Raw genomic sequence first — 54,915 nt, 5'->3', positions numbered from 1 at the left:
GGTCCCCGAGACGTCGTCCGAGCCCGACCTCTCCCAGGACGACGTCTTCCATCTCCTCCAGACGCCCCGGCGTCGATACGTGCTCCAGTACCTGAAAGACAAGGAAGGGCCGGTGGAGATGCGCGACGTCGCCGAGCAGGTGGCGGCGTGGGAGAACGACACGACGGTGACCGCGCTCTCCTCCGACGAGCGCCAGCGCGTCTACATCCCCCTCTACCAGTCTCACCTCCCGAAGCTCGACGAGGAAGGGGTCGTCAACTACGACCAGAATCGGGGCACGGTCGAACGGACGGAGCTGGCGAATCGGTTCGACAAGTACCTCGACGTCTCCAAGGACGTCGACGCCGACACCGACGACGAACCGGAGGACGAGAACGACCGCCCCTGGGCGCTGTACTATCTCGGTATCTCGGCGTTCGGGACGCTCCTCCTCGGCGGCGTCGCGGCCGGCCTCCCCGTCGTCGGGTCGCTCCCTGCAATCGCCGTCGGCGGTCTCGTCGTCGCCGCATTCACGCTCGTGACGCTCGCACAGACGTTCGCCGAGCGCGACGAGTGAGGCACGGTCGTCGAAGCCGAGCGTCGTCTCAGTCGGCGTGTGCCGCGACTCGCTGCTCGTCGTCCATCGCGTCCGTGAGTTCGTCCGCGAGCGCGAACATCGCTTCCTTGTGTGCCGTCTTCGACCGGTGAATCGACGTCGGTTTGACGCCGATGGACTCGTACGACGACAGGTCGAGTGGTTCTCCACGGCGTATCTCGTACTCCTCGTGAATCTCGGCGAGCAGGCCGTGAAGGTGAATGAGCTCTTGTTTCTTCATTACTAACGCTGTCGCGCCTGTACGTTTATATTATCTGCGGCCATCAGCGAAATCCGATCGAGTACGCCGGCCGGCGAACCGCGACGGTGATCACTGGGCGATCAGTTCCGGACAGCTGTCAACAACGACGACGTATCAGGATGACAAGTATCGGTCTAATCGGCTTTTCACTCGGTGAAGCGGTCATTATCATGCGCTTAACTAATACCGTATAGACATAACATCGATTCGAACATGTACGACCTGACTGGCTTCCAGCGCGACCTGCTGTACGTGATCAATGGTCTGGACGAACCACACGGACTCGCCATCAAGGAGGAGTTGGAAGGTTACTACGAGAAGGACATCCACCACGGTCGCCTCTACCCCAATCTGGATACGCTGGTGGACAAGGGCCTCGTCGAGAAGGGCCAGGTGGACCGCCGGACGAACTACTACACGCTGACCCGGCGCGGCCAGCGCGAGATCGAGGCACGCCGCGAGTGGGAGGCGGAGTACCTGGACGACAGGGAAGCCGCCGAGCTGGCCAACTGATCTTCTCCTCCCCGTCACGGGCGCCCCGGCTAGCGCGAACTTAAAAAGTGGACATTCGAATGCCTAGTTTTTGTACGCCTACTTCTCAACGTGTTTTCGATGGCCACCAGACTCGAAAGCGCGGGGACATATGCCGAGAAACCGTAACACGACGAACGAACTCGATGCTATCGAGCGTTGTGCGTACTGCCGTGACTACGTTCCGGTGACGCGCATCGAAATAGAACTGGCGGAAAACGACACGTACCTCCGGGCCGACGTCGACGTCTGCGAGAACTGCCTGGACGACCTCAGGTAGTCGGTCGACGGATGTTCGGGGGACCAGCGACGTGCTCGACCGACGGGTGCGTCCACCGTGACGATTTGCGACGAGCTACTCCTCGCGGCGATGGCCGTGGCCCACGAAGAGTGCGACGACGTTGAGCGCCAGGAGGCCGACGAACACGGTGAGTTCCGCTCCGTCGAGGCCACCGGAGAGCAGTGGCAGGTAGAGGAACGGGAGCGATATCGCTGCCCAGAAGCCGACGAACTGCACGGGCGGGGCGACGACGCGTCGCACCGCCATCGTCAGCGACCGGGCGTCGACACCGTCGGAGGTCGATCGGTCGTTCTCGATTGCGGAGGGCACACTTGCCATACCTCACGTCACTATCCATACCTGTATATAACGAGAGGAGAGTTAGCGATCTTTCGCTTCGTTTAACCGTCCTCCGGACCTTTTACCGGAACTGCGAGACGTTTTACGACGTCTTCAGAGGTACCCTAAACTTTTATCGTCACCTCTCGTTCCGTCTCGTCGCTTGTCGAACCGATCCCCGTCTGTCGCCGGCAATCGCCTCTCCGAACCGCCCCGCATTCCGACACGTACGCGTCGGGACCGGGACGGCGTCGCGGGCGCAGTCGTTCCGGACGTCGCCCTCGCGACACGCCACAGCGCCCCGTCGACGTCGGCGCGTCCGCATCGCCGGACGGCGTCCGGCGTCGAGAGGGGACCGTCGCGGACTCCTGGCCGACGTCGGAAAGCTACCGCGTCGGCAGTTGCGGACGGGCCGCCACGGCCGACGCCGGTGGCGATCGGCCGGTCGTCTGGAATCTCTCGAACCGTTGCAGACAGTTGTAAACGGTGATACTGGGCGGAACGCCGTGGAACAGCGCTCTGAGTTTAAGTGATAGATGCACCTACAGATGAAGTGAACAGATGAGTCAAGCCACCCAAATCCCCGCGTGGGCGGCGTCCCCCGAAAAGTTCGAAGATACGCTGAGCGCACTCGTCGCGACTGCCGACGAAAGCGACCTCGAATTCGACCGCTCGTGGACGTTCCGCTACGACGACTCGGACCGCGACGACGTGATGGTCGAGATATCGCGGCTCGCCTCGCGGCCGAACCTCACCGACCAGGACCCGGTTCGGCCGCCGTCCCTGCCGGAGATGCCCTCGACGAAGGAGTTCGAGACCGCGCTCGACGAGCTGCTCCTGAAAGGCCAGGAAGCCGGGATAGACTTCGACCGCGCGTGGACGCTGCGGAACCCCGACCCGGACCGCGACGACGTGATGGTCGAGATATCGCGACTGGCGAAGCCAGCGTAACGGCCGCCCCTCCCTCCTCCACCGCCCTGTTCTCGACCGACGAGCGCCGCGACTCTGGCGAGAACCGTCAGTCGGTCGAGCGGGCCATCTGCTCGTCGGCGATTCGGTGCGCCCGTGCCGCGTCGAGGAACGCGTTCATCCACCAGTAGAGGTCGTCGCTCGCCACGTCGTGGCGCAGTCGCGACATCCGGCGTTCGCGCTCGCCGTCGTCCATCGTCAGCGCACGCTCGATGGCGTCGGCGAACCCCGCGGCGTCGTAGGGGTTTATCGACAGGGCGTGCTCGCCCAGCACGTCGTGTGCGCCGGCGAGCTCCGACAGCAGCAGGACGCCGTCGTCGTCGACCTGTGCGGCGACGTACTCCTCCGCTACGAGGTTCATTCCGTCGCGGACCGGGCTGACCAGCGCGATATCGCTGTTCCGGTAGAGTCCGTACAGCTGTTCGGCGGGCAGCATCTCCTCCACGCTGACGATCGGCTGCCAGTCGTCGGTCCCGAACCGGTCGTTCACGCGCCCTATCGCGTCGTCGACCCGGTTCTGGAGCTGCTGGTACTCGTCTATCTGCTCGCGGCTCCCGATGCCCTTCTGGACGAAGGTGAGTTCGCCTCGCCACGCCGGGCGCGTCTCCCAGAGCCGTTCGAGCGCCGCGATGCGCTGGGGGATACCCTTCGTGTAGTCGAGGCGGTCGACGCCGAGCGCGACCCGGACGTCGCCGAGACCGTGCTTCTCGCAGAACTCGTTCCAGAACGCATCGGCGGCGTCGGCAGTACTGCAGCGCTCGATTCGCTCGAAGTCGACGCCCATCGGGAACGACTTGACGACGGTCGCGTCGCCGCGGTAGCGAATCCGGTTCGCACTCCAGTCGACCGTCGCGTCGTCGAGACACTGGTCGACACTGCGGAGGAAGTTCCGGCAGTAGCGCTCGACGTGGAATCCGAGCATGTCGTTGGCGAGCAGGCCGTCGAGCAGCGCCGCGCCGTGCGGGCACGCGCGGAACGTGTCCCACGCCGGCCACGGGATGTGCCAGAACTGGGCGAGTCTGGCGTCGGGACGGTCGTCCCGGACCGCGCGCGGCGCCAGCCCGAAGTGGTAGTCCTGGAACCAGACCAGCACGTCGTCGTCGGCCTGTTCGGCGACGGCGTCGGCGAACGTCCGGTTGACGGCCTGGTAGCGCTGCCAGAACCGCTCTTCGACGTTCATCCGGCCGGGGTCGCCGTGACAGAGCGGCCAGAGCACCTGGTTGCTGTAGCCGTAGTAGTAGTCGTCGACGTCCTCCCGGGAGAGCCAGACGCGGCGGAGCGTGTATCCGTCGTCGCCGGGAGGGACGGTGACGCAGTCGTCGTCGTCGACCACGTCGGGGTCCGCGTCACCGTCACCCCACGCTATCCACGTCCCGTCGGTCCGCTGCATGACCGGGTCGAGGCCGGCCGTCAGGCCGCCCGCGGGGCGGTCGACTTCGATGATTCGCTCGCCGGTCCCTTGCGCCTCGCCGTACTCGTGGCTGTACGGCTGGCGGTTCGAGACGACGAGGAGTTCGGTATCGTCGGCGCTCGCCTCGTGTGCGGCGGCCGTCCGGCTCCTAGCCATCGGCAACCTCTACGTCCGGGTCGTCCGAGGCCGGGACGATCCAGTTGTCGCTGTCGGCGGCGATACCGCGTTCGCGCGTTTGCATCGTTCCGGAAAGGTCACTCATTCCTGTGAAGACACCGCACTGTCGAGGGTTCTCATTGTGGTTGCGCTGTCATGGCTTTTTTCACGGGGTGAGCGGTTAGAGCGATGGAGATTCAGACTGACCGAAGAATGGCCTCGACCGGACGCCTGAAGTCGGTCTGCCGGGTGTCGCGAAACTGCCAGTGTCGTGTCCGGAAAGCGACGGGTCACAGCCGATAGCATCCGGGGGTTTAAATGTCGCTCGCGTGTAGGGAACCTGCATGGAACGGTCCACTCGCCAGCGAGAGCGCCATACCGAGGAGAGCGAAACGGAGGAGGAAGACGTTCAGGGGTGTCCGGAGTGTGGTTCGGAGAACCTCGTCAACAGCGCCGACCAGTCCGAGCTCGTCTGTGACGACTGCGGTCTCGTGGTCGAGGAGGACCACGTCGACCGGGGGCCGGAATGGCGGGCGTTCAACCACAGCGAGCGCCAGAGCAAATCCCGGGTCGGCGCGCCGACGACCCAGACGATGCACGACAAGGGGCTGACGACCACCATCGACTGGAAGAATCAGGACGCCTACGGGCGGTCGCTCTCCTCGGAGAAGCGGAGCCAGATGCATCGACTGCGCAAGTGGCAGGAGCGCATCCGGACCAAGGACGCTGGCGAGCGCAACCTCCAGTTCGCGCTCAGCGAGATCGACCGGATGGCCTCCGCGCTGGGCGTTCCCCGGTCCGTACGCGAAGTCGCCTCCGTCATCTACCGACGGGCGCTCAACGAAGACCTCATCCGCGGCCGCTCCATCGAGGGCGTCGCCACGAGCACGCTGTACGCCGCCTGCCGCCAGGAGGGGATTCCCCGGAGTCTCGAGGAAGTCGCCGAGGTCTCGCGCGTCGACCAGAAGGAGATCGGTCGCACCTACCGTTACATCTCCCAGGAACTCAATCTGGAGATGAAGCCGGTCGACCCCAAGCAGTACGTTCCGCGGTTCTGCTCCGACCTCGGAGTCAGCGAGGAAGTGAAGACGAAGGCGAACGACATCATCGACACGACGGCGGAACAGGGTCTGCTGTCGGGCAAGTCGCCGACGGGGTACGCCGCGGCTGCCATCTACGCCGCGTCGCTGCTCTGCAACGAGAAGAAGACCCAGCGCGAGGTCGCCGACGTCGCCCAGGTCACCGAGGTCACCATCCGCAACCGCTACCAGGAACAGATCGAAGCTCTCGGCATCCACTGACGCCGTCGTTAAAAACGCTTCAGGCGTCCAGCCGAACGCTTACTCTTTCCGGTCGCTTCTCTCTATCTGCGAGGTTGGTTGGATACGTCGTCGGACGTGTGTCGAGCTGTAAACCATGTGTACGTCTGGCATTCCCTTCCCCGGTCGTGGCAGTCGGGGAGGGGACACTGGCACTCCAAGGCGGGTCCATCGGACCCGGACGTTCCGCTCCGTCTTCCGTCATCGACGCCTGTTGTGTCGCCCGACGTCCCCACCGCAGGCAGTCGCTCTCCACCCCTCTTCGAGACCGACAGTCACCGAAGACTGTGATGACTGTCGGTATCGGGCCGAACGGACTCCACTGTCCGCTCGCCGAACGTCGGCCCCCAATATCAAATTTGATACTTAGAAGTATATTTAACACATCGTATTGCAATCTGAAATCATGTTCGACGTCATCGAACTCGTCGAGGACGGCCTCCAGACGATGCTCGACTCGGAGGAGCAGGAGTGCCCGTCCGACGACTGCAGCAATCGTCGGTTCTGCGTCAGCATCCGCAAGGACGACGAAGACGGAGTCGTTAGCGACGTCTCGTGTCGCGATTGCGACCTGCGCGTCGAACTGGAACTCGACGACCTGGAGATGACGCTCGACGAACTTCGAGACTTCCAGTAACGGGTCGACGCCGCTCGACCGTCCGACTGACGACGGACTTCATGTACCCGATGCCACAGTCGACAGCATCGCCATTGTCCTGGATAAATCACAATCGTTCTTCGGTCATACTCAGATTTCAGTAACCATTAGGTAGCTCAAATATAATACCCGTAATATCACCCATAAATATTCCTCCAAGTAGGAAGATTTATACCTATTGTTAGCGCATATAACACGATACGACCATGTCAGAGGCACAAACGGTGAACGAAGCGGAAGCAATGCGGGATCTGACTGCATTCCAACAGAACGTTCTCATCGTGCTCGCCGAGGAGTCCCGGTACGGACTCGCCATCAAGCGGGAACTCGAAGACTACTACGGGGAAGAAGTCAACCACGGTCGACTGTACCCGAACCTCGATGCGCTCATCGAGCGCGATCTCGTCGAGAAGAGCGAACTCGACAAGCGCACGAACGAGTACGCCATCACCGACCACGGGTTGGCCGTCCTGCTCGATCTCTTCGAGTGGCAGTTCTCGAAGTTCCTGAGCGGACAGGAGCGCACCGACGACCTCCAGACGCTGTTCGACGAACACCGATAGGCCGAGCCGCCGATACTCACTCCTCGAGTTGCTTCAGTCGGTCCCGGAGGTCGTCGCCGTCCAGTCCGTCGAGCCGTTCTAGCCCGGCCTCGACGAGCATCGGGTAGAAGTGACGGTTCTTCTCCAGTTCCTCGCCGAACGCCCGTTCGTAGACGAGACTCAACTCCTTGTACGCGAAGTCGAGTTCGGCTCGCTGATCCTCGGGAAGATACATGTACGTCCCCACGCGGTCGTCTTTCACGCTCGTCCGCTCGTCTTCGGGACTCGTCTCGTCCGGCTCGTCCGTCTCGTCTCGTTCGGACGGTTCGGACGAGTTGCCGGTGTCCGTCCCCCGAGAGCGGTCGGCCTGCTGGTCGCGCTGCTGCTCGCGACGGCGGCGGAGTCGGTCGGCGCGGCTCCCCTCGTCGCTCATACCGCCACCTCCTCGAGGTCGAACTGGCGTTCCAGTTCCGCGGCCACGTCGTCGAAGACGGGAGCCATGTCGCAGTCCGCGTCGAATTCGAATATCGAACGGCCGGCGGAGAAGGCGCGCTGGAGCGCGACGCGCTTGCGAACCTCCCAGACCGGCACGTCGGTGAACGCGTCCTCGAACCACGACAGCATCCGGTCGGCTTCGTTGGTCGTCTCGACGCGGTTGGCGACGACCCCGAGGTCCCGAACCCCCGTGTCGAACTCGGCTTCCAGCACCTCTATCTGGTCGAACAGGATTTCGAGCGCCCGTTTGCTGGTCGACTCGGCGAGCGCAGGGATGAGCACGTTCTCGGCGGCGATCAGCGCGTTGTCCGTGAGATTGCCGAGATACGGGGGGCAGTCGATGAGAATCACGTCGTACTCCGCGTCGAGGGCGTCGAGCACCTGCCCGAGCCGTTCGCGGCCACGCATCGCCATCGTCAGTTCCGGTTCGACGCTGGTCATGTCGATGTTGCTCGGGAGGACGTCCATCTCCTCGTGTGCGACGACCATGGCGTCGACGTCCTCGCGCGCCTCGTGGTCGGTCAGCGCGTCGAACAGCGTCGGCGGCTCGGCCTCGTACTCGTCTTCGAGGCCCAGCCCTTCGGTGGCGTTGCCCTGCGGGTCGAGGTCGACGAACAGCACGTCGTGCCCGCGACGGTTCAGCGCCCCGCCGACGTTGATGGCCACCGTCGTCTTGCCGACCCCGCCCTTCTGGTTCGAGATCGCTATCCTGGCCGCTTCGGTCATACGAATCGGCAAAACCGTCAAAACCATATAAAACTGCGTCAGACGTTCGCACGAAATCGGCTGTACAGACGTTTCAGGCCGTTATACAGCTATTTCCGAACCCCGATAGTAGAGTTTTGACGTACAAACCAGTTTTGAGAGGGAGAGTTCGGACGGCAAAACGAGTTCGGAGAGACAAACTTGATTGTCGATACGTCGGGCGACGGTGGGCAGCGACGAACCAGTTCGGACGGTGGAGCGCGACGAACGAGGCGACCCCGAGCTAGTTTTGCGATACGAACTGGTTTTGTCGTCCAAGATGGTTTTGCCGTCCGAGCGACGGTCGCTGGCCGAGCGTACAGAACGCAAGACTGTGGACCGAAGGAGGAGCGGTGAGACGGACAGGACCGGAAAGGAAGAACCGGCGGGTCGGACAGGAGGGAAAACGAGGCGAACCGGAAGAGCCGAAAACCGAGACGAACCGGTTTTGACGTGCGAACTGACCATTCCCGGCGACGGTGGGAGGCGACGAGCGAACGAGCCCGTCGAGACCAACACAGCTGCGAGACGGACGACCCGTCAAAACCAGTTCGGATGGTAAAACCGTCAGTGCTCGCGGGGGCTACCTTCACCAGTCGGACGAGGCGACGCACCTCGGCCAGATCATCCCGAAGGCGTCACGCGTCGCGTTCGTCGTCGCCCGTCGAATCCGACGACGGCTCTCCATCGTCGTCATCGACTCGTGGAGTCGTCGCCGGTTCCTCCTCCTCGTCCGGCATCGTCGCCGGTTCGTCCTCGATGTCGGACGTCTCGTCCCTCCCCGTCGAGGCTTCGGCGTTCGACCCTGCTTCGTTCCCGCTCGCGGCGGCCTCCGACACGGCCTCGTCGGCCGCCGTCTCGGCGTCCCTCTCGTCGTCCGTTTCGACGTCCGCTCCCTCTCTCCCGTCCGACCCGGCTGCGCCCGCTCCTTCGTTTTGCTCCGCGACGTCCTCTTTCGTCTCGGCCGATTCCCAGCCCTCTTCGTCGGGAACGTACACGTTGGCGTTTCGGCTCTGACCGGCCTTGGAGGCGACGTTGCCGTCGCGTCGCTGTGCCTGCAGTCGCTCCCTCGCGGTCTCGCGGTCAATCCCGGCGATGACGGTGGCCGCGTCGAGCACCTGTTCGCGACGCACGCCGGGAGCTCGATCCGGCATGTCGACCCCCTTCTGCATCACCGCGACGAACTCAGAGAGGTCGGTCGTCCCCTGCAGTTCTTCGTGCCATCGGAGCGGGCAGGTGCTGATGCGGTCGGCACCGACCGCGTAGAGGGCGTCTTTCGTCCAAGTCTCGTCGTCCGTCAGGCGTTCGTCGACGCTACCCACGAGCGCGTCCGCGTCGAACGACGCCCGCTCCTGGTCTGCCAGTCGCTCGGCGTATGCCTCGACGAGTTCCCGCGGGACGCCCGGCCCGCCCTCGTGATGGTACTCCTCGATGAACCGGAGGAAGTCGGCCGCAGACATCATCTCGCCCCGGTCGTTCGCCTTCGCGATGACTTCGTCGTGAAGTTCGACCATCGTATGCACGAGGGAGGGAACTCAGGTAAGTCGGGTGGCCGTTAGACGGGACGTCCCCGCCGCGCGACTGCGACCAGTAGCGTACCGGCAGCGAGCACGAGCACGCCGAGCGCGAGGAAGAACGGCGAGGAGGTGAGACCGGGCGCGATGCTGCCGAAGAGGATTACGGCACCCGCTACGAGCAGCGCGATACCGAGCCAGAACTGTCGTCTCGGAGCGAGCATGTGCTCCGTTCGACGCCCGTGACGATAAAACGACCGCCGAGAAGAACCCTCTTCCCGGCGAGTCCACTCACTTCCTGCTGGTCGCTTCGCTCCCGGCAGTCGTTCGTTCCCTCACCGACGTCACGCTCGCGTCGCTCGCGTGACTCCCGGCGAGTGCGTTCCGTCGGCAGGGACGATGACGGAACCGCCTGTGTCGGTCCGCTCGCGCCCGGCCCGTCGGCGTCGTCGCGGACCGCGGTCGGGCCACCGTCGTTCCGAACGTCGACGACCGAGAGCGGCTTCGGCCGGTCGCGCGGGCATGCAAGAGAATGTTCCTCAAAGTAATACTATAACTGTCGAGTTAGTAGCTGTCGTTGGGATGAAAAAACAGGAACTCATCCATCTTCACGGCCTGCTGTCGGAAGTACGCGACCGACACGAGAACCGAATCGACGCGACGCTCGATCTCTCGTCGTACGAATCGCTGGACACCCACCCGACTTCTATCCACCACTCCAAGACCGATCACAAGGAGGCCGTCATCGCGCTGGCCGACGGCTTAGCGTCGGAGATGGACGCCGAGGACGCCACCGCAGTTCCCGCGAGCGCGGACTGACTCGATTTGCCGGGTCGACGGAGACGCCGACCATTCTGCTTCGTCACGACGGAACGACGCCCAACCCCGGGCCTAACCCGCCGTATCGACGTCGAGGTATTTCGTATAGCGTCTTTCAGTTTATTCCCGAGATATCCCGACGCTTGCTTGCGATTTTCGCGGATAGAGGATGCAGACCTCCACTTCTGCTTACGGCGATAATCGGAAGTGGGGAACCCCCGGTGGCAAGGCCGTCAGCGAGTTCGCATCTTCTCGCGGCGGGGAAATCCAAAGTCCGTGACAGCCACGATAGGATCGCGATGGCAGTGAGAATCCGATAAATATCGCGACGCTATATCGAAAGACGACGAAAGGGAAGCGGTCTCGCCGACTGCGCGACCAGCGCGCCGACGGTAAAGCCGCGTGCAGTCCCACCCGAGACGTCGTACGTCAACTCGTGGCCCGGTTTATATGTATAGCGCCCGGTCGCTGAGGGGGTTACACATCTAGCTACAACCATAATGCACGAGCCGCCGAGTATAATCAATGTAATGAGCGGAGAATCCAACAATGCCACAAACAAATCGTCTGCCGACGGCCCTCTAGAAGAGCCATCGCCGACAGCGTCCGACGGAGCCGGCAGTGCCAGTACCAGCATCGCGACCGACCTCTACGACATCGTCGCCGAAGTCCATCTCTCCGGTCCCGAACTCCTGCTCGTTCCCACGTTGGAAGCCACGTCCGACGTGACCGTCACGACCGAGAACCTGACGGCGACCACGCCGTGTCATCTGTTCATCTCCGTCGCTGGCGAGTCGTTCGACGCGTTCGAGCGCGCCCTCCAGCACGACCACACCGTCGCGGAACCGACGCTGGTCGAGAGCCACGAGAACCGCCGCGTCTACCGCGTTCGGCCAGTCACCGACGTCGAACTGCTCGCGCCACGCTGTCCGGAACTCGACGCACGTATCATCGACGTCCAAAGCTCCGACGGGGGGTGGGTCGTCCAGATGCAGCTCTCGAACCGGGAGGCGCTGGTGTCGTTCCGCGATTACTGTCTCGACAGCGACGTGACCTTCCGCGTCAACCAGCTCGGGAACGCGAACGACTGGGAGGGGACGGACGTGGTCGGCCTCACCGAGAAGCAGAAACAGCTCCTCCGAATAGCGTACAAGTACGGCTACTACGAGATTCCCCGCCGAATCTCCCAGAACGAACTCGCCCGTGAACTCGACATCTCGACGTCGGCGATCTCGCAGCGACTGCGTCGGGACACCGAACAGCTCATCGGTGCGACACTCGGGGTCGAGAAAGACTGCGACTCCGAACTATCTTGAGATGTTAGATGTACGTCTCGTCGGCCCGTATCGTGCCGTCGACGAGCACCTCCAGCGTCGCGCTGGCAGTCGTCGTCCGGTTCGTCGAGCCGTTCGTGCTCTCGAATCGGGGCGAAGCGGTACTCTACGAGCCCCTGGTCGGGGCCGAGCGTGGACCTTCGCTTCGTCGGAGAGGCTCCTGCGGGGCGTGCCGCGGGGAGGAGATGACCGCGTGAGTCGTGACCGTCTCGACGAGACGCTTCCCCAACGACGAGGCAGTAACCGGCCACCGTCGGCTGGAACCGAGCGAGAAGGCGCAGTCGAACGCCGAGGACCCGACCGGTACGCTCTCATTCGCTTCTCGCGGCTTCAGTCGTCTCGATTCGTTGGCCGAAATTCGTTATAGTACCGAGGTGCCATCTGTGGGACAGACTACGGAAGACGTCTGCTCGGCCTGTGGTTGCGAAATCGATACGAGCAGTTGGCACCCCGTCGTCGCCGACGAGGGTGAAGCCGATCTCTGTATCCGGGTATTCTGCTGTGACGCGTGCCGTGAGACGTGGCTCGACGAGTGAGGCTACGTCTCGGAGACGAGGACGTTCTTGACGACCTGGGGATCTTCGAGCAGGCGGTGCTCGGTGTAGCTTCCCTCTGCACTCCCACCGCTCTGGCGCGTCTGCTCGATAACGTCGAGAAACGCCTGCTCGCGGAGCAGGTCCCGGACGCGTCGCGTGGAAAGGGGGTCGCTGTCCATCTGGCGACAGACCTGTTCGTACACCTCGTAGACGCGAGTCGTCCGGAAGGCGTCCTCGTCGTTGTCCAGCGAGAGGATGGCGAGCGCCTGGAGCGCGTACTTCGAGTGGGGCGTCGCGCCGCGGATGAGTTCGCGGAAGCGGTCGTTCTCCGCGCGCTCGCGGGCCTTCTTCACGTACTCCTCGCGGACGGTCGCGGCGTTCTCAGTCTGCGCGAGTTCACCCGCGTACCGGAGGATGTCGATGGCCTTCCGGGCGTCGCCGTGCTCCTGGGCGGCCTGGGCGGCGGCGAGCGGGATGGTTCCTGGTTCGAGCACGCCCTCGCGGAAGGCGTCGCTACGCGCCTCCATTATCGAACGCAACTGGTTGGCGTCGTACGGCGGAAAGACGAACTCGCGCTCGCAGAGGCTCGATTTCACCCGTTCGTCCATCCGGTCCTTGTACTTGATCTTGTTGCTGATGCCGATGACGCCGAGCTTGCAGCGTTCGAGCTTTCCGGCCTCGCCCGCGCGCGAAAGTTGCATGAGAATGTCGTCGTTCTCCAGTTTGTCGATCTCGTCCAGGATGACGATGACTACGTCGTACTCCCCGTCGAGAATGCGCCAGAGTCGTTTGTAGTACGTCGAGGTCGAGATTCCCTTGTCCGGAATCGAGATGTCGGTGTCGGCGGTGTTCGTCCCGCTGGCGATGGTCTGGACCGCCTGGGTCTCGGTGCTGTCCTGGGCGCAGTCGACGTAGGCGACGCCGACCGAGACGCCCTCCTCGTCTGCTTCGTCGACGAGCCGACGGGAGACGTGCTTCGCGCAGAGCGATTTACCGGTGCCGGTCTTGCCGTACAGGAGGACGTTGCTCGGGGATTGGTTGAACAGCGCCGGGTTGAGTGCGTTCGCGAGCGCCGAAATCTCGTCGTCGCGTCCCACGATTCGTCCGTGGTCGGGGAGATGATTGATTTCGAGGAGCTCCTTCTTGGCGAAGATGAGGTCCTCGCGGGAGAACAGTTCGTCCGAGTCGGCGTCGCTCATAGACACCACGTTTCCAGTGAAATCCCTTTACTGTTGCGGGGAGAGGCGATGGAAACGGGAGATACGGATGACGGCGACGAGGCGCTGGAACCAGTCGAAAAGCGGGCCAGGATAGAAGAGGAGACGAAGAGAGCCCAAAGTGGCGAGCCGGTCGAAAGTGGCGAGTCGGTCGAAAGTGCCGAGCGACAGAAGTCTCGAAAGAGTCGACGGAGTCGAGAGTTAGGTACTGGGTGAGTTGAGAGAGTCGTGAGACACACACCGTGTTTCCAGTGAAAGAGGGAGTAGGAGGTGGGTGGGTGGGGGTGGAAATGGGGAGTATTGGCTGTCCAGCCCAGCTCCTATCCGTTTATTTTAAGTAGTATAAACGTCTATAGTCCATTGAATAGACCGGAATTAAAAGAAATCCCGCGGCTAAGCCGCGGGATGTTCCACCCGAAATGAAGGTTGCCGGTTCTTCGGGTGCTGCCTCTCTGTCGGTTTTCACTGGAAACGTGGTGTCTCCGTCTCCACAGGACCAGGGCGGAGAGGAAAACGCGGGAGAGGAGAATCGCGTCCACATCGGTACACCTCGTTTCCAGTGAGGACACACCTCGTTTCCGGTGAATATCTGCGCGTTCTGTTCCGTGGGCGGAATTCAGGAGCTATCGGACACCGTCTTTCCAGTGAAACCCTCGACGGTGGCACGATCCACTCCGAGACGACCAGTTCTAGAGAAAAGACACGACGGTGGGTTCGCTGGAGAACACAACGGTGATTTCTCCGGGAGAACACGACGTGAGACGGCGCTCGACCTCTCAGGGGTAGATGGTCAGGAACGGAGCTTTCGACCCGTGGACGGCGACACACCGTGTTTCCAGTGAAAAGCCTGTCCGATTCGATGGCCCGAGCCTAATCTGACGGCTCGGACCTGGTTCGACGCCTCGACCGCCTTTTCCCCTTCGATTCCTCCTGCCTGGACGTCTCCACTGTCTCGGCTTCTCCACTGCCTCGACTTTCCTTGTCCTCGACTTCCCCACTATATCGACTTCTCTGCTGTCTCGACGTTCTCTTCCTCGATTTTTCTCGCCCTCGACTTCCCTTCTCATTTCCCCTCTCGTTTTCTCCCTCTCTTGTTTTCCTGACCCCCGTTTCCCCTCCACCCACCCCCTCCATTTCCCCATTTCACTGGAAACATGGTGTGTGTGTCTAAACGCTAATCGTTATCATACACCATGGAAGGCGACAGCAGGACGGACCAGACGGCGGACGTTGGTACTCGACGAACGCCACGACGGTCGTCGGGACTTCGAACGCCATCTCGCTGATTTTCGACGATTTGCGCCAAGCACGGGGGTTTCACCACGGCAGGAACAGTTCAGACCGTCGTTCAGAACCGTTCACACGGCTCAGAGCGGGTTAGAGACGAGATAATAAAAAGTGGGTAGGTCTATATTGAGATAGAGGATGCCCTCCAAGAAGCTCTGTCGCATCGCCTTCGTCTCACTTATCGTCCTCTCGCTTCTTGGACTGGCGAACGGAGCGGCCAGTTCCTCGGTGGGACAGACCGACCAGCGGCTCCGCCAGGCGAACATCTCCGAGGGCGGCGGAAAGCAGGTGGCCGAGCCTCGCGACGGCATCACGGTCGTCGCGACGGACTCGAACACGTGGATGGGGAAAGCGGGCGACGGCCCGCGGTCGCGTGCGGAACTCGTCGCGTTCAATCCGAACGGAACGGTCCTCTACTACAACGACAGCCACACGCGCTACTGGGACGCCGACCACGTGAACGGCACTCGCGCCACGGTCGAGTACTTCTACGCCGACCATATCAGCAAATCCGAGTGCGGACAGGAGGTGTGTACTCGCAACGGTATCGAGCGGGTGAACCTCTCGACTGGCGAAGTGACGCCGATCTTCAGTCGCATCACGCCGGGCAAACACTCGACGCGGTGGCACGACGGTGACCGCCTCAACGACACCCAGTACGTGGTCGCCGACATCGCCCAGGACCGGGCGTTCGTCGTCAACACGACGACCGGGGTCGTCGAGTGGTCGTGGGAGGCCCAGCAGGCGTTCGACCCCCGGACGAGCGGCGGTCCGTACCCCGAGGACTGGACGCACATCAACGACGTCGAGGTGGTCCAGGACGGCCGCATCATGGTCAGCGTCCGCAACCACGACCAGGTCGTCTTCCTCGACCGACAGACTGGCCTCGTGAAGAACTGGACGCTCGGTTCGGACGACAACCACGACGTCCTCTACGAGCAGCACAATCCGGACTACATCCCCGCCGAGAACGGCGGTCCGGCCGTCCTCGTCGGCGACTCCGAGAACAATCGAGTCGTCGAGTACCAGCGCGAGAACGGCTCCTGGAACCGGTCGTGGACGTGGCAGGACTCCCAGACGCAGTGGCCTCGCGACGCCGACCGCCTGCCGAACGGCAACACGCTCGTCACCGACTCGAACGGCGATCGCGTCTTCGAACTGAACGACCAGGGCGAGGTCGTCTGGTCGGTCGACATCGCGTTCCCCTACGAGGCCGAACGCCTCGGGACGGGCGACGAGAGTACGGGCGGCCAGAGTGCGAAGTCGCTCGGACTCGGGTCGAAGCAGACGGGCGACTCCGACGGCGGTCGCCAGGTCGGCGACAACCAGAAAAAAGGTATTGCTGGAAGTATCTGGGTAGGTATAAAGGATATCGTCCCGGGACGATACATGAACGCGCTCATGTACGTCCTCCCGGCCTGGATGGGGCCGACGGAACTGGCCGCGCTCGCGGTGGCCGTCCTGGGCTCGCTCGCCTGGGCCATCACCGAGTGGCGCTGGTCGGAACGGTCTCTGTCGGTCCCGTGGACGATTCACGTCGAACGGAAACGATGATAGGTCCCTGCCACACGCGTCCGACGGAACGCCGTCGCACGCGACTCGACCCTCGTCTGGAACGTCGACGTACTCGGGATGGACACGTCGGCCGCGGTCGATGCCACGCGACCCGGCCGACACGGACGACCGATGCCAGCACGCAGACGCAACCGATGACGGACACTGACCAACCGATGACAGGAACTACGAGTGGACGTACCGACGCCCGGTACGCATCGACGAGCGGAGTATCGACGCCGAGGTGACACCAGATGTCACATAGAGTCAACGAGCACGAACGCCGGAACGTCGTCTCGAGGCTGCTCGATCTCGCCGACGACGAGCGCGTCTGGCTCGCGACCGCGATCGCGACCGGACTGCTGGTGTACGCGATCTATCTGACGACGCATCCGTATCCGGCCTACGGTGCCGGCCTGTACCTCCAGATCGCCCAGGAAATCAGCGCACACGGGTACGCGTTGCCGACGAGGATACCGGAATACACTGCCGACGGCGTACCGTTCGGCTACCCGCCGCTGATGTACTACGTCTCGGCGGTGTTGATGGACCTGACGGGCGTCGACCCCATCACGCTCAGTCGCCTCCTGCCCGGGTTCGTCGTCGTGCTGTACCTGCTACCGTTCTACTACCTGGCGCGCGAGGTACTCCAGACGACGCCCCGGGCCGGCTTCGCCACGATGCTACTGGCGGTGACGCCCCCGGCGCTCCAGTGGCACCTCTCGGCCGGCGGCGTCGTCCGCGCGCCGGCGTTCCTGTTCACGATTACCGGCGCGTACACCGGCCTGAAGCTGTTCCAGACCGGCAACCGGACGTGGCTCATCCCGTCGACGGTGCTGTTCGGTCTGACGATCCTCACGCATCCGGTCTACACCGTCTTCTTCGGGACGACGTATCTCGTCATGTACGCCTGCTTCTCCCGGTCGGTGTCGGGGCTGATGAACGGCGCGGCCGTCGCCGTGGGCGGACTCCTGCTGGCCTCTCCGTGGTGGACCCAGATCATCGCCACGCACGGCATCGGCGTGTTCACCGCCGCGTCCGGAACCCACACCGGCATCGGCGGCGGGTTCAAGCGGCTGTTCGGGCAGCTCGTCTACCCCCTCGACCTCGACCTCCCGCTGATGTTCTTCCTCGGCTCGTTCGCCGGCGGAGCCTACCTGCTCGCGAAGCGGCGCGTCTTCCTCCCGCTGTGGCTAGTGTCCGCGGCGTTCATGCTCGGGAAGACCCGCTTCCAGTTCCCCGCCGGGGCGATGATGGCGTCCGTGTTCGTCTTCGAGGTCGTCGTTCCCCGCGTTCGCGGGTGGTCGTCCCGATACAGGGGGTCGGCTCCGATGGTCGTCGTGCTCGTGCTCGCGATCCTCTCGACCGCGGTCGGCGGCGCGTTCGCCGCCGGAATGTTACACTCCCACCAGGGAAGTAACAGCCAGCCCGCCTTCATCGACGAGGACGACGAGGCCGCGATGCACTGGATCGAGGACAACACGAAGTCGAACGCCGACTTCGTCGTCCTCGGCGACGCCGCGGAGTGGTTCCCGCTGCTGACCGACCGGGCCATCCTCGTCGGGCCGTGGGGCGTCGAGTGGGAGGGCCACCAGCCGTACCGCCACCACCTGCAACTGTACAAGAGCCTCTCGCGCTGTCCCGGCATGGCCTGCCTCTCCGAGGGGATGATCGAGAACGACGTCAACCCCGACTACGTCTACGTGCCGAAGGGCCACTACACGGTCCGGGGCGTCGACACCTACCAGCAGCCGTGGATGCGCGACAGCCTCGTCGACTCGACCCGGTACAAGCTGGTGTACGAGAACGAGGGCGCGATGGTGTTCCGCGTCACGGAACCGCTGAAGGACGTCCAGATGCCCGAGGACGGCCCCCAGATCGAGCAGTAGCTCTCCGACCCGGCGGCCCGACAACACGCTCGGCGTCACTCCCCGCTACCGGTCTCGATAGGCGCGCGGACGAGATTCCCCCACTCGGTCCACGAGCCGTCGTAGTTTCGCACGTCGTCGAACCCGAGCAGGTCGTGGAGTACGAACCACTCGATGGACGAGCGTTCGCCGACCCGGCAGTAGGTGATGACCGACTCCTCGCCGTCGACCCCGTGGTCGGAGTAGAGTTCCCGGAGTTCGTCGGCGGACTTGAACGTCCCGTCGTCGTTCAGAACGTCCGCGACCGGAACGTTGCTCGCGCCCGGGACGTGACCGCCGCGCTGGGCGGTCTCCTGTAGCTCCGCGGGGGCTATCTTCTCGCCCGTGAACTCCTCGGGCGAGCGAACGTCGACGAGCGGAAGCCCGCTCTCCATCGCCATCTCGACGTCGTCGCGGTACGCCCGGATGCTCTCGAACGGCCCGCGGGCATCGTACTCCTGGGTCGGGAACTCCGGCACGTCCTCGGTCAGGGGGTAGTCCTCGTTCACCCAGTAGTCCTTCCCGCCGTCGAGGACGCGGGCGTCCTCGTGGCCGTAGTACTTGAACTCCCAGTAGGCGAACAGCGCGAACCAGTTCGCGATCCAGCCGTCGCCGTAGAAGACGACGGTCGACTCCTCGTCGATTCCGGCGTCGCCGACCACGCGCTCGAATCCCTCCTTCTTCAGGATGTCGCGCTCGGTCTCGTCCGAGAGGTCCTCGTCCCACTGCATCCCGATCGCGCCCGGGACGTGGCCCTGTTCGTAGCGCGACGGGAAGTCCTCGTCCGGCGATTCGGGGCTGTTCACCTCCACGATGCGGTAGTCGGGGTCGTCGCTCTGGAACGCGTCCAGGTGGTCTTCGACCCAGTCGGCGCTGACGAGCACGTCCGTTTCGTACTGACTCATGGGTCGCACCAGAGTCGACGTGCAGTATCAAAACAGTCGTGGCCGTCCGGTCGCCCCGGGCGACGACCCGGAACGAACGCCGCGGCTGCGTCCGTGAGGCTCGCCGTCGGTCCTCCGGACAGCGAGGCGGTGACCCTGCCTCGAAGGACGTCCCCGACTCCACGCCACGCCGGAGACGACGCTAGGTTCCGTCCTGCTCGCTGACGACGTACTGTTCGCCCTCGATGGCCACCCTGACGGTTATCGTGGCCCCGTTCGGACAGCTGGTGACGCTGACGACGTCACCGACGTTGCTGAAACGCTCGGTACCGCCGACGGTACCGCCGACTCGACAGCGCTCGCTGGTGACGCTCACGTTGCTCGCGTTCTCGACCGGCCCGGTGTCGGTCAACTGCACGTCGACGTCGTCCATCCCCTTCTCGTCGAACCTGACGTCGACCTGGTCCGCCTTCCCGCGCAGCGTCCCCCCGTACCCCGTCACGTAGGCGCCGATGGTGACCGCGATGACGACGGCGACCGCGAGCAGCAGGACGACACCGACGGCTGGCGAGACGGCCCGTTCGTCCTCGCTTTCGGTCGGTTCTCGTACCATCGTCGTCTCTCGCGAGTGGTCGACCCGTCGACGTGTCTCATCGAACGCATCTCGCCGTTATGAAACTTTACCCCGTACGCTCCGCCAGCCGTGTCGGGACGTCCGCGACGACACGCCGCTCTCTCGTTTCGACGACGCACCACTCCTCCGCGTTTCGACGATTGACCGGGCGAAATAGCGGGAGCGACCGGATACAGCAACCGCGCTCGGAAACCGAAGAAAAACAGGTCCTTCTGCGTGAGATACACTTATGGGCCGTCCGTGAGGTCCTGCGAACGATGTCAGGAAAGACGAGGACGCCCCAGGTCCCCCGGTCCGTGCCGAAACTGGAGGCCGAACTCATCGCAGACGAGTATGCAGCGCTCGCCGACCGCGCCAGCGTTCGGACGATGGACTCCGGTACGGACGGCCCATTCGTGCTCTCGACGGACGACCGGCAGCGATTGCGTCGACGCCTGCTTGACCTCGGCATCTCCGAGGAGAGCGTCGAGTCGCTGTCGTTCGACGACTCCGGGTGACCGCCCGGTCCCCTAACCGTTCTTTCGTACGGTTTTCGCCGAAAGCGAACCCTTTTCTCCGCTCCCGGAGTGAGACTGAACCATGTTCGGAACCAGCGGTGTCCGTGGACCGGTCGGTGAACTCGTCACGGCGGACCTCGCCCTCTCAGTCGGTCGTGCGCTCGCCTCGACGGGTGCCGAGCGCGTCGTCGTCGGCCGCGACCCCCGGGGAAGCGGGCAGTTCCTCGCGGACGCCCTCTCGGCCGGCGTCCGGGAGTGTGGGGCGGACGTGGTACGACTCGGTCTCGCGGCGACGCCGACGGTCGCCCGGAGCGTCGCGTGGCGGGACGCCGACGCCGGCGTCGCCGTGACGGCCTCGCACAACCCGCCGGAGGACAACGGCATCAAGCTCTGGAACCGGTCGGGCCAGGCGTTCGACGCCGACCAGCGCGAGGAGATAACGCGCGCCGTCGAGGCGGAGGACTTCGACCTCGCGGGGTGGGACGCTTCGGGGACGGAGACGCACTGGGACGGTGCGGCCGAACGCCACGTGGAGACGCTCGTCGACACTGTCGCCGGCGACCTCGACCTCTCGGTCGTCGTGGACGTGGGCAACGGGGCCGGTGAGGTCACCGCGGACGCGCTGTACGAACTCGGCTGTGACGTGGAGACGCTGAACGCACAGCCGGACGGTCGGTTTCCCGCCCGTCCCAGCGAACCGACCGCGGAGAACTGCGAGTCGCTGTGTGCACACGTCGCGGCCACCGACGCGGACATCGGCATCGCCCACGACGGCGACGCCGACCGCATGATGGCCGTCGACGAGAACGGCGAGTTCTGCTCGGGCGACGTCCTTCTGACCCTCTTCGCCCGCCAGCGCGCCGGCCCGGGCGACGCCGTCGCCACGCCGGTCGACACCAGCCTCATCGTCGAGGACGTGCTCGCCGAGCGTGACGCGACCGTCGAGCGCACGCAGGTCGGCGACGTGTACGTCGCGGAGCGCGCGACCGAATCGAACGTCGTCTTCGGCGGCGAGCAGTCCGGCGCGTGGATATGGCCCGACCAGACGCTCTGTCCGGACGGCTCGCTCGCGGCGTGTCGGCTCGCGGAACTCGTCGCGAACGAGGGGCCGCTGTCGGAACTGGCGGCCGACGTCGGTGAGTACCCCATCCGCCGGACGAACGTCGAGACCGACGACAAGACCGGACTGATGTCCCGACTGGGCGACGCGGTGACCGAGCGCTACGACGACGCCAACACGGTCGACGGCGTCCGCGTCACGCTCGACGAGGGCTGGTTCCTCATCCGCGCCAGCGGCACCCAGCCGCTCGTCCGCATCGCGGCGGAGGCCCGCGATCCCGAGACGGCCGACGAGGTGTTCGACACCGCCGTCTCGTTCGTCGAGGACTACCGGACGTAGCGACCGTTCACTCTCACCGGCCCGCGTCGCAGTCGACCGCGGTCGTCCCGTCCGGCCGCTCCGCGCTCGCGGTTAGCTCTAGCAGGTGGTCGAGGAACGCGTTCGGGACGACGTCCGCGTTCCCCGAGAGGGCGACCCAGTCTTCCTCGACGTCGTAGTCCACGAGACCGACCAGTGCGAGCTTCGGGAGGTGGGTCTCCCGGAACGACCGGTGCGTCCGCTCGAAGGTCTCGTCGGGAACCGACGCCAGATCGCCGTTCGTCTGCCGGGCGACGACGTGCCGAACGAGCCTCGAGAGCGACGCGTCGTCGCCGCACTCGTGGAGGTAGTACAGCGCCTGACGCCGGTCGTGATGGGACAGGACCGACAACACGCGATTCAGCGACGCCGGCGCGTCGACTGCGGTCGACCGGGACCACTCTTCGCGCCACGCCTCGGCCGGCGGTTCGGAGTCGGTTCTCTCGTTCCCGTCGCTGGTGCGCGTGACCATCGGTTCGAAGTCATTCATCCCACTCTCCTCCCGCGTAATCCGTCGCTCCGTAGTTACGTGTAAACCGGGGCTTCTCGTGCCGCCCTTTCAAGTCACCCCGGAACTTCGCCGCCGAATCCAGCAGTCGCTCCGCGAATCGGGACGTCGACGGAAGGAGAGCGAGGCCCCACGTCGCTCGACGCTGGTGGGGCTCGACGGGGCAGAACGGGTGGATGACAGACGTCCCGACGGCGATGCCACGGCGACGGGACGGATTTATTTCTAAAAGCTTAGTAAAGTAATAATTTTCGGCCGTTTGGGTCGTTACCGACCGCCGCGGTCTTAGCGACCGGATAATAATGACCTGCTCGTGTGACGTCCCGACGATGAACGAGGCTCTCGACTGGAGCGGTCGGTATCTTGCTCTCGCGACTACCAGCGTCGCCGTCACGGTGCTCGCGTGGACGGTCGAGCGGGGACTCGTCGTTCCGCTCGCTCTCGCAACCGCCGCGGCGTTCGCCGCGCTGGCGTTGCTACACGCTCGCGCGTCTGAAGGGCGGCTCCGAAAAGCGAACCCAGACCCGTGACCGCTACTCGACTGTGACGCTCTTGGCGAGGTTTCGCGGCTTGTCGATGGGGCGGTCGAGCAGTCGCGCCGCGTAGTACGACACGAGCTGGAGCTGGACGTTGGCGAGGAGGCCGGCCCACACCGGGTGGGTCTCCGGAATCTGGAGGTGGGAGTCGGCGATGTCGATCACGTCGTGGTCGGCGCTGGCCACCGCGACGATGGGCGCACCGCGGGCCTGTGCCTCCTCGGCGTTCTTCATCGTCTTCCCGTCACCGTCGCCGCTGAACACCGCGAACACGGGCGTGTCCGGCGTCACCAGCGCGAGCGGACCGTGCTTGAGTTCGCCCGACGCGAACCCTTCGGCGTGCTCGTAGGTGATCTCCTTGAACTTCAGCGCGCCCTCCTTCGCGACGGCGTTGTTCAGCCCGCGACCGATGAAGAAGAAGGACTCGCTGTCGGTGTACTTCTCCGCGATAGCTCGGGCGTTGGTCGTCTCCAGCACCTGCTCTACGTGCTTCGGCAGGTCGTAGGCCGCCTCGAGCATCTCGTCGACGTCGTCCGGCGGCGACGCGCCGTCGACGTCCTCGGCGAGGCGGACCGACAGCAGGGACAGCGTCACCGCCTGCGAGGAGAACGTCTTCGTCGCGGCCACGCCGATTTCGGGTCCGGCGCGGATGAACAGCGCCTCGTCGGCGGTGCGGGCCGCGGTCGATCCGACGACGTTCGTCACCGTGATGACCTGCGCGCCCTCCGCCTTCGCCTGTCTGAGCGCGCCGAGGGTGTCGGCCGTCTCGCCGCTCTGGGTGACCGCGATGACGAGCGTGTTCTCCGAGACGGGGCCGGGGCTCGCGTCGACGTACTCGCTCGCCCGGAACGCCTGTGCGCGGATGCCCGCGTCGGACAGGAGCTGCTGACCGTACAGGGCGGCGTGGTAGCTCGTCCCGCAGGCGACGAAGTGGACGTCGTCCACGTCGTCGAACGTGCCCGGCGGGAAGTCCTCGAGGTTGACCTCGCCGTCCTGCACGCGTCCCTCGATGGTGTTCGAGAGGGCGTTGGGCTGGGTGTTGATCTCCTTGAGCATGTAGTGGTCGTACCCGCCCTTGCCGGCGTCCTCCGGGTCCCAGTCGATGTGTTCGACGTCCCGGTTGATTCGGTTGCCCTCCATGTCGGTCATGGTGACGCCGGTCGGTTCGAGAATCGCCATGTCGCCGTCCTCGAAGTAGACCACGTCCTCCGTGTGGTCGAGGAACGCCGGCACGTCGCTGGCGAGGTAGTACTCGCCGTTGTCGAGGCCGAGGATGAGCGGCGACCCCTGCCGGGCCGCGTAAATCGCGTCCTCGCCGTCGACGAGCGCGGCCACCGCGTAGCTCCCTTCGAGGTCACGAACGGTCTGCCGGAACGCCGTCACGTTGTCGGGAGCGTCCTCGAGGTACTGCTCGAAGAGGTGGGGGATGACCTCGGTGTCGGTGTCGCTCGTGAACTCGTGGCCCTCCTCGCGGAGCTTCTCTCTCAGTTCCGTGTAGTTCTCGATGATGCCGTTGTGAACGACGGCGACCTCGTCGGTCTGGCTCGTGTGCGGGTGAGCGTTCTCGTCCGTCGGCGGGCCGTGGGTGCTCCAGCGCGTGTGGCCGATGCCCACGTTCCCCTTCGGGACGCTGCTGACGAGGCTGTCTTTCAGCTCCGAGACCTGCCCGGAGCGTTTGTACACGGAGATGCCGGAGCCGTTCTGGACCGCGACGCCGGCCGAGTCGTATCCCCGGTACTCGAGGTTCTCGAGTCCGGAAACGAGTTTCGTGATAGCGTCGCCCTCGCCGATTCGGGCGATAATTCCGCACATTCTACGCTGCCTCCTGCTGGACCGTGGACTGCTCGTGATGCGGTACGAGGACGCCTCCAGCGAGGACCGTTCCGGAACGAGCGGTCACATGTCCGTCTGTGGTGTCTGGGTGTTTCATGGGTGTGTACCTCCTGCCGTGCCGACGCCCTCTCGGACACGGCACTGGCCCTTGTTCCCGTTGTAACACCCTACCCCCATTACTATAGACCGATTAAGGCCGCAATTAGCCTCGCTGTAAACAGTAGACAACAACGTTCCGACTTTTCGCTTCACTGCGGTAGACCACCGGTACGGCGTCGGAATCGGTGAAGTCGGCAGACGGCATGTTTTTCTGTCGTCTCTCGGCCGTCACGTCGACCACGACCGTCGGCGGCGGACGAATCCTCGGCGGCCGCGGTACTGGTGCCTGCCTTCGCGCCGCGTCGTCGGCGAGACGTCGCCCGATTCTCCGGGCGACGCCGTCCGCACGCGGGAGAAACAACGAACGACGTCGTGACGGGTCGTTCTCAGGTGTCCGGCACGGGTTCGTCGTCCGGTTCGTTGCCGTAGAGGATGACGATGTTTTTGCGCCCGATGTTTATCTTGCTGATCTGCTCGTCGTCCTCCATCTTCGAGAGCAGGCGGCTCACCTTCGATTTCGACCAGTCCGTCTCCTCGATTATCTCGCCCTGGGGGAGTCGACCGCCGTTCTCCCGAAGGAGTTCGAGCACGCGGTCCGCGTCCGTCACGATTTCGGACGAATCGGCCGTCGGCTGCGAGGAGATGTCAGGCGGATCGTCGCCCTCGTCGCGGAACCCTGCGATCCAGTCGCGGTTCGAACGCCCGACGAGCACCGCCACGACCCCGAGCACGCCCAGCAACACCAGGTACAGTCCGCCCGTTACCAGCGAGTTGGTCGGGTTCGTCCCGAACCGATGTTCGAACCCGTCGCTCAACCCGTCGCCATCGGTGTCGGCTTTCGTCGGGTTCGTTCCGATTTCTACCTCCGTACCGTCGTCGAGACCGTCGTCGTCGGAGTCGGGGTCGAGCGGGTCGGTCTCGTACTCCTCGATCTCCTCGGAGTCGTTGAGACCGTCGTCGTCGGTGTCCTCCTCGGTCGGGTCGGTGTCGTACTTGGAGGTCTCCTCGTAGTCGTCGAGCCCGTCGTCGTCGGTGTCTTTCTTCGCCGGGTCAGTCGACCCGTTCTCCTCCGCGAGGTCCGTCAGTCCGTCGCCGTCAGTGTCGGGGTTCGACGCGTTCGTCCCGATTTCCGCCTCCCTGCCGTCGTCGAGACCGTCGTCGTCGGTGTCTTTCACGCGCGGGTTGGTCCCTTTGTTCACCTCCTCGTGGTCGCGGAGACCGTCGCCGTCGGTGTCGGGGTCGAGCGGGTCCGTCTCGTACTCTTTGACCTCTTCGTAGTCGCTGAGGCCGTCGTTGTCCGTGTCGCGCTTGCTGACGTTCGTACCGTGTTTCACTTCGTCCTTGTTGACGAGTCCGTCACCGTCGGGGTCGCCGGTCTGTCGGAGAATCGTGACCGGTTTTTTCGACCGAGTGACGACTTCGTCGTTCTCCTCGCCGGACTGGTTGACCGTGACGACGACCGTTCGGTCGCCGGTGACGTTGCCGGTGACGTTGGCGAACGTGAAGTTCACGTGTCGACTCGCGTTCGGTGACAGCGTCACGCTCTGGCAGCCGAGCGATGTCGAGTTGTTCTCCGGTCCCTGCAGGTCGGCGCACACGCGGTGCGGACCCGACCGCGACCCCGTGTACAGGGACACGCTCAGATTGTGCGGTTTGGACTGCCAGAGATGAGTGGTGTTGTACTCTCCGTCCACGACGCCGGGACCAGTGTACGATATCTCCTTGACGACGAGCTGGTTTCCGGGTGGCGCTGCGGCGACGGGTGTGACTGTGGCGGACAGCAGTAGAAGACACACGACGAGCGCGGCGACTAATCTGGTAGTCATATCTGTTTGAGACTGGTCCCTGTTTCTACGGGTAACTCGTTCTGTGTTTGGTATTTTGCCGTCGAGTATTTTTCCTTTGGGGTCGGTATCCCCACTCTATAACGGTATTATTTTTAACACGTGCGCGTTTCGTCCTCCGATTCCGTCCGGCGAGAGAAACGCAAAACTGCCGCACCGGGGAGCCTTCCGGCGGTTATCGGACCGAGAACGTGCAGGAACCAGGCGGCGACGTTTATTTCGATTCTTCGATGCGCGAGTCAATCGTTCCGACGGCCGGTGAGCCCCTGACCCAGTGTCAGCGTCCAGAACATGAGGAGGACGACGACGCCGGCACCCGTCGACGACAGCGCCGTGAACGGGGCGATGCCCTGCACGGACCCGGCCAGGACGGTCGTCCCGACGCCGGACGCGCCGAGGTAGTACCGCCCCCACGCGCCCGCGTGTTCGTCTTCGTCGTCGTCGTCGACTTCCGTCGCGGTCGACGGTTCGAGGTACTCGTTCAGCACCTCGACCAGCGGCGTCGGCTCGACGATACCCCGGCTCTGGTCGTAGTCGATGACGCCCTCCTCGTCGAGTTTCGGGAGGTGGGACTGGTAGAGGGGGATGTACGCGCGCTGGCGCTCGTCGGAGGAGAGCGCGGCCACCGTCGTGTCGTTCTCCCACGCCGCCACCTGCTCGGCGACGTCGCGCATCTCCACCGGTTCGTCGACGTCACGGAGATACCGCAACACGTTCCGTCGTCGCTCGTTCTGGAGGAGATGATACGCCTGGTCGGCGGTCAGCTCGTTCGGTTCGTCGGCTTCTTCGGTCGCTACGTCGACGGCCGCTTCGTTCTCTGTCGCGCTCATGATATGCCAGTATCGTAGATAGCTAAAAAAGGGGGTCGCTGCTCCCGGCCGTTGCATCGGGTTTTCCTTCCGTTTGAGTGAGTTTTTTCTATTTTCCCAACCGTTGTACCGAGTTTACCCCACCGTAGTCTGGCGATTATCTCGCATAGTATACGCTCAATTCACATTTCAACTGTGGCCCTGAACGCGACACCGTCCGCGGGCGGTGGCGGTCGTCCCGGCTCTGGCGACGGTGCAACCGGTCGTTCGATTGCCATCTCGTCGGTCGCGCCGACGAACTTCGGTTTCTCGGTCTCGCAGTCCGACCGTGGTAGCGAGCAACGTGGCCGAGTGGCCCCAACGTGTGGATTTCCGGCTGTTGACTCCTTAGCTACTGTATAATAAAGCCTACCGCGTTTCATCGTTCAAGCGAGGCTCGCGTCCGACCGAAACGTTCACCGCACCGGCGTTTTTGCCAGTGTTGCCGGTAGACGGCGTGGTCGGAGCGGAGAGCGCAACGACGGAGACAGCATCTATGAACTCGACGATAGGCGACATCGACGGCCGGCCGGGACACACCGGAAGCGAGGAGAACGACGTAGACGACAGCCGTGACGCGACCATCTGCGTCGTCGGGCTGGGCTACGTCGGTCTCCCGCTGGCGGTCGGCTTCGATCAGGAAGGCTACAGCGTCGTCGGCTTCGACGTCGACGACGGAAAGGTGGAGACGCTCCGCGGGGGCACTGATACGACGGGGGACCTCGGCGACGACACGATAGCCGAGAGCGAGATTACGTACACGACCGACCCCGGCGAGATGGCTCACGCGGACTACGTGATGATAACCGTCCCGACGCCCGTGGACGAGAACCGGCAGCCGAATCTCGACTTCATCGAGGCGGCTGGCCGAACGGTCGGCGAGTCGATGACGGCCGGCACGACCGTCATCCTCGAATCGACGGTGTTCCCGGGCGCGACCCGCGAGGTACTCGTCCCGGCCATCGAGGCGGCGTCCGGCATGACCTGCGGCGAGGAGTTCTACGTCGGCTACTCGCCCGAACGCGCGACGCCGGGCGACCCCGAGCACGGCCTGCGCGACGTGGTGAAGGTCGTCGGTGGCCAGAACGACGAGGTGCGCGACGACGTTGCAGAACTCTACGAGACGGTCATCGACGCCGGCGTCCACCGCGCGGAGTCGCTCGAAGTGGCGGAAGCGAGCAAGGTCGTCGAGAACGTCCAGCGCGACCTGAACATCGCCCTCGTCAACGAACTGGCGATGGCGTTCGACAACATGGATATGGAACTGGACACCCGGTCGGTGCTGGAGGCGTCGGGGACGAAGTGGAACTTCCACCACTACTACCCCGGCCTCGTCGGCGGTCACTGCATCCCCGTCGACCCGTACTTCTTCATCCACCGCTCGAAACAGGACGGCTTCGTTCCGCAACTCACCGAGACCGCGCGGGACGTCAACGAGGCGATGCCGGAACACGTCGCAGACCTGATGATAAAGGCGCTGAACCAGTCGGGGAAGACGCTGCGTGACAGCCGCGTCCTCCTGCTCGGCCTGACATACAAGGCGGACGTGGCCGACATCCGCACCTCGAAGGTCGACGGCATCATCGAGGGGCTACGGGAGTTCGACGTCGACGTCGTCGGCTACGACCCGAACGGCGACGACGATGCGATGCGCGAGCAGTTCGGCGTCACCGTCCACGACGAAGTGAACTTCGAGGACTTCGACGGCGTCGTCCTCGCGACGCCCCACAGCGAGTTCGAGGACGTCGACCTCGACGCGGCGGCCGATGCGATGAACGACGACCCCGCGTTCGTCGACGTGGCGAGCATGTTCGACCCCGACGACGTCGAGACGGCCGGCTTCGCGTACCGGAGGGTATGATGTACGGGGGGCAGACGATCGGCGTCGTCGTTCCGGCGTACAACGAGGAGGGGTTCGTCGGCGACGTGCTCGATTCCCTGCCCGCGTTCGTCGACCGCGCGTACGTCGTCGACGACGCCTCGACCGACGGCACCTGGGCCGAGATTCGCGAGCGCGCCGCCGTCGAACGGCCGGCGCGCGGTGGCCCGGCGGTCGCCCGCGGGAACGCCCGGCCCGCCGCCGGCGGTCAGCAGGACGAGAACCGCGACGCGGCGGACGCCGCCAGGACCGACGGCGACGGGACGCACGTCGTCGCCATCCGCCACGAGCAGAACCGGGGTGCTGGCGGCGCGATCAAGACCGGCTATCTCGCCGCGCGCGACGACCGCGTCGACGTGACGGTCACCATCGACGCGGACGGGCAGATGGACCCCGAGATGATGACCCGGTTCATCGACCCCATCGCGGCCGGCGACGCGGATTACACGAAAGGCGACCGCCTCGCCAACCGGGAGTTTCGCGACGACATGCCGAGGTTCCGGCTGGTCGGCAACTGGCTGTTGACCGGGCTGACCCGCATCGCCAGTGGCTACTGGGACCTCTCGGACCCCCAGAACGGCTACACCGCCATCTCGCTGGCGGCGCTGGAGGCCGTCGACGTGGTGTCGATGTACGAGTACTACGGCTACTGCAACGACCTGCTCGTGAAGCTCAACGTCGCCGGTATGCGCGTCGTCGACGTGCCGATGCCGGCGGCCTACGGCGACGAGGAGAGCAACATCGACTACGTCGACTACGTGCCGAAGGTGTCGCTGATGCTCCTGCGGAACTTCTGCTGGCGGCTGGCGACGCGCTACCGCACCCGGCCGACCGGGGTGGCCTACGCCGTCGGTCTCCTCGGCGTCCTGGCGACCGTCGTCCAGGCCGTCCGCGCCGTCGGGTCGAAAGCGACGGGCGCGAGCGACGACGAGGACGGTCACGGCGTCCTCCTCTCGCTCCTCGTCGCGGTCGTCGGCCTGGCCGCGGGCGTCGTCTTCGACCGGAGGGAGGAGCCGTGAACGCCGACGGGAGGGACGAGCCGTGAGGGTGTTCGTCACCATTCAGCATCCGGCCCACGTCCACTTCTTCCGGCACGCCATCGACGAACTGGAGCGCGCTGGCCACGACGTCGACGTGTTCGCCCGCGAGAAGGAGATGGCGGTCGAACTGCTGGAGCGGTTCGACATCGACCACGAGGTGCTCGCCGGTTCGGCGTCCGGGCTGTCGGAACTCGCCAGGACGCAGGCGACCTACGAGGCGCGACTGCTCCGCCGAGCGCTCGAACGGCGCCCCGACGTGATAACGGCCATCGGCGGCGTCGCGGCCGCCCACGTCGCGACGGCCATCCGGGCCCGGAGCGTCGTCTTCTACGACACCGAGCACGCCGACCTCATCCAGAACCTCGCGTTCCCGTTCGCCGACGCGGTCTACACGCCCGACTGCTACCAGCGCGGCGTCGGCCCGAAGCAGGTGAAGTACGCCGGCTACCACGAACTCGCCTACCTCCACCCGGACCGGTTCACGCCGGACCCCGACGTGGTTCGCGACCTCGGCCTCTCCCCCGACGACCGGTTCGTCGTCCTCCGCCTCGTCGACTGGGGGGCGTCACACGACGTGGGCCACGCCGGCTTCGACGACGCGAGTGAGGCCGTCGCCCGCCTCGAAGACGCCGGTGCGGAGGTGCTGATAACGTCGGAGGCCGAACTCCCGCCGGACCTGGAGGAGTACCGCGCGACCGTCGCCCCCCATCGGATGCACGACCTGCTTTCGTACGCCGACCTGTTCGTCGGCGAGGGAGCGACGATGGCCGCCGAGAGCGCCGTCCTCGGAACGCCCGCAGTGTACGTCAACTCGCTGTCGATGGGCTACACCGACGAACTCGACGAGCGCTACGACCTCCTCTTCAACTTCCAGGGCGACCGCCGCCACGCCCGGGCGCTCTCGAAGTCGGTCGAGATACTGGACGGCGACGACGACTGGGCGGCCCGCCGCGAGCGGTTGCTCGCCGACAAGGTGGACACGACCGACGTGGTCGTGCGCGCCATCGAGGGTCGCGAGCGCCCTGCCCGACCCCGCGACAGCGTAGCGACCGCGAAAACGAACACGGAGATCTAACTATGAAAACGGAACCCCGCTTCGACCGGAGGCGATGAGCGATGGCCGGAAACGTCTCCGGCTGGCTTCGACAGCGCCGCTTCGACGTCGACGCCGCCATCGTCGGTCTCGCTCTGGCGCTGCTGATGTTCCCGTTACGGTTCGTCCTCGACCAGATATACGTCAAGACTATCCCCGTCGTCCTCGGCCTGGGCTGCATCGTGTACCTGCTGGCGGTGCGCAACGACGACCGCTACTCGGCGGCCGCGTTCCCCTCCGTCTCGCGGCCGGTGGCGCAACTGCTGCCGAGCGTCGTGTTCGTCCTCTCGGCGATGCTCGTCGCCATCGGCCTCTACACCGGCGAGCGCTCGCTCCCCTTCCACCTCGTCTCGGGGTTCACGGGGGCGCTCATCGTCTTCCAGATACTGTTCACCGACGAGGAACACTTCCTTCCGTCCCTGCTGCTCGTCGAGGTGCTGACGCTGGCGTTCGTCGTCCGGTTCATGGCGGTGTACACCACCCCGTCGTACATCGGCATCGACATCTGGACGCACATGACCCAGCTGGCGGGCGGGGTCCTGCGTCAGCACTCCCTGGCGGCGATGGAGGGCAACAAGCACATCGCCGCGCCGCTGTACCACCTGCTGGTCGCGTCGTCGGCGATGCTGTACGACGTGTCGCTACGCAACGCCCTCTATCTCTCCGTCGGCGTCGCCGTACCGATGTCCATCCTGTTCGTCTACGCCACGACGAAGCTGCTGGTCCCGGTTCGCTGGGCCGTCTTCGCGGCGATGCTCTACTCCGTCGGCGACTACTTCATCGAGTGGGGCATCCACCTCATCCCGACGAGCCACGGCCTCCTCTTCTTCGTCGCCATCCTCTACGCGCTCCTGCGCGTCATGCAACTGGAGTACGGCGCACGCGACTTCGCGCTGCTCGTCTTCCTCTCGGTCGCCATCATCCTCACCCACCAGGTCTCGACGTTCATCATGCTCGTCGTCCTGGGCTCCGGACTGGTCGCGCAGTTCGCGCTCAGGCTCGACCTCTTCCAGGCGACCGCGAACAGACCGGGCGTCTACCGCCAGATGGAGCCGGTGAACCTCGCCGGCCTGCTGGCGTTCGACGCCGGACTCATCACGTTCATGTGGTCGTTCACGCCGTACAACGGCGACTCGTTCCTCGAGACCGTCCTGTTGTATCTCGCGGAGACGCTGCGGTCGAGCGCCGGATTCCTGAACACGGTCGACCCGAGCGCGGAGGGCGTCCCGCTCCCGCCGCCGACGCTCTTCGAACAGGTCGTCGAGTACGTCAACACGCTCGGGTTCATCATCCTGTTCGGACTCACCGTCGTCGGGTGTCTCTACGTGCTCCGGCGCAGGCGGGTCAGCCATTCGGTGTTCACGCTGCTGGTCGCGACCGTCGTCATGACGGTGTTCACGCTCGGACTCCCGCTGATGGGCATCCGCAACTTCATCCCGCAGCGGTGGTTCGCGTTCCTCTACGTGACGATGACGGTGCTCTCGGCGCTCGGCGTCGGCTACATGGTCCACAACCTGGACCGCCGCGTCGCCGTCGCGGTGCTGGTGCTCGTCGCCTTCATCTACCCGCCGATGATGATGATGTCCGGTCACGGCGCGCTCGACAGCCCCGCCTTCCCCAGCGAGCAGGAGCGGCTCACCTACACCGAACCGGAGATGGCCGCCGTCCACTCCGTCGCGGACATGACCGGCTCCCCGGACTCGGCGAACGTCCTCCCCAGCCAGGTGCTCCGCACGGACCACCCCTATCAGACGGTGTTCACCAGGACACATGCGTATCCGGCGGACGCGGCCAACCTCTCGGTCAGCGGCGGCCCGACCGACCACCCGATTACCGTCTACCGCACCTACCAGTCCGAGGGTGCGCCGAAGTTCCGGGTGGTCAACGAGAGCACGAACGCCAGCGTCCCGGTTCGCCGGACCGTCCAGCGCGACCGCATCTGCCGGCCGGGCCAGAGCGTCCTCTACTCGAACGGACAGGTAGTCATGTGCGCAAATCGGACGATATAGAAGCGAACACCTTTTCTTTCGCCCCGGTGCAGGGCCACGTATGCAGGACAAGCGCGTGCTCGTCACCGGCGGTGCCGGCTTCATCGGGTCGAACCTCGCCAACCACCTCGCCGAGGACAACGAGGTCCTCGCGCTGGACAACGGGTATCTCGGCACCCCCGAGAATCTCGACGAGAGCGTGGAGTACGTCGAGGCCGACGTGCTCGACGAGGACCTCCCCACTGACGTCGACGTCGTCTACCACCTGGCGGCCCTCTCCAGCCGCCAGATGCTGGAGGAGAACCCCCGCCAGGGCGCCCGCGTCAACATCGAGGGCTTCGTCAACGTCGTCGAGCAGGCCAAGGCGGACGGCTGTGACACCTTCGTCTACGCCTCGACGTCCTCGGCCTACGGCAGTCGCACCGAGCCGTCCCCGGAGGACATGGACCTCGAAGCGTCCACGGGCTACGACGCCTCGATGCTCGGGCGCGAGCGCTACGCGGAGTACTACGCGGACTTCTACGACGAGCTGACGCTCGCGGGGATGCGCTTTTTCTCGGTCTATCAGGGCTACGGCGGCACGGAGGAGCACAAGGGACAGTACGCGAACACCATCTCGCAGTTCGCCGACAAGATCGCCGACGGCGAGTCGCCCGTCCTCTGGGGTGACGGCTCGCAGACGCGCGATTTCACCCACGTCTCCGACATCGTCCGCGGCCTCGAACTCGCCGCAGACCACGAACTCACGGGCGTGTACAACCTCGGCACCGGCGACCCCTACTCGTTCAACGAGATGGTCGAGATAATCAACGACGTGCTCGGGACCGACGTCGAACCGGAGTACGAGCCCATCCCGCTGGAGAACTACGTCCACGACACCTGCGCCGACATCTCGAAGATGACGGAGGCGACGGGCTGGGAACCCCAGATAGAGTTCGAAGAGGGCGTCCGGCGCGTCTGCGAGCAGTACCAGTAGTCGACCGACTCTCCCTTCTCTCCTCGAGGCGCTCGGCGGCGCTCGCGCGAGAACGCGGCGACGGTGACGACGCCGGTTCGCGAGCGGTTCGACGCTTCGCGGTCGCCTCCCGTCCGCGAGCACTCCGGCGGTTCACGGGCGGTCCCGCTGCTCTCCCGCTGAGAGCCAGTACGGCGTCGGGACGCCCGGCATGCCGTCGTACACCCACAGCAGGAAGACCGAGGCCGCCAGCACCAGTTCGAACGCGAGCACCGGCGAGAGCTCCAGTTCCGCCAGCATCTCCAGGTACTCGGAGAAGTAGACGACGAAGCGCTCGACGAGACCGTAGTCGTTCTCGTAGGCCGGCATCTCGACGACGGGCCACAGCAGCACTTCCGGCTTCAGCCCTTCGCCGAGGACGGCCGGGTAAATCACGTCGCCGACGAGGTGCGAGCAGTAGCCGACCGCGAACGCCGCGCCGTAGCGCAGGCGGCCCCGCCAGCCCGCCAGCGCGAGCGCGAACGCGACGACGACCGGCGCGACGAAGACGGAGTGGGCTATCGAGTACCCCGACGGGAAGAGGCCGAGCGACCACGACAGCGGCTTGTCGACCAGGTCCGGGAGGACGCTGGCGACCGCGAGCGCGAGGACTTCACGCGTCTCCGGCGCGCTCCGCCTGACGAGGTGGACGGTCAGCGAGTAACAGAGGTAGCCGAAGGCGAGATGCTCCCACGGCCACATCAGCGGCCGCCACCGTCCGGCCGGTCGCGGGCGAAGAGGCCGTCGGTGGTCGTCGTTCCCGTGGTTCCGGCGGTCGTTCCCGTCGTCCCTCCAGTGGTTCCGCCGGTCGTTCCGGTGGTCGTTCCCGTGGTTCCGCTGGTGGTCGTGGTCTGTGCGGTCGTCGCCGTCGTCGAAGTCGTGAACCCGGAGGTGGTCGTCGTGCTCGTGGTGTCCGTCGGCGGTCGCGTCGTCTGGGCGGTCGTCGTGTCCGACGGCGGCGCGGTGGTGTCTCCTGCCGACCCGTCGTCCTGCGACCCGTCTCCGGCGTCAGTTTCCGCTCGACTCGCTCGCTGGGACTCCTGGACCGACACCCAGAGTCGGGTCGTCCGGTAGGGCGTGCCGCTCGGGTCGCCCTTGTAGAGCAACAGCTTGATACGCAGGTTCTCGCCCGTCATCGTCGGCTCCACGTCCAGACCCACCTGTTTGGTCTTCCCCTGGTCCACGGTGACCGACTGCTCGCCGAGGCGCTGTCGCTCGGTCACCGTCCCGTCCTCGACGCGCTGGAGCACCGCGACCACCGTGTAGCTCGTTCGCGATTCCTCGTGGTTGCCGACGTTGACCGTCAACGTGGAGGTCTCGCCGGGCGGGTAGGTCGTCTGGTACGTCGAGTTGGTGTCGCTGTTGACGTCGTTCGTCTCGACGTAGAACTCCGTGAACTCCCGGCCCTGCGGCGGGTTGAACATAGCGTACGCCGCCGTGGAGGCGACCAGGAGGAAGCTCACCACGATGACGACGTTCAGCAGCGCGCGCCGCCCGCCGTCGTCGCCGCGTCCGATCGGACCGAACAGCATCGAGGGGACGCTCGGCAGGTACCGCTCCTGGGGTGGCACGCGCAGTCGACGGACGAACGCAACCGTCGCGAAGAAGACGGTGACGCCGACGACGCCGTAGATGATCGGATGCACCCGGATGCCCCACGGCGTGAAGTTCGTCGCCGCGGCGACCATCGGGACGATGGCCACCGACAGCGCCACCGACAGCGCGAGGCGCTCGGGGCCGCCGAGGTCGTACGTCGCGTCCGTCTCGTCGGTCCCGAAGGTCCGCCGACCGCTGCCGGTGCTGCCCGAGGGGTACAGCGCCGACAGCAGCGCGTATCCCGGCAGGAAGACGACGAGCGGCATGACCAGCGCGACGCGCAGACGGCCGCCGAAATCGGCGTACGCCACGTATCCCCCGACCACGGCCAGAACGAGGACCACCAGCAGGTCGACGAACCACCAGCGGCTGTTCGCACTCATTGCCGACGTGGACGCGTTCGACGGGTTTTATTATACGGCTCCTAAGCCGCCGGGGGCCGGTACCGTCGCGTCTGAAAAAGCTGGCGGCGAGAATCGGCGACCGGAACGGCCGTCGACTACTGTTCGGAGGCCACGCCGTCGTTCGGATACTCGTCGGCGGGCATGTAGAGCACGTCCGTCGGGTTGACGGCCGTCTCCGAGCACTGGGCGACCCAGCCGACCATGTCGTTGATGCGCAGTTTGTGCCGCGAGGGCAGTTCGTGGACGGTCTCGTGCTCGGGGAACAGCCGTTGGTCCAGGTTGTACTGGTCGTACACCTTGTTGCGGTCCGGCCACGCGGGCTCGAACTCGCTGACGAACGGCAGTTTCCGCCGGGCGAGCCGCTCCGCCCCCGACAGGAGGTCGGACGTGTACGGACGGTCCGGCGGTCGGTGCCGGAACAGGTCGCCGTCCAGTTGCTGGATGGCCTCGATGAACGTCTCCGTCGTCCGGTGTTCCGGTGGCGTCTGGAGATGCCACTCCAGCAGCTCGGTGTCGGCGGCGATGAACGATTCGAGGTAGTGGTCCGCGAGATGCGTCCGGGACGGGATGGTCGGCTGGTTGCTGATGCTGAACAGGGACAGCGCGTTCTGGGTCGTCTCCGTTCGGTCCCAGCAGCGGTCGAACTCGTCGGCGATGGCCTGTCGGACGAACTCCTCGCCGGCCTCCGGGTCCCCGGTGTACTGTTCGGCTATCTGCCGGCTCTTGTCGGGCTTGAAGCCGAAGTTGTCCAGCGAGGCCGTGACGGCGTCGGGGTCCGGTTCGAGTCGTCCCAGGGGAACGGACTTGCCGAACAGCTCCACCTCGACGCGCTTCTGGGCGAACCCCTTCAGTAGCGTGTCGAACAGCAGGGCGTGGTACATCGTGTCGACTTCGATGTCGTTGTTGTAGCCCGCGTGGTGGACGTGGATGGACTCTTTGATGCCGTTGGTAGCTCGCACCTTCTCCTCGCCGGGTACGATGTAGCGGTCGTTGGTCACCAGCGTCGTGTGGTCGACGCCGTACTGGTTCGCCAGCCGGCGGGCGACCTTGACCTCCTGGGCGTCCGGCATTCCGACCGTGTAGGTGTGGTCGATCTCCCCGAACTGCGAGAGTATCGTGCGCGAGTCGTAGCCGGCCGACAGCAGCAGGCCCTTGTCGCCCGGCTGGCGCGAGCGCCGCCGGATGGCCCGCTGCATCCGGTCGGCGAGTTCGCCGGCGTAGTCCATCTCCTGCTCGTCGTAGACGAACCGGTCGAGTTCGCCCGCCTCGTCGGCCGTCAGGTAGCCGTCGAACGGCGCCCGCTGCAGTTCGTGGAACAGCGTCTTGTTCCCGAGGACGACGCCCATGTGGAGGAACTCGCCGACCGAGCGCCGTCGCATCGTCGTGTCCTCGACGGTGCGAGCGACCGCGGCGGCGTCCGACCCGAACACGCGGACGCCGGGGTCGTCGGTGTAGAAACACTCCCACGACCGGATCGGGTCGGTGAGAACGATCGCCTCGCCGTCGTGCTCGACGAACGCGAGGTACGAGCCGTTGAGCGCGCGGATAGCGTCGACGCCGTCCTCCGCGTAGCGCTCCAGTAGCCAGCGCGCTGGCTCCGACCAGCCGCGTTTGTTGGGGTACGCCTCTCCCCAGATGACACAGCTCCCTTCCTCGCCGGAGTAGGACGCGCTCCGACCCGGAATTCCGAGTCCGGTATCTCGGATTCCCACTGTCGCGATGTCACTCTCCACAACGTCGTCGAACTCTCGCTCGGACCGGAACCGGGCGAACGTTTCCCGGTCACCGAACACGCCGAATATCTCCTTGTTCATCGTTCTGGCCTCGTTCCGTGGTCAGTGTCGACTGCGCCAGTACGGCTCGCGGCGGGTGACCGTCCGCCGTCGGCTCCCGGCTCGCGACGACTCCTCGTCGACCGGCGCCGTCTGATTGCGCAGTTTGCTCGTGTCACGGGTGGCTTTGCTAACGGTGTCGTCACTAGACGAGTTAACTATACGGCGGATAACATCAGACGGATTTCGTTTAGGACCGTTGCAACGGATTCCACCCCGACGGTTCTCCGGGGCACGACCGCCGTCGAATCGGCCTCACTCCCCAACTGCGCCGGTTACCGTGCTGAGCACGTCGCGGATACCGTACCCGCCCCACGTCTCCATCGCCAGGATGGTCGCGCCGTAGGTCGCCACGCCCGTGGCGACCATGACGACGAACTTCGGGATGCCCGCGACCGGCGCGTTCGCCCCGACGAACGCCACCGCCGCGTACATGATTCCGCTGGCGACCAGCGGGTAGCCGACGATGGTGAGCACCCGCCGGTAGCTCCCGTCGACGACGCGCACGCCGAGGTACGTCGAGACGGGCGCGGAGAACACGAGGGCGTTGCCGACGACGACCGCGCTCGCGCCGACGATGCCGTACGCCGACGTCGCCGGGTAGATGGTCGCCGCCATGATGGCGAGTTTGCCCACCTGGATCTTCGTCGCGAGTTCGGGTTTGCCGACCGCCTGGAAGAGCGGGCCGGTCGTCGCGCCGATGGAGCGCAACAGCCCCCACAGCGCGAGCAACTGCATCACGGTGACGGCGGGCAGCCACTGCGGACCGAGGAACGCGCGGACGAACGTCTCCGCGACGGCGACGATGCCGATAGCGAGCGGGATGGAGACGAACGTCGTCAGCTGGACCGTCTTGAAGAACGCTCGCCGGAGGTTCGAGGCGTCGTTCTGGAGTTTCGAGTACGTCGGGAAGATGACCTTCGAGATGACCTTCGTCACCTCCGTCGCCGGCGCGTTCGATATCTTGTAGGCGTACTGGTAGAGCCCGAGCGCCGCGCTGCCGAGTAGCCAGCCGACGAACACGTCGTCGCCCTCTGTGATGAGGAAGACGACGATGCCCGACGCCGTAATCCACTTGCCGTACCCGACCAGTTCCCGCACCTTCGGCACGTCGAACGCGGGCCAGGGCCGGTGTTCGTGGAGGACGTACGACAGCAGCGTCGCCGCGAGTACGCCCGCGACGTCGCCGAACACGAGCGCCCAGACGTTCTCCCACGCGAACGCCAGTCCGACGGCGACCGACACGGCGACGACCGCCTTCCCGACGAGGTAGACGAACTGCTTGTCGTAGTCGAGGTCCTTCCGGAAGTAGACGATGCCGGGGTTCTGGACGCCGGTTATCAGCGGCACCAGCGACATCGCCTGGATGACCTGCGTCGCCGTCTCGCCGGCACCGAAGAAGTCGCGCGCGATGTACGGCGCGGCGAGGATACCGATACCGGCCAGTATCGCCCCGCGGAGCGCGGTCAGCGTCCACGCCGTGTCGAGGTACCCGTCGATGTCGTCCTCTTCCTTCTGGATGAGCGCTTCCTTGATGCCGAGGTTCGAGAACCGCCGCATCGCCGCCAGCGTCAACAGGGCGTAGGCGACCAGGCCGAACTGCTTCGGCCCGAGGATGTTCCCCAGGATGACGAGTTTCACCATCTGGAGCCCGCGCCCGAGGACGTTCGCCATCGTCGCCCAGATGCCACTCTTGACTGCCCGTTCGGAGACGTCGCCACCGGGGGTCAGCCGCCGCTTCAGTCGTCGCAACCGCGCGAGAAGCTCCTTCAGCGTCATCGATAGAGTCTCAGGGTCGTCCGACGAGCGCTCGTCGACTCACCGGACGTAGTATTCCGTCGTCGACTGCTACCGTGTTCGCGAACTTTGTTATGAACCTGCTAAGCCGGGCCCCATCGGCCGCCGGCGGCCGATTAGCGGTGCCATATATTTATGCGTCGCCTCCCGACGTTCGTTCATGCCTGACCTGGCCCGCCGGGCAGCCCAGAGCCGTCTCTGGACGGTCTGCAAGCAGGCCGGGATAGCGTCACACATCTCCTCGCTCTACTGGTACGTGAAGCTCGCCGCCCACCTCGGGTCGGTGTCGGTGACGGTCGGCGGTCACACCATCACGTTCGCTGCCGACACGCGCACCGAGTACCAGCGCGTCACCTCGCTCGTCGGCGAGCGCTCCGTCGTCGAGTCGCTGCTCGCCGACGTCCGCGCTTCGGACGTGGTGTACGACGTCGGTGCGAACATCGGCACCCACACCTGCTTCGTCAGCAAGCGACTCCGGGACGGCGTCGCCGTCGCGTTCGAGCCCATGCCGACGAACGCCGTCCGCCTGCGCCACAACCTCTCGGTGAACGCGCCCGCCGGCCGCTGGCGGGTCGCCGAGTTCGCGCTCTCGGACGAGGACGGCTCGGGGCAGCTATCGGTCGAGGGCGACGACTACGGCGCGGGGAAACACGCCCTCAGCACGAACGGCGACCTGGATATCGACGTCCGGCGCGGCGAGTCGCTGATCGACGACGGCACCTATCCGCCGCCGGACGTCCTCAAGGTGGACGTCGAGGGTGCGGAACTGCGCGTGCTCCGGGGGCTCGGCGACCGACTCGACGACGTGCGCGTCGTCTACGCGGAACTCCACCACGACCTGAGCGCCGACTACGGCACCTCGACCGACGAGATAGAGCAGTATCTCCGCGACCACGGCTTCTCGGTCGAGCGCCTCAACGAGCGCTCGGACGCCTACCACGTCCGCGCCGTGCGGGAGTAGCGTCCGAGCCCTCTACACGCCGGTAGCGCCGGATCTCAGAAGCTGTTGTCGTACCCGCTGTAACCGTCGGCGCTGTCGTCGCGGATACCGTTCTCGATGTCGCTCTCCTTGACGTAGATGTCCTCGGCGTCGTCGGTCAGATGCAGGCCCGCGCGACCGTTGCGCGAGCGAGCGCTGACGTCCTCGATCCACGTGTCGTCGCCGTGGTCGACGATGGGAACGTCGGGGGAGACGTAGTTCCCCTGGTAGACGAGGCAGTTCGCGCCCCTGTTTATCAGCGCGTGGCGGCCCTCGTCGCTGCTGTGGTCGACGTTCACGTCCCGGAACTCGCAGTTGTCGCGGGCGTTGTAGATCGCGCCCCGGGTTCCGTTCTCGGGGGCCCCGCCGGTGACGGTGACGTGTTCGAGGAACACCGGCCCGTTGTCCTTTCCTTCCTTTATCTTCACCGCGGGACCGCCGCCCGCGTCGTGGTCGATGTCGGTCCACTTGATGCGGGTCTTCCCCGCGGAGGAACGGACGGAAACCGCGGCGGTCGGCTCGTCGGACCGGACCGTGATGGTCGAGTTGACGATGTAGTTGTACTCCGCACCGTCGGTGATCCAGATGACGGGGCTCTCGCGGCGGTACGTCTGGAAGTCGACGTTGTCGACCACGAGGAGGTTGCCGGCTTCGAGGCGGACGCCACGCTGTGCCCGGCCGCGGTCCTCACCGTCGACGACGACCGTCGCGTCTTCGATGCGGCTGTCGTGGCCCCCGAGGCGTACGTTCGTGCCCAGGTTGTTCTGGAATCGACCGCCTTCGACACGGATGGCCCCGGTGCCGTGGGCGGCGTAGAGACCGTTGTCCGGGAACCCGCGGAGAACGCAGTCGCGGAACGTCATCGTGCCCTCGTTCGCGCCGTTGCAGACGATGCCCGAGGGACCGGTCCAGAGTCGGTCACCCGGAGCGTTCTTCGTCAGCGCGGCACCGCCGGGGGCCGTGAAGCGCTCGACGAGGCCGGAGCCGTCGGAGTCGGCGACGACGAACCGGCCGGGCCCCCACGCGCCGCTGTCGTGATAGCCGATCACCTCGACGTCGCGGACGACCATCCCGTCGTCGACGACCGCGTCGACGACCCGGACGCCCGTGTCCTCGCGCGTCTGGTCGACGGTGAACCCCTCGACGTGCAGGTCGGTGCCCGGCGCGTAGTCGATGCCGAGGCGGAACAGCCGGTAGTTCCAGTCGCCCTCGTCGTCGAAGTCGTGGAAGTTCGCCGGGACGAGTTCCGCGTCGTCGCCGACCATCCCGAAGTTGTCGAAGCCGACGTGGCGGACCTGCTGGTCCATGTAGTACCGCCCTGGGGGGAACTTCAGTAGCGTGTCGTCGCCGGCCAGTTCCTCGACGACGGACGTGATCGACTCGTCCCCGTCGGGGTCTGCTCCTTCTTCAGTTACGTCGATGACCGTTCCGTATCGTTCCGCGATGTCGTCGCCGGCGGCAGCGGTGCCGACGACCGAAGTAGCCGCGACGGCCGCACCCGTCAACTTGAGATACGAACGACGATTCGTCTTGTTCCAGTTTCGTCTGCCTGACGCCATCGAATCGGTCGTATCGATGGAACATATTAATTATCTGCTGCCTAGTCGAGTTGTATTTCGGGTTCTGAGCCGTTGGAAACGTTGTGAACGGTGTCTGGTGAACAATATTCACAGTCGTATAATCCACGTCACAGTTCGCTTAAGCGCCATATAAGAAAATACCCGTGCCTGCTTTGGTGAGGTAACGATGAGTAGACAGACTCGACGCATGTTCCTCGCCACCGTCGGTGCGACCGGTCTCGCGGGATGTTCCGCAATCGGCGGCGACAACCCGAGCGACACGCCCTCCGGCACCACGTCTCAGACGACCACGACCAATGGCGGCGGTGACGGAACCTCGAGCACCAAGACGACCTCCTCCAGCTCGAACGGGTCGCAGGCGTTCGCGGACTTCGAGGACCTCAGCCGCTGGTCCGCTCTCAACCAGATGGGGACGCTCAAGAAGAGCAAGAACGCCTACACCGGCTCGCAGGCCGCCTTCGTCACGGGCGGGAAGAAGACGAACGAGGGGAAGATAGAGGCTGCTGCCGCCCAGTTCGGCAACAACAACAACCTCGCCGACTTCAGCGACAAGGACCTCTCGATCGCGTTCAAGTGCAAGTCACACCAGTTCTCGAAGATATCGGTTCGACTCGTCGACATCGGCAAGCGCCAGATGGAGATGAAGCGGGTGCTCGTCGGTCCGAAGGACACCTGGGTTCGGGTGAACCTCGGGACGACGGACGTGTCGAACCCGAAGAACTTCGACCTCTCGAGCGTCTACAAGATCCGCATCATCGGTCGGCCGCGCGACCCGAAATCCTCCAACCGCATCAAGTTCCTCGTCGACGACCTGCGGACCGTCAAACAGCCCAAGAAGGGCAAGGTGATGCTGACGTTCGACGACGGACTGTCGTCGCAGTACCAGAAAGCGTACCAGCTGATGAAGAAGAAGAAGTACGACTTCCCCGGCGTCGCCGCGGTCATCACGGAGGCCATCGGCAACAGCGACTTCATGTCCTACGAGCAGCTGCACCAGATGAGCCAGAAGGGCGGCTGGGACGTGATCGCGCACCCGAACTCCCAGGCCAAGCCGATGACGGGGTACTCAAAGCAGAAACAGAAGCAGATGATGCAGCAGTCGAAGAGCTACCTGCGGGACGCGGGGTTCGAGGGTCACAAGTACATGGCCGTCCCGAAGAACGTCGTCGGGCCGACGACGTTCAAACTCGCTCAGGACATGTTCGACCTGACGTTCAGCTGGGGCGCGTCGCCGAACGCGCTTCCGATGATCACGAAGGACACGGTCGTCTCCCGCATCTACGCTCATCAGAAGAGCCAGACGAGCATGCGGACGGTCAAGAAACGGATCGACGCCGCAGCACGATACAAGCAGCTGACGCCGCTGCTGTTCCACCGCGTCGGCGGCAAAAACGGCATCCCGATGAAGGACTTCGAGACGATCCTGAAGTACATCAAGAAGAAGGACGTCGACGTCGTCACGCCGTCTGACCTCGACAAGCAGGGCCTGTTGCAGAAGACGCCCAAGTAATCGCGCCGGTCGCACCGACGGTCGCCGCCCGTCGGTCCCCTTCCACTTCGCGTCTGAGCGCTACTTCTCCGCGCGCAGGAAGTACTCCTCGCCCCGGTCGTGTATCGTCTCGACCGTGAAACCGCAGTCGTTCAGCACCTCGCGCACGTCGGCCTCGCTCGCGCCGTCCGCGTCGAGCAACGTCGGATGCACCTCGCAGTAGACCAGCCGGCACGCCGGTCGCGCGAGCGTCGCCGCGAGTCCGTGGAGGGCGTCCACCTCCGCACCCTCGACGTCCACCTTGAGGACGTCCGGCGGCGGTACCTCGCCGGCCTCGACCAGCGCGTCGCCCCGGCGCATCGTCACCGATTCGGTGCCGTCGGTCGAAAGCTGGGCGACGCCGTCGGTCGCCATCGCGCCCTCGCCGCTCTCGTCCGTCAGTGCTTCGCGACGCACGTCCGCGGTCGCCCCGTTGTGCGCGAGGTTCGCCTCGACCCGAGCGGCTTTCGCCTCGCGCGGTTCGAAGGCGACGACCTGGCCGTCGGGGAGCGCCGCGGCCGCGAAGCAGGTGTAGGTGCCGACGTACGCGCCCACGTCGAAGACCGTGTCGTCGGGCTCGAGGCGACCGAGCAGGTCCGCGAGCACCGGCCGTTCGTCGACGAGCGTCCGGTAGTGGCGGAACTCGTCGGGCGAGTCGGCGCGGAACGCGACCTCGACGTCCCCGACCCGTCGTTCGTGGGTGCCGCCGGCGGCACGGTAGTTCAGCCACCAGTACGTCCGCGAGAGCGTCGACTGCAGGCCGAGACGGCGGATGGCGGTGCTCGCGGGCGGGGTAGCGAGCGCCTTCCGTCCGGTCCGGAGGACGACCGACGCGAGATTATTCGACGGCATTGTTCGGGTGTATTTTCTCCCGAGAGCCTTGAGTGTGGGGGTCGTCCCGATGTGCGGTTTCCGACGCCCCCGCTGGCGAACGAGCGCGACCTGCGGCGAGGTGGGGCGACGACCCGTCCGCGGTCACGCGGAACTGGCGTTACCCTGCTCGCCGACAGACCGGCCGTACGACCGCCCCAACGGCGCCGCAGGCGTCGTATAACAAAACCGTCGGGAGTCGTCGCCCGAGTCGATGACGCGCCCCGGGGGACGGGTTTCCCGACCGACGGTCTCGCTGCTGGTCGCGCTACTCGTCGTCGCGACCGCGTTCGCGCCCGTAGCGGCGGCGACGGCGCGAACAGACGCCGCTCCGGCCGCGCGACCGGATTCGGCAGCGTCGCTCCAGTCGCAGTCGGCCGAGTCGCCGCCGAGCGTGAACGTCACGGTCGAACGCGGCGACGACCCCGAGACGGTCCGTCTCCACCTCTCGTTCGACGCGCCGGCGGAAGCGCGGTCGTTCTGGGTGCTCGACTACACTGGAAACGTGGTGTCCACCGAGGGGTTCGTCGCGGACGAGACGGAGGACGGCGACTCGGGCTACCGCTGGGACGGCGAGACGGCGTCGCCGTCGATGACGGTCGAGACGAGCGTCGACGCCGCCGCGGGGAGCGGCGACTTCGAAGGAAGCGAGTACGCCGCCACCGACGCGTGGACGCTCGTCCCGACGCCGAAGCTCGCGGTGGCGTGGCTGCCGGCGGACGGCGGCGAGTGGCGCCATCGCCGACCGCTCCAGCGGGAGTCGTACCCGAAGCGCGTCGAGTTCGTCGAAGCGGGCGTCCTCGGCGGGTCGTTCCTCTACGTCGGCCAGTACGAGGAGTACACCCGACGCGCGGACGGCCAGCGGTTCCGCGTGGTCGTCGCGGCGAACGCGACGCCGGCGACGAAACCCCCCGAGGCGCTCGACGCGCTCGCGGCAGCCAGCCGGCGGCTCCCGGGCGAGTCGCCCGACGACGTGCTGGCGTTCGTCCTGCCGGACCCCATCCGGCGTGGCGGTTTCGCCGCCGCGAAGACGGACGAGTTCTGGGTCCACGAGGACGCCGAACTCTCTGACCCGTCGAACCTCTGGGTACACGAGTACGTCCACACGCGCCAGTCGTTCTCCCTGGAGACGCGGATGCAGTGGTTCCGCGAGGCCAGCGCCGGCTACTTCGCCGCCAACGCCTCGATGCGACAGGGACGGGTCGAGCGCGCGACGGTCGCGCGGACGCTGCGAGGCAAGGCGTTCGCGGACGCGACCCTCTCGAAGCCGCCGACGTGGTCGAGCCACGAGGTGCCGTACTACCGCGGACCGCTCGTCCTCTGGGCGCTGGATCGCCGGATTCGCCGGGCGACCGACGGCGACCGCGACCTGCGCGACGTGTTCGACCGGATGAACCGCAAGAAGGGGCCGGTGAGCTACGCCGACTTCGAGCGCATCGTCGCCGACGTGGCCGGCCGGTCGCTGGACGCGTGGCTCGAACGGTACGTCACGACGACGGAGCGGCCCGGCGTCGAGCAACTCGGCGTCGCAGCCGGAGAGGTCGACGGACCGCCCGGCGACGGCCGGGACGCCCCCGGCGACCGCCCGCGACTGCCGGGAGCGGCGGAGTATCTCTCCTCGGCGCTGGCGCTGTGGAGCGCGCTGGCGCTGGTCGGACTGGCGGTCGGACTGACGCTCGGCGGTCGCGTCGCCGACGCCGCGGAGCGGTTCCGGGACCGGCGGTAGGTCGGCGCGTCGAAACCGAAGCCGCGACGGTTCGGCGGTGTTCGCGGACGGTCGCTCGCTTCCCGACCGTCGCCGTCGGTGGCGGCCGACCGGGAACTGGACGGCGACCCCCCGGCGAGAGACCGGTTTCGGCGCTCGTCACGGCACCCTCCCCTCCGCCGACCGGCCTTTAAGTGATTCTCGCGACAAGGGATAGATACGAGCGGAGACGACGCTCGTTCTCCCTGGTGTTCTCGTCGACCAGCCGTCGCTCCGTCGTTCTCCCTGGTGTTCTCGGGGGGTCTTCCACCGTCGAGTGGCGACGTTACCGGTCCCGAGAGGACCGCCCTGCGCTCCGTTTCTGGTTGGGGCCGGCGTACGACTCCGACGATGGTGGTTGGTAACAAAACACTTACCGACTGGTGCGTCGATACTGACGACTAGAGTGGGAATGGACCGAAACGGTGCCGATGGAATCCCCGACGTGTTAGTGGACACTTCTATCGACGAACAGGTGTTTCGGGCGCTCTCCGAGCGTCCGCGACGGTACGCGCTCTACGTGCTACTCGACCGGGAGTCCATCGAGACGAGCGAACTCGCGGACGTCCTCACCGGATGGCTCTACGCCGCCGGACGGGGAATGGCAGGGCCGGAGGAGCGCGAACGGGTCCGACGCGACCTGTACCACGTTCACCTGCCGATGCTGGTCGACGCCGGACTCGTGGAGTGCGACGAGGCGTACACCGTCGTCGAACTCTCCGCGCTTCGCGTTCGCGTGCTCGAACTGGTGCAGTGGTCACGGGCGTACGAACGAGAAACCGGTCGGGACGTCCGCTCTACGACCGACTATCGAAGCGGAGAGGTATGAGTTCCTCCCGTCCGTTCCTCAAGGCGAAGATAGACGAGGTAGCGGCGGACGAAAAGCAGTTCGTCGTGTACGCGGCGACGGCGGACGACGACTTCGCCGAGCGGTTCGCCACCAGGAACGTCGCCGTCACGCACCGACTGCTACCCGACGTCGGTGGGGACGGCTTCGTCGTCGTCCGTGACCGCGAGGGCTTCCGGGCCGTCGTCGGCATCGCGACGCTCCGGGCCTTCCTGACGCCGCCAGTCTCGCTGTCCGGGACCGCCGACGTCGACACGGCCGACTTCCAGGCGTTCCTCGCGCTGCTGGACGACACCCTGTTCCGGTCGATGAACCGGCGGCAGTTGCTCGCGACGTCGCGGGAGATAGAGGACCGAGCGTGGCGATACGGGACGGGCCAGATTCACGTCGGCTTCCAGTCGCTGACGGCGTTTCGCACGCAGGTCACCGTCTACCGGCTGCTGGCGAACCGGCCGCAACTGTCGGTCCACGTCTACGGGCGACCGGAGTGGACGCCGCCCGACGACACGGGCATCACCTGGCACGTCGAATCGAACGACGAAATCGGCGACGTCTGGTTCCTCGCGTACGACGGTGGCGGGGAGGACGATATCAAGTGCGCGCTCCTCGCCGAGCAGCGGGGACCGAGCACGTACGACGGCTTCTGGACGTACGACCCGGCGACCGTCGACCAGGTCGCCGCGTACCTCCAGCAGACGTACGGCTGAGTCCCGACCTCGCGTCGCCGGTACTCGTCGGTTGACGCGGTCGTGCTCGTGGCGTGCGCTGACGAGTCGTCGTCGAAAGAATGGACCTCGTGTACCCCTACCCGAGGTAATTACTCGACTGCGGGGGTCGGATAAATGCTTTCTGCAACCCATCGACCCGCCGATACGTCATCGTCCGGTCTTGACCTCTCGCACCTGTTCCCGGGGGTAGAACTGGTTCACGTCGTCGGTCCGGACGCGGACCCAACCGGGGTAGACGGCGGCACGGACGCCCGTTATCGTGGTGCCGTCCGCGAGGACGACGGTCGCGTTCGACGACTCGGATATCGGCTCGACCATGACCCTGCTTCGAACGCCGCGACGTAAATACCGGGGGCGTGCGGGTCGAAGTCGGGCCAGCAACACGCCGGCCCGGACGAAAACGTCTTCGGCGGTCAGCGCTCCGGCGAGTCGCCGCGCCGTTTTATGTGCCAAGACGGCGTGGCAAACCCATGGCAGGAGACCTGCTCGACGGCGAGGTGGCGGTCGTGACGGGCGCAGCGAGCGGTATCGGACGCGAGATAGCGCTGGCGTACGCGGACGAGGGGGCCGACGTGGTCGTCGCCGACCTCCAGGAGGAACCTCGTGAGGGTGGTGACCCGACGCACGACCGGATCGAGGACGAGACCGACCGGACGGCGCGGTTCGTCGAGTGCGACGTGACGGACACCGACGACCTGGCGGCGGCGGTCTCGGCCGCCGACGACCTCGGCGGCGTCGACGTGATGGTGAACAACGCCGGCATCTTCCGCAGCCAGGAGTTCCTCGACGTCACCGAGGACGACTACGACCAGTTGATGGACGTGAACGTCAAGGGCGTCTTCTTCGGCGCGCAGGCGGCCGCGAAGCGGATGGTCGAGGACGACGGCGGGGTCGTCATCAACATGTCGAGCGTCGCCGGCCTCGCCGGGTCGGCCTCGTTCGTCACCTACTGCGCGTCGAAGGGCGCGGTCAGACTCCTCACGTACTCCCTCGCGGCGGAACTGGGTCCGGAGGGCGTCCGGGTCAACGCCATCCACCCCGGCCTCATCGACACGGCGATGACGACGGAGGACGTCCCCATCCTCGGCACCGAGGCCGGCGAGGGATACATGCAGACCATCCCTTCCCGGCGGTTCGGGCAACCGGAGGACGTCGCGGACGCCGCGCTCTACCTGGCGAGCGACATGGCCGACTACGTGAACGGCGAGTCGCTGGTCGTCGACGGCGGGATGACGAACACGAACTGACCCCGGCCACCGCGCGCTTCGGCGTCTGCGATGTTCAGGAAGGCGAGCGGTTCGTCGAGGGCGAGCTGCTCGCGGTGTCCCGCAGGTCGTCGCGCTCGAACGCCGACCCGCGGCGAGGGCCGGCGGCGCGAACGGTCGGACGCCGTCGGTCGGGATTGTCGGATGCTACCGCTTCTCGTCCCCCCGATTCCGAGAAAACGCGGCGACGGCCCGTCTCGACCGGCTTGAAACGGTCCGAAACGATTCAGGACGGCGTCCCGGATTTATTACTACCTGCCGATACAGTCGAATCGAGAACAGATGAGCCAAACTGACAGTGTCCCTTCGTGGAACGGTTCCCAGGCGTTCGAAACCTCTCTCGAAGCGCTGGTCGCCGCTGCGTGGCGAGACGGTGTCGAGTTCGATCGCTCGTGGACGTTTCGACGTTCCGACGACCGGGCGGATATTATGGTCGAGATTACACGACTGGCGGACGACGGGTCTGCGTCGGCCGACGGGCACGCCCTCGAACTCGACGAGACGGCGTTCGAAACGGAACTGGCCGCCCTCCTCCGGCGCGGCGACCGCGACGGCGTCGCGTTCGACCGCTCGTGGACGGTCCAGTGCGCCGACGGCCCGGCCCTGATGGTTGAAGTGACGCGGCTCGCGACTCCCGACCGCGTCGCCTGCACCGGATAGTTCTCCCGCTGACGTCTTTCTCTTCCGTCTCCGACCGCGTTCAGACCGGCCTGATAGCGTCGAGTTCGCCGAGCGGCTGGCGCTCTTCGGCGACCGGCTTGAGGCGGTCGACCTGCGGGTCGAGCCAGCCATCGGCCCACTGGGTCTCGACGCGGAGGAAGTCGTCGGCGAACGTCGCGAGCAGCAGCGTGAACCGACTGTCGGTGCGGTCGACGTGGTGAACGTGACCGTCTATCGTCACCCCATCGACCGTTATCCGGAGGGCGTCGTCGACGGAGAGGTCGACGAAGGAGTCCACCATCTCGGAGACGGACTGCTGGCGACCCCTCGCGTCGGACGTACTCGCGTCAGTTGCGTTCATGTTGGTCGATGGTCGGTGGGGCTACCACTTAAAGCCGGAATACGGTTTCGTACCGTTCTCTTCTCTATGCGATAGCTAAGATAGCCCTCACGTCACTCGAATCTCCTCTGTCGTATCGTCTCTCGAATAGGTGTGGGGACGGCCGGGGCTCGCTTGCCCATAAAGGACGGTCGTACGAAGGCGAACTACTATCCTCTTGCAGCTGTATGGAATATTATATGAACGAAGACTGCCAGGATTCTCGGTCCCGGGCTGCGAAACGCCTCTCGCGGGAGTCGAACGGCCACCACGACGGAATTCCAGTCCAGGTCGGAGAGTTCACGCTTCAGCAGAACGTCCATCCGGCTGTCAAATACAGCGACGGCGACGAATCCGTCTACTGTCGCCGGGTCGACGGCCAGTGGCAGGCCCTGGCGGTCGAGGACGGCCGCACGCGAACCCTCCTCCGGGGACTGGGGTCGAAGAACCACGCGCTGTGGCTGGCCCGCGAGTACATGGAGTTCGGACGCACCTACGACGACCCGAGCATCTGGTCGGACCTGCCGGCCCGCGAACGGTCGAACCCGTTCCAGGACCTGCTGCGCGCCAGTGGTGACGCGCCCCGATTCTGACCACCGGACTCGATGCTGTCACCGTGTTCGCTGGCATCGATTCCCACGGGGTCACGGCTTACCCCGTTAGTCCCTCCAACCGCTGACCGTTAGCCCGTGAATAATAATACGCCCCCTGCCGGAAGTGCAAAGACATGCAAGCGATCGTTCTCGCTGCGGGCCAGGGGACCAGGATGCGGCCGCTGTCCGAGTCGTGCCCCAAGCCCATGTTGCCAGTCGCCGAAGAGCCGCTGGTCGCACACACCGTCCGTGCCGCCGTCGAGGCCGGCGCGGACGAACTCGTCCTGGTCGTCGGCTACGAGGCCGACACCGTCCGGGAGTATTTCGGCTGGGAGTACGCCGGCATCCCCGTGGAGTACGCGGTCCAGGAGCGCCAGCGCGGCACCGCCGACGCCGTCCGGGCCGCCCGCGAGCACATCGACGGTCCGTTCGCCGTCCTGAACGGGGACAACCTCTACGACTCCGACGCGGTCAGCCGACTGTTCGACGCCGCCCCGAGCATCGGCTCCTACCAGGTCGAGGACCCGCGGAACTACGGCGTCCTCTCGACCGACGGTGACCGGGTGACCGGCATCGTCGAGAAGCCCGACGACCCGCCGACCGACCTCGCCAACACCGGGGCGTACGTCTTCCCGGAGCGCGCCAGCGAGTGGCTCGACGTCTCCGAGAGCGAGCGCGGCGAGTACGAGATTACGGACGTCGTCGAACGCGTCATCGACGAGTTCGACGTGACCTCCGTCGAGATAGACCGCTGGCTCGACGTGGGTCGCCCCTGGGAACTGCTCGAGGCCAACGAGTGGAAGCTCGCGGAACTGGACCGGGACCTCCAGGGCGACGTGAGCGAGGACGCCACCGTCGAGGGGAACGTCGTCGTCGAGGAAGGAGCGACCGTCGAATCGGGCGTCGTCATCGAGGGACCCGCCCTCGTCCGGACGGGCGCGACCGTCGGTCCGAACGCCTACGTCCGTGGCGCGACCCTCGTCGACGAGGGCGCGAAGGTCGGCCACAGCGTCGAGGTGAAAAACAGCGTCCTCTCGCCGGGCGCGACGGTCGGTCACCTCTCGTACGTCGGCGACAGCATCCTCGGACGCGACGTGAACTTCGGCGCCGGAACGAACGTCGCCAACCTCCGCCACGACGGCGAGGACGTCGAACACACGGTCAAGGGCGAGCGCGTCTCGACCGGCCGCCGGAAGTTCGGCGCCATCGTCGGCGACGGCGCGAAGACGGGCATCGACACCAGCCTCTATCCCGGAGTAACGCTGTCGGAGGGCGCGACGACGGCGCCAAACGAGACCGTCTCGCGAGACAAGTAGCGAGCACCTGACCGCGTCGGCGCGTCGAGGACTCGGCACGCGCCCTGACGCGGTCGGCGATGCCATCACCGGGACTATCGGCCCTCGGAGTCGGGTGACGGTGAGAGAAAGTTACCGGCTCACCGACGCAGTTCTTCCCGGGCACGCTCGGCTTCTTCGGGATGGTTGGCGCGGCCTTTCTTGACCTCGGTGGCGGTCATGCATTCGAAGCACCCGTACACTTCGTTGCGGTTGTTGCCGAACACGCGAGCGAACTGTGGGGTGACGAACGCGTCGCAGTTGCGACACTGGGTGTCGGCCATCGCGCTGTCCTCGGTTTCGTGTGAGCCGGTTATGTCCATCGACATTGCGTGCCGGGCTTCTCGGGGTACTACTATTATTATCCAGCCGTTAACCGCTTGAAAACGGACGAAACGATTCGCTAAACTGTTTTCTTCCGGCGAGTCGCCACGCGTGTCCCGCGATTCGTTGTCGTCGACTCACCGATAATTCTCGTCGTCGCCCCGGTCGACGCCGGAGGGTTTCGCCCCGTCGAGGTAGACGATGTTGCCGCGACCGACCCGGAGACGGTTGATATTGCCCCGTTCTTCCATCCGTGAGAGGACTCGACTCACCTTCGACTTCGACCACCCCGTCTCCTCGACCATGTCCGACTGTTTCATCCGACCCCCGTTCCGGCGGAGCAGGTCGTCGACCCGGCCCTCGTCCGTCAGCGGTTCGCTGGGTCCAGCGTTCGCCACGGACGATTCCGGTGGCGTCGACGGCCCACCGCTTCCGACGCCGGCGTCGCCGGTCGATTCGCTCGGCGAGTCGGTCGGCTTCGGACCCGAGCGGTCGGTCGCCATCCCGGAGTCGCGGGCGTCGCTCGCCCGCCAGAGGAGCACGGTCGCCCCGAGGACGCCGACGCCGAACAGGACGAGCAGGGCTATCTGGGCGCCGGAGAGGTCGCCCGACGCCGTCCCCGGCGTCGTGGTCGTGGTCGTGGTAGTTCCCTCGCCCATCGTCTGGGGACTGTTCGCGTCCTTCGGGTCAGACTCCAGTTCCCAGTACTCCTTGCCGTCGGGAATGCCGTCGCCGTCGGTGTCGGGATTGTTCGGCTTCGTGTCGATCTGGATCTCGGTTGCGTCACGAAGACCGTCGTCGTCACTGTCTGCGTCCGTCGGGTCCGTGTCGTGTTTCTCGATTTCCGCCTGGTCGTCGAGGCCGTCGTTGTCCATGTCCGAGTCGTCGAAGGCCCTCGGCGGCCAGTCGGCCGTTCGCATCTTCTCCACCTCGAACTCGTTCGTCAACCCGTCCCCGTCGAGGTCGCCCGACTTCGTCATCACGTACTGCGACCGCGTCCGGTTGTCGAGCGCCGGCGCGTTCTTGTCGAAGGTCGGGCCGAGTTCGAAGTACAGCGTCCGCTCGCCGGTGGTGCTCGCGTTCCCGGCGTCGAGCGAGACGGTCACCGTCGACCCGTTGCCGACCTCTCTGCTCCGGCAGTCGAGCGCGCTGCTGTCGGTTTCGTTCGGGTAGACGCAGACCGAGTACTGCTTCTCGGGCGCGTCGACCTGGTACGTGACGTTCACGGTGTACGGTTCGGACTGCCAGAGATACTCCGTTCCGTCGAGAGAGGTGACGACGGCGTCGCCCGTGCTATCGATGGTGACGATGCGGCCGGTCCTCCTCTCGTCGTCGCCTGCCACCGGCGGCACCAGTATCACGCTGGTGAGTACCAGGAGGACCGCGAACACGACGGACAGTGACCGGCTATCGCGGCCCCCGGGGTAGAACTGCATTCTTTCGAGTACGTATCTCGATTGTTGCTACCCCCGTGATATAGTTTTGTGTTAGACGAAAATATCTACTATCGAATATGAAAGTTGACACGCGCATCACGCGAAGATGTTCGGGCGTACCGTGGCCGGTTACTGGCGTGCGAGCTGGACGGTTGCGATGGCGGCGTAGGTGCAGACGACGAGCGCGCCGAGAACGGAACTGGTGACGCTTCCGACGAGCGGGAGGCCCAGCCACGTCGCGGCGAGCGTTCCCGCGCTGGCCGCCGTGGCCCAGCGGTAGTAGCGGAACCACCGTTCGTCGTCGTCGTCGTCCTCGGCTTCGGAACCGTCGTCGCTACGGGCCTCCAGGTAGGGGTCGAACTGGTCGGCGAGCGACCCTCGTTCGACGATGCCCCGGCTCTGGTTGTAGTCGATGACGCCCTCCTCGTCGAGTTTCGGGAGGTGAGACTGGTAGAGAGCGATGTACACGCGCTGGCG

54 protein-coding genes (1 of these 54 only partly in view) are annotated in these 54,915 nt (G+C 65.5%); 29 read left to right on the top strand and 25 right to left on the bottom strand.

The features are described from left to right. Nucleotides 1-556: the 3' portion of a DUF7344 domain-containing protein gene (locus ACTF4R_RS20935; protein ID WP_440010547.1), read on the top strand. 41 nt of this gene lie to the left of the window's left edge; only the last 556 of its 597 coding nucleotides appear in the window; its start codon lies off the left edge, out of view; the stop codon is at nucleotides 554-556. Between the two features lie 28 nt (nucleotides 557-584). Here ACTF4R_RS20935 and ACTF4R_RS20930 read toward each other — a convergent pair whose 3' ends face one another. Then, the gene (locus ACTF4R_RS20930) at nucleotides 585-815 is read right to left on the bottom strand and encodes a UPF0058 family protein (RefSeq protein WP_440010545.1); all 231 of its coding nucleotides are present in this window, start codon (nucleotides 813-815) and stop codon (nucleotides 585-587) included. A gap of 234 nt (nucleotides 816-1,049) precedes the next feature. Here ACTF4R_RS20930 and ACTF4R_RS20925 point away from each other — a divergent pair, with 234 nt between their 5' ends. Both ACTF4R_RS20925 and ACTF4R_RS20920 read left to right on the top strand, forming a co-directional pair. Next, a complete protein-coding gene (locus ACTF4R_RS20925) occupies nucleotides 1,050-1,349 on the top strand; it encodes a PadR family transcriptional regulator (protein ID WP_433630502.1) in 300 nt (99 codons plus the stop codon). A gap of 130 nt (nucleotides 1,350-1,479) precedes the next feature. After that, nucleotides 1,480-1,647 carry a hypothetical protein gene (locus ACTF4R_RS20920; protein ID WP_440010542.1) on the top strand — a complete coding sequence of 56 codons (168 nt, stop codon included), beginning with the start codon at nucleotides 1,480-1,482 and terminating at the stop codon, nucleotides 1,645-1,647. A 75-nt stretch (nucleotides 1,648-1,722) separates the two neighbouring features. On the opposite strand, the gene ACTF4R_RS20915 is transcribed toward ACTF4R_RS20920, so the two are convergent. Then, nucleotides 1,723-1,986: a DUF8028 family protein gene (locus tag ACTF4R_RS20915; RefSeq protein ID WP_440010541.1), complete on the bottom strand. Its 264-nt coding sequence runs from the start codon at nucleotides 1,984-1,986 to the stop codon at nucleotides 1,723-1,725. A gap of 561 nt (nucleotides 1,987-2,547) precedes the next feature. On the opposite strand from ACTF4R_RS20915, the gene ACTF4R_RS20910 reads away from it, so the two are divergent. Then, nucleotides 2,548-2,937, top strand: coding sequence for a hypothetical protein (locus ACTF4R_RS20910; protein WP_440010539.1), 390 nt, complete (start codon nucleotides 2,548-2,550; stop codon nucleotides 2,935-2,937). Nucleotides 2,938-3,004: 67 nt separating this feature from the next. Here ACTF4R_RS20910 and ACTF4R_RS20905 read toward each other — a convergent pair whose 3' ends face one another. After that, nucleotides 3,005-4,522, bottom strand: coding sequence for an alpha,alpha-trehalose-phosphate synthase (UDP-forming) (locus ACTF4R_RS20905; protein ID WP_440010537.1), 1,518 nt, complete (start codon nucleotides 4,520-4,522; stop codon nucleotides 3,005-3,007). A gap of 344 nt (nucleotides 4,523-4,866) precedes the next feature. Here ACTF4R_RS20905 and ACTF4R_RS20900 point away from each other — a divergent pair, with 344 nt between their 5' ends. From ACTF4R_RS20900 to ACTF4R_RS20890, 3 genes are all read left to right on the top strand, one after another. Next, nucleotides 4,867-5,823, top strand: a complete 957-nt coding sequence (locus tag ACTF4R_RS20900; protein WP_440010535.1) for a transcription initiation factor IIB — start codon at nucleotides 4,867-4,869, stop codon at nucleotides 5,821-5,823. Between the two features lie 424 nt (nucleotides 5,824-6,247). Beyond that, a complete protein-coding gene (locus ACTF4R_RS20895) occupies nucleotides 6,248-6,478 on the top strand; it encodes a hypothetical protein (RefSeq protein WP_440010532.1) in 231 nt (76 codons plus the stop codon). Nucleotides 6,479-6,705: 227 nt separating this feature from the next. After that, on the top strand, nucleotides 6,706-7,062 hold the full coding sequence (locus ACTF4R_RS20890) for a PadR family transcriptional regulator (RefSeq protein WP_440010530.1): 357 nt from the start codon (nucleotides 6,706-6,708) through the stop codon (nucleotides 7,060-7,062). A gap of 16 nt (nucleotides 7,063-7,078) precedes the next feature. Here the strand turns inward: ACTF4R_RS20890 and ACTF4R_RS20885 are convergent, their stop codons facing one another. The 4 genes from ACTF4R_RS20885 to ACTF4R_RS20870 form a co-directional block, all read right to left on the bottom strand. Next, nucleotides 7,079-7,474, bottom strand: coding sequence for a DUF8160 family protein (locus ACTF4R_RS20885; RefSeq protein WP_440010529.1), 396 nt, complete (start codon nucleotides 7,472-7,474; stop codon nucleotides 7,079-7,081). Further along, nucleotides 7,471-8,262 (bottom strand): ParA family protein, encoded by a 792-nt coding sequence (locus ACTF4R_RS20880; protein ID WP_440010527.1) that lies wholly within the window; start codon nucleotides 8,260-8,262, stop codon nucleotides 7,471-7,473. Before ACTF4R_RS20880 ends, ACTF4R_RS20885 begins: the two co-directional genes overlap by 4 nt. A gap of 656 nt (nucleotides 8,263-8,918) precedes the next feature. Then, nucleotides 8,919-9,794, bottom strand: a complete 876-nt coding sequence (locus tag ACTF4R_RS20875; RefSeq protein ID WP_440010524.1) for an ICP22 family protein — start codon at nucleotides 9,792-9,794, stop codon at nucleotides 8,919-8,921. Between the two features lie 41 nt (nucleotides 9,795-9,835). Next, entirely contained in the window at nucleotides 9,836-10,018 is a 183-nt protein-coding gene (locus tag ACTF4R_RS20870) for a hypothetical protein (protein WP_440010523.1), read from the bottom strand. 358 nt (nucleotides 10,019-10,376) lie between these two features. Between ACTF4R_RS20870 and ACTF4R_RS20865 the strand changes: the two genes are divergently transcribed. The 3 genes from ACTF4R_RS20865 (at nucleotide 10,377) to ACTF4R_RS20855 (ending at nucleotide 12,144) form a co-directional block, all read left to right on the top strand. Further along, nucleotides 10,377-10,613: a UPF0058 family protein gene (locus ACTF4R_RS20865; RefSeq protein ID WP_440010522.1), complete on the top strand. Its 237-nt coding sequence runs from the start codon at nucleotides 10,377-10,379 to the stop codon at nucleotides 10,611-10,613. Between the two features lie 530 nt (nucleotides 10,614-11,143). Beyond that, nucleotides 11,144-11,929, top strand: coding sequence for a helix-turn-helix domain-containing protein (locus ACTF4R_RS20860; protein ID WP_440010520.1), 786 nt, complete (start codon nucleotides 11,144-11,146; stop codon nucleotides 11,927-11,929). A gap of 8 nt (nucleotides 11,930-11,937) precedes the next feature. Then, nucleotides 11,938-12,144, top strand: a complete 207-nt coding sequence (locus tag ACTF4R_RS20855) for a hypothetical protein (RefSeq protein ID WP_440010518.1) — start codon at nucleotides 11,938-11,940, stop codon at nucleotides 12,142-12,144. Between the two features lie 341 nt (nucleotides 12,145-12,485). On the opposite strand, the gene ACTF4R_RS20850 is transcribed toward ACTF4R_RS20855, so the two are convergent. Beyond that, nucleotides 12,486-13,682, bottom strand: coding sequence for an orc1/cdc6 family replication initiation protein (locus tag ACTF4R_RS20850; RefSeq protein ID WP_440010516.1), 1,197 nt, complete (start codon nucleotides 13,680-13,682; stop codon nucleotides 12,486-12,488). A gap of 1,443 nt (nucleotides 13,683-15,125) precedes the next feature. On the opposite strand from ACTF4R_RS20850, the gene ACTF4R_RS20845 reads away from it, so the two are divergent. Both ACTF4R_RS20845 and ACTF4R_RS20840 read left to right on the top strand, forming a co-directional pair. Then, nucleotides 15,126-16,541, top strand: a complete 1,416-nt coding sequence (locus tag ACTF4R_RS20845; protein WP_440010515.1) for an aryl-sulfate sulfotransferase — start codon at nucleotides 15,126-15,128, stop codon at nucleotides 16,539-16,541. Between the two features lie 254 nt (nucleotides 16,542-16,795). Further along, nucleotides 16,796-18,430, top strand: a complete 1,635-nt coding sequence (locus ACTF4R_RS20840) for an ArnT family glycosyltransferase (protein WP_440010513.1) — start codon at nucleotides 16,796-16,798, stop codon at nucleotides 18,428-18,430. Between the two features lie 35 nt (nucleotides 18,431-18,465). Here the strand turns inward: ACTF4R_RS20840 and ACTF4R_RS20835 are convergent, their stop codons facing one another. Beyond that, the gene (locus ACTF4R_RS20835; protein WP_440010511.1) at nucleotides 18,466-19,353 is read right to left on the bottom strand and encodes a sulfurtransferase; all 888 of its coding nucleotides are present in this window, start codon (nucleotides 19,351-19,353) and stop codon (nucleotides 18,466-18,468) included. 181 nt (nucleotides 19,354-19,534) lie between these two features. Next, nucleotides 19,535-19,945, bottom strand: a complete 411-nt coding sequence (locus ACTF4R_RS20830) for an archaellin/type IV pilin N-terminal domain-containing protein (RefSeq protein WP_440010509.1) — start codon at nucleotides 19,943-19,945, stop codon at nucleotides 19,535-19,537. Between the two features lie 278 nt (nucleotides 19,946-20,223). Here ACTF4R_RS20830 and ACTF4R_RS20825 point away from each other — a divergent pair, with 278 nt between their 5' ends. Together ACTF4R_RS20825 and glmM are read left to right on the top strand one after the other, a co-directional pair. Then, nucleotides 20,224-20,463 (top strand): hypothetical protein, encoded by a 240-nt coding sequence (locus ACTF4R_RS20825; RefSeq protein ID WP_440010508.1) that lies wholly within the window; start codon nucleotides 20,224-20,226, stop codon nucleotides 20,461-20,463. An 82-nt stretch (nucleotides 20,464-20,545) separates the two neighbouring features. Further along, nucleotides 20,546-21,862, top strand: a complete 1,317-nt coding sequence (glmM, locus tag ACTF4R_RS20820) for a phosphoglucosamine mutase (protein WP_440010506.1) — start codon at nucleotides 20,546-20,548, stop codon at nucleotides 21,860-21,862. Between the two features lie 13 nt (nucleotides 21,863-21,875). On the opposite strand, the gene ACTF4R_RS20815 is transcribed toward glmM, so the two are convergent. Continuing rightward, a complete protein-coding gene (locus ACTF4R_RS20815) occupies nucleotides 21,876-22,370 on the bottom strand; it encodes a DUF7344 domain-containing protein (RefSeq protein ID WP_440010504.1) in 495 nt (164 codons plus the stop codon). Nucleotides 22,371-22,717: 347 nt separating this feature from the next. On the opposite strand from ACTF4R_RS20815, the gene ACTF4R_RS20810 reads away from it, so the two are divergent. Next, nucleotides 22,718-22,918, top strand: coding sequence for a hypothetical protein (locus ACTF4R_RS20810; RefSeq protein WP_440010503.1), 201 nt, complete (start codon nucleotides 22,718-22,720; stop codon nucleotides 22,916-22,918). A 3-nt stretch (nucleotides 22,919-22,921) separates the two neighbouring features. Here the strand turns inward: ACTF4R_RS20810 and glmS are convergent, their stop codons facing one another. The 3 genes from glmS to ACTF4R_RS20795 all read right to left on the bottom strand — a co-directional run bounded on the left by glmS (nucleotide 22,922) and on the right by ACTF4R_RS20795 (nucleotide 27,530). Next, the gene (gene glmS / locus ACTF4R_RS20805; RefSeq protein WP_440010502.1) at nucleotides 22,922-24,736 is read right to left on the bottom strand and encodes a glutamine--fructose-6-phosphate transaminase (isomerizing); all 1,815 of its coding nucleotides are present in this window, start codon (nucleotides 24,734-24,736) and stop codon (nucleotides 22,922-22,924) included. Nucleotides 24,737-25,242: 506 nt separating this feature from the next. Then, nucleotides 25,243-26,682, bottom strand: a complete 1,440-nt coding sequence (locus ACTF4R_RS20800) for a helix-turn-helix transcriptional regulator (protein WP_440010501.1) — start codon at nucleotides 26,680-26,682, stop codon at nucleotides 25,243-25,245. 257 nt (nucleotides 26,683-26,939) lie between these two features. Then, nucleotides 26,940-27,530: a DUF7344 domain-containing protein gene (locus ACTF4R_RS20795; protein WP_440010500.1), complete on the bottom strand. Its 591-nt coding sequence runs from the start codon at nucleotides 27,528-27,530 to the stop codon at nucleotides 26,940-26,942. A 514-nt stretch (nucleotides 27,531-28,044) separates the two neighbouring features. Here ACTF4R_RS20795 and ACTF4R_RS20790 point away from each other — a divergent pair. The 5 genes from ACTF4R_RS20790 to ACTF4R_RS20770 are packed head-to-tail and all read left to right on the top strand — an operon-like array spanning nucleotide 28,045 to nucleotide 34,524. Beyond that, complete coding sequence (locus ACTF4R_RS20790; protein WP_440010497.1) at nucleotides 28,045-29,409, top strand: nucleotide sugar dehydrogenase; 1,365 nt, start codon at nucleotides 28,045-28,047, stop codon at nucleotides 29,407-29,409. Beyond that, nucleotides 29,409-30,446, top strand: a complete 1,038-nt coding sequence (locus tag ACTF4R_RS20785; RefSeq protein ID WP_440010494.1) for a glycosyltransferase family 2 protein — start codon at nucleotides 29,409-29,411, stop codon at nucleotides 30,444-30,446. The genes ACTF4R_RS20790 and ACTF4R_RS20785 overlap by 1 nt, the downstream gene beginning before the upstream one ends. 22 nt (nucleotides 30,447-30,468) lie before the next feature. Next, a complete protein-coding gene (locus ACTF4R_RS20780; RefSeq protein WP_440010493.1) occupies nucleotides 30,469-31,542 on the top strand; it encodes a DUF354 domain-containing protein in 1,074 nt (357 codons plus the stop codon). Between the two features lie 41 nt (nucleotides 31,543-31,583). Further along, on the top strand, nucleotides 31,584-33,569 hold the full coding sequence (locus ACTF4R_RS20775; RefSeq protein ID WP_440010491.1) for a hypothetical protein: 1,986 nt from the start codon (nucleotides 31,584-31,586) through the stop codon (nucleotides 33,567-33,569). 40 nt (nucleotides 33,570-33,609) lie between these two features. Then, nucleotides 33,610-34,524, top strand: coding sequence for an NAD-dependent epimerase/dehydratase family protein (locus tag ACTF4R_RS20770; protein ID WP_440010490.1), 915 nt, complete (start codon nucleotides 33,610-33,612; stop codon nucleotides 34,522-34,524). Nucleotides 34,525-34,656: 132 nt separating this feature from the next. On the opposite strand, the gene ACTF4R_RS20765 is transcribed toward ACTF4R_RS20770, so the two are convergent. The 4 genes from ACTF4R_RS20765 to ACTF4R_RS20750 all read right to left on the bottom strand — a co-directional run bounded on the left by ACTF4R_RS20765 (nucleotide 34,657) and on the right by ACTF4R_RS20750 (nucleotide 40,153). Further along, nucleotides 34,657-35,244 (bottom strand): metal-dependent hydrolase, encoded by a 588-nt coding sequence (locus ACTF4R_RS20765; protein ID WP_440010488.1) that lies wholly within the window; start codon nucleotides 35,242-35,244, stop codon nucleotides 34,657-34,659. Continuing rightward, nucleotides 35,244-36,521: a DUF1616 domain-containing protein gene (locus tag ACTF4R_RS20760; RefSeq protein WP_440010486.1), complete on the bottom strand. Its 1,278-nt coding sequence runs from the start codon at nucleotides 36,519-36,521 to the stop codon at nucleotides 35,244-35,246. The genes ACTF4R_RS20765 and ACTF4R_RS20760 overlap by 1 nt, the downstream gene beginning before the upstream one ends. A gap of 116 nt (nucleotides 36,522-36,637) precedes the next feature. Then, nucleotides 36,638-38,356 (bottom strand): asparagine synthase-related protein, encoded by a 1,719-nt coding sequence (locus ACTF4R_RS20755; protein ID WP_440010485.1) that lies wholly within the window; start codon nucleotides 38,354-38,356, stop codon nucleotides 36,638-36,640. A 273-nt stretch (nucleotides 38,357-38,629) separates the two neighbouring features. After that, nucleotides 38,630-40,153 (bottom strand): lipopolysaccharide biosynthesis protein, encoded by a 1,524-nt coding sequence (locus ACTF4R_RS20750; RefSeq protein ID WP_440010483.1) that lies wholly within the window; start codon nucleotides 40,151-40,153, stop codon nucleotides 38,630-38,632. A gap of 178 nt (nucleotides 40,154-40,331) precedes the next feature. On the opposite strand from ACTF4R_RS20750, the gene ACTF4R_RS20745 reads away from it, so the two are divergent. Next, a complete protein-coding gene (locus ACTF4R_RS20745; protein WP_440010481.1) occupies nucleotides 40,332-41,132 on the top strand; it encodes an FkbM family methyltransferase in 801 nt (266 codons plus the stop codon). Nucleotides 41,133-41,167: 35 nt separating this feature from the next. Here ACTF4R_RS20745 and ACTF4R_RS20740 read toward each other — a convergent pair whose 3' ends face one another. Beyond that, the gene (locus ACTF4R_RS20740) at nucleotides 41,168-42,709 is read right to left on the bottom strand and encodes a hypothetical protein (protein ID WP_440010479.1); all 1,542 of its coding nucleotides are present in this window, start codon (nucleotides 42,707-42,709) and stop codon (nucleotides 41,168-41,170) included. 187 nt (nucleotides 42,710-42,896) lie between these two features. On the opposite strand from ACTF4R_RS20740, the gene ACTF4R_RS20735 reads away from it, so the two are divergent. Beyond that, on the top strand, nucleotides 42,897-44,240 hold the full coding sequence (locus tag ACTF4R_RS20735) for a polysaccharide deacetylase family protein (protein WP_440010476.1): 1,344 nt from the start codon (nucleotides 42,897-42,899) through the stop codon (nucleotides 44,238-44,240). A 60-nt stretch (nucleotides 44,241-44,300) separates the two neighbouring features. On the opposite strand, the gene ACTF4R_RS20730 is transcribed toward ACTF4R_RS20735, so the two are convergent. Next, nucleotides 44,301-45,110 carry an FkbM family methyltransferase gene (locus ACTF4R_RS20730; protein ID WP_440010475.1) on the bottom strand — a complete coding sequence of 270 codons (810 nt, stop codon included), beginning with the start codon at nucleotides 45,108-45,110 and terminating at the stop codon, nucleotides 44,301-44,303. Between the two features lie 232 nt (nucleotides 45,111-45,342). Here ACTF4R_RS20730 and ACTF4R_RS20725 point away from each other — a divergent pair, with 232 nt between their 5' ends. The 3 genes from ACTF4R_RS20725 to ACTF4R_RS20715 all read left to right on the top strand — a co-directional run bounded on the left by ACTF4R_RS20725 (nucleotide 45,343) and on the right by ACTF4R_RS20715 (nucleotide 48,426). Beyond that, nucleotides 45,343-46,854: a gluzincin family metallopeptidase gene (locus tag ACTF4R_RS20725; RefSeq protein ID WP_440010473.1), complete on the top strand. Its 1,512-nt coding sequence runs from the start codon at nucleotides 45,343-45,345 to the stop codon at nucleotides 46,852-46,854. Between the two features lie 430 nt (nucleotides 46,855-47,284). Continuing rightward, nucleotides 47,285-47,701, top strand: a complete 417-nt coding sequence (locus tag ACTF4R_RS20720; protein ID WP_440010620.1) for a DUF7344 domain-containing protein — start codon at nucleotides 47,285-47,287, stop codon at nucleotides 47,699-47,701. Then, nucleotides 47,698-48,426: a DICT sensory domain-containing protein gene (locus tag ACTF4R_RS20715; RefSeq protein ID WP_440010472.1), complete on the top strand. Its 729-nt coding sequence runs from the start codon at nucleotides 47,698-47,700 to the stop codon at nucleotides 48,424-48,426. The genes ACTF4R_RS20720 and ACTF4R_RS20715 overlap by 4 nt, the downstream gene beginning before the upstream one ends. A 168-nt stretch (nucleotides 48,427-48,594) precedes the next feature. Here ACTF4R_RS20715 and ACTF4R_RS20710 read toward each other — a convergent pair whose 3' ends face one another. Continuing rightward, entirely contained in the window at nucleotides 48,595-48,765 is a 171-nt protein-coding gene (locus ACTF4R_RS20710) for a hypothetical protein (protein WP_440010469.1), read from the bottom strand. A 152-nt stretch (nucleotides 48,766-48,917) separates the two neighbouring features. Between ACTF4R_RS20710 and ACTF4R_RS20705 the strand changes: the two genes are divergently transcribed. Together ACTF4R_RS20705 and ACTF4R_RS20700 are read left to right on the top strand one after the other, a co-directional pair. Then, complete coding sequence (locus ACTF4R_RS20705) at nucleotides 48,918-49,694, top strand: SDR family oxidoreductase (RefSeq protein ID WP_440010466.1); 777 nt, start codon at nucleotides 48,918-48,920, stop codon at nucleotides 49,692-49,694. Between the two features lie 447 nt (nucleotides 49,695-50,141). Continuing rightward, nucleotides 50,142-50,372 carry a hypothetical protein gene (locus ACTF4R_RS20700; RefSeq protein WP_440010463.1) on the top strand — a complete coding sequence of 77 codons (231 nt, stop codon included), beginning with the start codon at nucleotides 50,142-50,144 and terminating at the stop codon, nucleotides 50,370-50,372. Nucleotides 50,373-50,412: 40 nt separating this feature from the next. Here ACTF4R_RS20700 and ACTF4R_RS20695 read toward each other — a convergent pair whose 3' ends face one another. Then, nucleotides 50,413-50,733 (bottom strand): hypothetical protein, encoded by a 321-nt coding sequence (locus ACTF4R_RS20695; protein ID WP_440010460.1) that lies wholly within the window; start codon nucleotides 50,731-50,733, stop codon nucleotides 50,413-50,415. Nucleotides 50,734-50,951: 218 nt separating this feature from the next. Here ACTF4R_RS20695 and ACTF4R_RS20690 point away from each other — a divergent pair, with 218 nt between their 5' ends. Both ACTF4R_RS20690 and glmU read left to right on the top strand, forming a co-directional pair. Next, on the top strand, nucleotides 50,952-51,344 hold the full coding sequence (locus ACTF4R_RS20690; protein ID WP_440010458.1) for a hypothetical protein: 393 nt from the start codon (nucleotides 50,952-50,954) through the stop codon (nucleotides 51,342-51,344). A gap of 134 nt (nucleotides 51,345-51,478) precedes the next feature. Then, complete coding sequence (gene glmU, locus ACTF4R_RS20685; RefSeq protein ID WP_440010456.1) at nucleotides 51,479-52,660, top strand: bifunctional sugar-1-phosphate nucleotidylyltransferase/acetyltransferase; 1,182 nt, start codon at nucleotides 51,479-51,481, stop codon at nucleotides 52,658-52,660. Between the two features lie 119 nt (nucleotides 52,661-52,779). On the opposite strand, the gene ACTF4R_RS20680 is transcribed toward glmU, so the two are convergent. The 3 genes from ACTF4R_RS20680 to ACTF4R_RS20670 form a co-directional block, all read right to left on the bottom strand. Further along, the gene (locus ACTF4R_RS20680; RefSeq protein ID WP_440010455.1) at nucleotides 52,780-53,007 is read right to left on the bottom strand and encodes a DUF7563 family protein; all 228 of its coding nucleotides are present in this window, start codon (nucleotides 53,005-53,007) and stop codon (nucleotides 52,780-52,782) included. 132 nt (nucleotides 53,008-53,139) lie between these two features. Next, nucleotides 53,140-54,438 (bottom strand): helix-turn-helix transcriptional regulator, encoded by a 1,299-nt coding sequence (locus ACTF4R_RS20675; protein WP_440010452.1) that lies wholly within the window; start codon nucleotides 54,436-54,438, stop codon nucleotides 53,140-53,142. A gap of 129 nt (nucleotides 54,439-54,567) precedes the next feature. Next, the coding region (locus tag ACTF4R_RS20670; RefSeq protein WP_440010450.1) for a DUF7344 domain-containing protein at nucleotides 54,568-54,915 on the bottom strand (348 nt) is incomplete at its 5' end.

Source organism: Halomicrococcus pelagicus, from assembly GCF_051917725.1.
In the GTDB taxonomy this organism is placed as follows: domain Archaea; phylum Halobacteriota; class Halobacteria; order Halobacteriales; family Haladaptataceae; genus Halomicrococcus.
This window is presented reverse-complemented; position numbering and strand designations above follow the sequence as displayed.

Bases quoted from the DNA above. Each gene is read 5' to 3' on its own strand.
- ACTF4R_RS20850 (WP_440010516.1), bottom strand. From the start codon at position 13,682: ATGAGCGACGCCGACTCGGACGAACTGTTCTCCCGCGAGGACCTCATC.
- ACTF4R_RS20930 (WP_440010545.1), bottom strand. From the start codon at position 815: ATGAAGAAACAAGAGCTCATTCACCTTCACGGCCTGCTCGCCGAGATT.
- ACTF4R_RS20690 (WP_440010458.1), top strand. From the start codon at position 50,952: ATGAACGAAGACTGCCAGGATTCTCGGTCCCGGGCTGCGAAACGCCTC.
- ACTF4R_RS20790 (WP_440010497.1), top strand. From the start codon at position 28,045: ATGAACTCGACGATAGGCGACATCGACGGCCGGCCGGGACACACCGGA.
- ACTF4R_RS20705 (WP_440010466.1), top strand. From the start codon at position 48,918: ATGGCAGGAGACCTGCTCGACGGCGAGGTGGCGGTCGTGACGGGCGCA.
- ACTF4R_RS20800 (WP_440010501.1), bottom strand. From the start codon at position 26,682: ATGACTACCAGATTAGTCGCCGCGCTCGTCGTGTGTCTTCTACTGCTG.
- ACTF4R_RS20860 (WP_440010520.1), top strand. From the start codon at position 11,144: ATGAGCGGAGAATCCAACAATGCCACAAACAAATCGTCTGCCGACGGC.
- ACTF4R_RS20745 (WP_440010481.1), top strand. From the start codon at position 40,332: ATGCCTGACCTGGCCCGCCGGGCAGCCCAGAGCCGTCTCTGGACGGTC.
- ACTF4R_RS20835 (WP_440010511.1), bottom strand. From the start codon at position 19,353: ATGAGTCAGTACGAAACGGACGTGCTCGTCAGCGCCGACTGGGTCGAA.
- ACTF4R_RS20840 (WP_440010513.1), top strand. From the start codon at position 16,796: ATGTCACATAGAGTCAACGAGCACGAACGCCGGAACGTCGTCTCGAGG.
- ACTF4R_RS20675 (WP_440010452.1), bottom strand. From the start codon at position 54,438: ATGCAGTTCTACCCCGGGGGCCGCGATAGCCGGTCACTGTCCGTCGTG.
- ACTF4R_RS20885 (WP_440010529.1), bottom strand. From the start codon at position 7,474: ATGAGCGACGAGGGGAGCCGCGCCGACCGACTCCGCCGCCGTCGCGAG.
- ACTF4R_RS20695 (WP_440010460.1), bottom strand. From the start codon at position 50,733: ATGAACGCAACTGACGCGAGTACGTCCGACGCGAGGGGTCGCCAGCAG.
- ACTF4R_RS20680 (WP_440010455.1), bottom strand. From the start codon at position 53,007: ATGTCGATGGACATAACCGGCTCACACGAAACCGAGGACAGCGCGATG.
- ACTF4R_RS20925 (WP_433630502.1), top strand. From the start codon at position 1,050: ATGTACGACCTGACTGGCTTCCAGCGCGACCTGCTGTACGTGATCAAT.
- ACTF4R_RS20855 (WP_440010518.1), top strand. From the start codon at position 11,938: ATGTACGTCTCGTCGGCCCGTATCGTGCCGTCGACGAGCACCTCCAGC.
- glmM (WP_440010506.1), top strand. From the start codon at position 20,546: ATGTTCGGAACCAGCGGTGTCCGTGGACCGGTCGGTGAACTCGTCACG.
- ACTF4R_RS20710 (WP_440010469.1), bottom strand. From the start codon at position 48,765: ATGGTCGAGCCGATATCCGAGTCGTCGAACGCGACCGTCGTCCTCGCG.
- ACTF4R_RS20815 (WP_440010504.1), bottom strand. From the start codon at position 22,370: ATGAATGACTTCGAACCGATGGTCACGCGCACCAGCGACGGGAACGAG.
- ACTF4R_RS20735 (WP_440010476.1), top strand. From the start codon at position 42,897: ATGAGTAGACAGACTCGACGCATGTTCCTCGCCACCGTCGGTGCGACC.
- ACTF4R_RS20730 (WP_440010475.1), bottom strand. From the start codon at position 45,110: ATGCCGTCGAATAATCTCGCGTCGGTCGTCCTCCGGACCGGACGGAAG.
- ACTF4R_RS20725 (WP_440010473.1), top strand. From the start codon at position 45,343: ATGACGCGCCCCGGGGGACGGGTTTCCCGACCGACGGTCTCGCTGCTG.
- ACTF4R_RS20720 (WP_440010620.1), top strand. From the start codon at position 47,285: ATGGACCGAAACGGTGCCGATGGAATCCCCGACGTGTTAGTGGACACT.
- ACTF4R_RS20770 (WP_440010490.1), top strand. From the start codon at position 33,610: ATGCAGGACAAGCGCGTGCTCGTCACCGGCGGTGCCGGCTTCATCGGG.
- ACTF4R_RS20825 (WP_440010508.1), top strand. From the start codon at position 20,224: ATGTCAGGAAAGACGAGGACGCCCCAGGTCCCCCGGTCCGTGCCGAAA.
- ACTF4R_RS20740 (WP_440010479.1), bottom strand. From the start codon at position 42,709: ATGGCGTCAGGCAGACGAAACTGGAACAAGACGAATCGTCGTTCGTAT.
- ACTF4R_RS20865 (WP_440010522.1), top strand. From the start codon at position 10,377: ATGAAAAAACAGGAACTCATCCATCTTCACGGCCTGCTGTCGGAAGTA.
- glmU (WP_440010456.1), top strand. From the start codon at position 51,479: ATGCAAGCGATCGTTCTCGCTGCGGGCCAGGGGACCAGGATGCGGCCG.
- ACTF4R_RS20715 (WP_440010472.1), top strand. From the start codon at position 47,698: ATGAGTTCCTCCCGTCCGTTCCTCAAGGCGAAGATAGACGAGGTAGCG.
- ACTF4R_RS20810 (WP_440010503.1), top strand. From the start codon at position 22,718: ATGAACGAGGCTCTCGACTGGAGCGGTCGGTATCTTGCTCTCGCGACT.
- ACTF4R_RS20910 (WP_440010539.1), top strand. From the start codon at position 2,548: ATGAGTCAAGCCACCCAAATCCCCGCGTGGGCGGCGTCCCCCGAAAAG.
- ACTF4R_RS20905 (WP_440010537.1), bottom strand. From the start codon at position 4,522: ATGGCTAGGAGCCGGACGGCCGCCGCACACGAGGCGAGCGCCGACGAT.
- ACTF4R_RS20775 (WP_440010491.1), top strand. From the start codon at position 31,584: ATGGCCGGAAACGTCTCCGGCTGGCTTCGACAGCGCCGCTTCGACGTC.
- ACTF4R_RS20870 (WP_440010523.1), bottom strand. From the start codon at position 10,018: ATGCTCGCTCCGAGACGACAGTTCTGGCTCGGTATCGCGCTGCTCGTA.
- ACTF4R_RS20750 (WP_440010483.1), bottom strand. From the start codon at position 40,153: ATGACGCTGAAGGAGCTTCTCGCGCGGTTGCGACGACTGAAGCGGCGG.
- glmS (WP_440010502.1), bottom strand. From the start codon at position 24,736: ATGTGCGGAATTATCGCCCGAATCGGCGAGGGCGACGCTATCACGAAA.
- ACTF4R_RS20915 (WP_440010541.1), bottom strand. From the start codon at position 1,986: ATGGCAAGTGTGCCCTCCGCAATCGAGAACGACCGATCGACCTCCGAC.
- ACTF4R_RS20895 (WP_440010532.1), top strand. From the start codon at position 6,248: ATGTTCGACGTCATCGAACTCGTCGAGGACGGCCTCCAGACGATGCTC.
- ACTF4R_RS20765 (WP_440010488.1), bottom strand. From the start codon at position 35,244: ATGTGGCCGTGGGAGCATCTCGCCTTCGGCTACCTCTGTTACTCGCTG.
- ACTF4R_RS20830 (WP_440010509.1), bottom strand. From the start codon at position 19,945: ATGGTACGAGAACCGACCGAAAGCGAGGACGAACGGGCCGTCTCGCCA.
- ACTF4R_RS20890 (WP_440010530.1), top strand. From the start codon at position 6,706: ATGTCAGAGGCACAAACGGTGAACGAAGCGGAAGCAATGCGGGATCTG.
- ACTF4R_RS20795 (WP_440010500.1), bottom strand. From the start codon at position 27,530: ATGAGCGCGACAGAGAACGAAGCGGCCGTCGACGTAGCGACCGAAGAA.
- ACTF4R_RS20700 (WP_440010463.1), top strand. From the start codon at position 50,142: ATGGTCGAGATTACACGACTGGCGGACGACGGGTCTGCGTCGGCCGAC.
- ACTF4R_RS20760 (WP_440010486.1), bottom strand. From the start codon at position 36,521: ATGAGTGCGAACAGCCGCTGGTGGTTCGTCGACCTGCTGGTGGTCCTC.
- ACTF4R_RS20900 (WP_440010535.1), top strand. From the start codon at position 4,867: ATGGAACGGTCCACTCGCCAGCGAGAGCGCCATACCGAGGAGAGCGAA.
- ACTF4R_RS20845 (WP_440010515.1), top strand. From the start codon at position 15,126: ATGCCCTCCAAGAAGCTCTGTCGCATCGCCTTCGTCTCACTTATCGTC.
- ACTF4R_RS20755 (WP_440010485.1), bottom strand. From the start codon at position 38,356: ATGAACAAGGAGATATTCGGCGTGTTCGGTGACCGGGAAACGTTCGCC.
- ACTF4R_RS20875 (WP_440010524.1), bottom strand. From the start codon at position 9,794: ATGGTCGAACTTCACGACGAAGTCATCGCGAAGGCGAACGACCGGGGC.
- ACTF4R_RS20920 (WP_440010542.1), top strand. From the start codon at position 1,480: ATGCCGAGAAACCGTAACACGACGAACGAACTCGATGCTATCGAGCGT.
- ACTF4R_RS20785 (WP_440010494.1), top strand. From the start codon at position 29,409: ATGTACGGGGGGCAGACGATCGGCGTCGTCGTTCCGGCGTACAACGAG.
- ACTF4R_RS20880 (WP_440010527.1), bottom strand. From the start codon at position 8,262: ATGACCGAAGCGGCCAGGATAGCGATCTCGAACCAGAAGGGCGGGGTC.